This window comes from Methylomonas defluvii (assembly GCF_033949435.1).
In the GTDB taxonomy this organism is placed as follows: domain Bacteria; phylum Pseudomonadota; class Gammaproteobacteria; order Methylococcales; family Methylomonadaceae; genus Methylomonas; species Methylomonas defluvii.
Genome location: NZ_JAXARY010000001.1, coordinates 287,602 through 345,272 on the forward strand (window position 1 = coordinate 287,602; position 57,671 = coordinate 345,272).

The following is a 57,671-nucleotide window of genomic DNA, read 5'->3' on the forward strand; positions in this document are numbered from 1 at the left end:
ATGAATCGGAACAGAAAACAACCATGCTGTCAGACCACACATAGTTTGAAGGCGTGACTGCAGGAGCGATGAACTTTGTGACTCGCGACAGGCAGAACACACTTTCCATCTGGCAAGTTTCTGAAGACCAGCCCACCGGGTGACGTTCGAAATCGCGACCACGACCGATGGCATGATAAAGCTCAGATCTTGCCCGGAGAAACAACCACCACTTTTCGCGTGCTCCCTTATCCTTATTGGCAAGGCGCTCCGCTTTCACGTTCACCTCCAACCACTCGTAAGGTAGCTTGTACGTTCTCGCCTTCGCTTCCGGCCAATCCCAGAAGTTGATCACCCAGCGGCTCGGCTTCTGCTCAGGGTCTGAATTGAGATCATCGCCGTTGATGTAGGGAAAGATCACTTCGCCGTTCCTCGGATCGGCATCCAGCATCCTGCGAGCCTGATCGGGTAGGAGCACGAAGCCCATGCCAAGCACGATCGAGCCCTGATACGCAATACCCTCGTTGGCTTTTAGACGCATCGGACTCCATTCCTCTTGATCGGACAGAAAAGCCGAAATGAAGGGAGCCGGTCGCCCGAGCAGCGAACGTCCGCCGCGCCAATCTCCCTTATGAACATGCACGCGACTGGTGACGACTGCTGCCTTACCGGGCCAGGCTTCGTTCGGGTAAGCCGCATAGATTACGACGCCCGCGCCGACCATGGCCTCCAGCCCGACCTGCCGCGTGTCACCTTCCGCGATGGTGTTGACTGCTAGCAGTCCGAAACCACCACTATCGCGCAGCAGACTCCAACTCCGCAGAAAGAAATAGGCAACTAGGTCCGCCGAGCCACGCCTCCCCTCTGCGATATGATCAACCAGCCAATCGCGGAAAGCAGTGCCCGCGACGCCGGTGATGCGCTGCCCGCCTAGAAAGGGTGGATTGCCGACGATGCCGTCGAAGCCACCGCGCTCGTGCTTAAAGACCTCCGGAAATTCCAATGGCCAATGGAACGGTTGGCGTGAATTTTTATCATCGGGTAGATCGATCGATAAGCCGAAGTTCGCTCGTCGTCTCAACTGATTTTTGGCATCTGTATTTCCTTGCAAATACTGCTCTGCCTCGATGGACAAGGTCATCAACGCCGCATCGAGAGCATTTTGATTCCCGCCCGTCCTAAACACTTCACCGACGAATGCATCCGCAATCCGTTCCGGTGCTTCGAGTTTGGCTTTGGCTTCGGTATCTAGCCTGGCCATCGCTTCCACGTCATGAATGTCCCGAATCGGCATTTGGCGTAAACGTTTGCGCAGTTCGATGGCCTCGGCCACGGCCTGTTCGATGTTTCGGCCGAAGATGCGCATCTGCGTGTTCTTTTGACCCGGCGTCATACTCAGTTCGGTGAGTTGATCCAGACGATGGATGCCCAGCAGACTGTCACCACATCGCAGATTGTGATCGAGAAAGCCGAACGGCCGTCCTTTTGCAAGCGTCACCAACCAGATCGACAGTTTGGCGAGTTCCACCGCCAATGGATTCAAGTCCACACCGTACAAGCAGCGCTCGGCGATCAGGCGGCGGGCGATGACGATGCGTTCTTCGTCGTCTCTCGGCAAGGATTCCTCGTCGGTAACCGCGTCGCGAACCTCGCCGTCGACCGTGACGTATTTGCCTGCCGATTCCGCTTGGCTCCAGGCCTCTACCAAGCGTTCCGCCAACCAGCGGCAGACTTGCACCAAGAACGCACCTGAACCCATGGCCGGGTCGCAAATCTTGAGATCCAGCAGTTCGGCGGCCGATTTGAGTTGCCATACTTCGCGTGGTTTGCCTTCCGCCGGGCCGACATAGGCCACAGGCGTAAGAGTCTCGGTGACGATGGCTTCGGTCAGGGATTTGGGGGTGTAATGGGTTCCGGTCTCACGCCGGTCGGAACCGGTGGTGACCATGAATGAGCCGGTGGGATAGACCAACGGGTAACCCCAGGGATCGACACGCAGCAGATTTGCGTAGGGTTTGACGCGATCGCGCAACGCCACGTCTGCGTGACATGCGGTCAAAAGTTTGTCGGCCAACACGTCGTCGACGGCCTTTGCCAGGTCGTTACGGATACGGCTGGCCGAACTGCCGGAACGTTCGCGGAGTAAGTCGGCCAGTTTTTCATCGTCGGCTTTTCGCGCAATATCCAGTTCGGTCAGGGTCACCCAAGGTACTTTGGCAGTGCTGGTAGCACGCAATTCCAGAGTGACGTCCTTGGCGCGTTTGACGGTGCGTTCCAGCAAGCCTTCGTAGACGTAACCGATCTGTTCCACGTCCAGTGCCCGATAGGACAAGGTGCGACCTTGGAATTGCTGGATCGCGTCCAACAGCAACAAGACGGTGCGATTGTCGATGGGCAATGGTTTGGCGGGATCGGTGCGCCATTGGCTGTGTTTGTCCCGTCCTTCCAGGAACGGAAAACGGTCGGGATCGAACAACGAGCCACCCAAGGCCGGCATGCGCAGATTCTCGTGTTCGATGCCGCCGTAGACAGCGCGGAACAATGCCAGCAATCGCGACCAGGCATCCCAGCGTCTTTCCAGGATTTCCGCGCTGTCTGAACGCAACTGCATCCGCAACGTGGACAAGGCGTAGTGGGCTTCGTAGCGTTCGTCACCCAACAGCAACAAACCGCGTTCTTCGGCCGATAGCAGGAACACCAAGCGCATCATCACCGTCAGTGCGGCTTCGTAGATTTCGGCGGTCGAAACGTTGGCCAACAGGGTTCGATCTCGGTCCAGGTCGGCTTTGTCCAAGGCCTGGATCAAGACTTCCACGGCTCGACGGACCTGTTCGCCGAGGGCTTCGGTGACTTCGTCTTGGTGTTTCAGCGAGCGATCGAACAACGCCGGCAGTCGTTCCGACTCGTCGACGAAGAAACGGCGGATACCGAGCAGATGCACGAAGGCTTGCAGCGTGACCGGTTCTTGCCCCCACAAACGGGCATACCAACTGGCAAAGGTGGTGACGGCGCCGACCGGTGCATCGACCAGCATCCAGCGTTCACCATTGGTGAGCAATCCCAAGCGGCATCCGGTTTTGCGGCAGAGGTTCACCATCCTTTCCGCCGGGCTGGTGGCCCAACCATCACGCTTACTGGTGGCTTCCAGATCGGTGTGGACCGGGAAGGTTTGGACCAACATCAGAGCATTGCCGCTCTGTTCGTCGATCACGGCGGCATCGGGCACCAGTTTCATTCCGTATTCGGGTAAATCGACGATGAGTTCATCGGGAATGGCCGAGCTACGCTTCAAGACATCGCCGCGTCCGTCTTCGTCCAATTCCAAACCACGGGCCAACACTTCGTCTATCCAGGCCTGATGTAATTCCGGAAAATGCGGGTCGTCGTTTTCCAGGCCGTCACGCCATTCCTCATAGGCTTGGCGTAGGCGTTTGCGTTTGTTGGCATCCAGTTGTTCGAGGCCCTGCGGGAATACCTCTTTCAGTACCGGCACCGCCAGGAAGGGACCGGAGATTTCGATCAGTGACAACCATTCGGTATTGGTATCGTTGAAGCTCATGCTCGTCCTTCAACGCTCATGGCGGCTGGGACCAGGAAGACGACCGCGACCGGGAAGGTTCGGTCGGTGAAATCGGCATAGCGGGCCTCGATGGCTTGGATTTCACGCTGGCGTTCCTGGGGAATGCCATCCAGACGCGCGCGTAACGCGCCGAGATCGCGTTTGAGCTGGGTTTTCTCGTCATCGCTGAATAGGTCGAATTGTTGAGGCTGTTCGTCTTTGTGCAATTCGGCTTGAATGGCCTTTTCGAGTTCGGATAGGACGTTGGTGATGTCGTCGATCTCTCGGTCTTTTCTGGTATTCAGGGTGTTGATCAAGTGCTTGAGCCTATCCTTGGAACGGGCATCGATGGTTTGCAACAGTGCATTTTCGCTACGCTCGAAACGCGAGCGTAGCAATTCCAAAACCGCTTCATTCACCATGGATTGCTGAGTCTGCTCCAACCAGGCTTCGATCCGCTTCACCCCCTCTTCACGTTTATAGCCCTGCTCACGCAGATAACCGCCCGCATAGGTCAATTCCTCGTGTAAGCGGTGATGATTGCCGCCGGTGATCACCAGCCGGGAAATCACTACGACAGCGATTTCAGTGAATTCGGGTTCGCTCACGCTACGGACCGTGACACGGTGGAGTTTTTTGACGTCGTCTTGAGCCCAGATTTCCGCCCGCAACAGGCGCAGACACATCTGAACCAGGCGGTGATTGAGGTGGATCAGTACCACGTCGTCCCGGCCATTGGCGACCTCGTGATCGAAGGTGATGGGTCGGGTGACCTGGGTATGCGGATGCCGCAGACCTTCGAGGCATCGCGCCCAGGTACCCGCCAGTGCGGGCATTTTGAAGACCGTGCCTAGCGGCGCGGAATCCAAGTCGATGGGTTCTAGCGGCGGCTTGCCGGCGAGCTTCAGTCCGGTTTTGACCGCCATTTCGATGTGCCGAGGTGTGAGATGGAAGTCGTGACGCGTTTCCAGGAGCCTTTCGTGTAACTTGGCGATGCGTTCCTCGAGTTGTCGTTCGGCCTTCACGAACTTGCGGGCGCTGGCTATCTTCGCTTCCGCCATCCGTGTGTCGAGTTCCTCGGCGGAACCCTCGATCAAGCCGGCCATTTGCGGCGCGATGACTGGATTGACGCTGCCCATGTCGGCGCGCATCGATTCGAGTTTGCGTAGTGCCCGAATGATGTCCTCGGCGTGACCACCGACCTTGTCCTCGCCATTGCCGCCATCGACGGGGTGCCAGATCGACACTTCCTTGTGTCGTTGCCCGTGACGATCGATACGGCCGTTGCGTTGCTCCATGACGTTGGGGTTGTAAGGAATCTCCAGGTGGATCAGGCAATGACAGTGATTCTGGAGGTCGATACCTTCGGATGCGGCGTCGGTGGCAAGTAATATCCGTACGGCGGAATCGCGCGGCGAGGTTTGGAAGGCGGCCTTGATGCGTTCCCGTTCGTCGTGGTCCATGCCGCCGTGAAGGATTTCGAGTCGCTCGCCGCCGAAACCGTGACTGGCCAGGATTTCATGCAACCATTGGTGGGTGGTGCGGTATTCGGTGAACAGGATGACGCGGTTGTCGTTCCAATCACCGTTCGTTTTCAGATGTTCTTGGCACCAGGCCAGAACGGCCTTGGCTTTGGAATCGGCTTGATTCTTGGCACGCTGCGCCCAAGTCCTGAGTTCATCCAATGACCGACGTTGTTCCGGGGTGAGTTCGGGGGCGCGCCGAGAAGCCTCTTCGACGGCTTCGGCTTGGGCAGTTTCATACTCTTCGTCGTTGGCATAGTCTTCTTCGACTTTGAGTATGGCTTTGTACAAAATGCGTTCGGCCATCGTGTCTCGCCTTTGCCGATTACCCGCACCGGAAAGGCTGGCGATGTGTTTTTCCAGGGTCGACGCAAAAGCAGCGGGCGACGAGAACAGACGTTTCTTCAACAAGCGGTTGGTAAAGGCCGTCCCAAAGGCATCGCCTTCTCCAGCGGCATATTGTTCGCGGCTGGCGCAATAGTCGTCGAGTTTCTTGTGAATGGCCCTTTCTTCGTCCGTATAGCCCACCAATAAGGGCTGCAAGACCCGTTTGGGATAGAGGGGATTGCCATCGGCATCGACCAAATCGCTCTTCAGCCGCCGAATCATGACTTGCGAAAGCCGTTTTTCATCCGGCAGGATGTTGCGCGCAAAGCGCTGATCATCGAGCAATTCGAGCAAGGAGGTGAACGATTCCGTATAGCCGTTGTGAGGCGTCGCCGTCAGGAACAATCGATGTTGAAAATGCGGACCGATGGCGCGGATGAACCGAGTACGTTGGCTTTCCAGGGCATAATGCGCCCCGGCCGAGGGTGCGACGTTATGAGCTTCGTCGACCACCAAGATGTCGAATTTACGCGGGAACTCGATGTGCGGGGGCAGGACGTCTCGCATCAGGCGTAGACCCTCGCCCGATTTCGCCCAGTCCATGGAGGTGATCAGTCGGGGATGTGAAGTCCACGGATTGGCGTGGATGCCGCGCTCGCGGCGCAATTGTTTGATGTAGGCGGTATCGACGATTTGGAGTTCGAGACCGAATTTTTCCAGCATCTCGACTCGCCACTTTTCCTGTAACGAGGCCGGACAGACGATCAATACCGAGCGCGCCCGATGTCGGAGCAACATCTCCTGAATGACCAAGCCCGCCTCGATGGTCTTACCCAAACCCACGTCGTCGGCGATCAATAGATTGACGCGGGCCATGTCGATGGCCCTGACCAAGGGATCGAGTTGGAAGTCTTCGATGCTGACGCCGCTACGGAAAGGGGCTTGAAGGAAGCCGCGATCGGCATTGGTGGCAGCGCCCCAACGTACCGCGTCGAGAAAGGCTTCCAAGGTGTCGGGATCGTCCTGGCCGGAAATCGAAGGCAGCCCGGCGCGTTCTATAGTGTGAGCACCGGGTTCGATTTCCCAGATGACTTCCAGCTCTTCGCCGAGGCCGTCTTCGTCGATCGACGACAGGGTCACCAGATTTTGTCGAGCGTGGTGGCTGGCCAACTGGGACGATACTACGTCCGCTACGACCCATTGGCGGCGCCTGACTTCCACCAGCTGGCCTGGTTCGGGTGGCGTGGCATAGATTTTAGAATTTTCATCGACAGCTTCGTTTATTAGTTCCATCTGTGTCGTCTTCACTATTGTAATTTTGGACGAGACTGGTTTTAGCCTCGTTCCTTTTGGTATCTATGATCGTTTTGATGGCATTGGCTGCCATTTCCGGGCATTCGTGTTCCCATATACGAATCACGGTCCAGCCAATCTCTTTCAACTTGACATCGGTATCGGCATCTCGAGCCCGGTTGGCTTCGATCTTCTGCAGCCAAAACTCCGAATTGCTCTTGGGCCAGCTCGCGTGTTCCGGACAACCATGCCAGAAACAACCATCGACGAACACCGCAATTTTGAGCTTGGCAAAAGCCAAATCAGCGACCCGACGCGGCCTTTTCAACACTTGGTAATTGACTCGATATCTCAATCCCAACCGATGCAAAGCTTTTCGCAAAGCCATTTCGGCTTTTGTGCCCGTCTGGCGGACCTTCGTCATCCGAATGCTGGCTTCTGGTGACGAAGATTGGATTCGTCCCATGGATGCCATCCAAATCAGTCAGTTGGGTAGTGCGGTCGACAAATGATGGGTGATGCTCTTTGCTATCGCACGACCAAGTTCGACGGGGACGGCATTACCGATCATACGTCCCAGAGCCTTGAAGCTGACTTTGGCACCTTCGGGCAAGAAGGAATAGTTCTCGGGGAAACTCTGTAGGATTGCAGCTTCTCGTAAGGAAATCGCACGATCTTGTTCTGGATGACCGAAACGCCCGTTACCGAAACCATAACATTGAGTGGTCATCGTCGGAGCGGGTTTGTTCCATTCCATGCGACCATAGACACTGGGATAGGTCTTGCCTGTCTTGGATTTGTGACAGTCTGCTCTCAGGTGTTCAGGCCAGTCGCGCCATGTGCCGCCCGGTTTGGAGATTCGAATGCGTCGTAGGTTTTTTTCCGTGAGTGTGGAAGCAATGTGCAGTTTATCGTCTCGATGAGCTTGACCCGCCTCAATGGGGGGCAAGCCGCCAATTACCTGCTCGACGGTTTTGGGTTTTGGATGTGTCGGTTCGATCATTCGGATTTCGCCGAATTTGGATGCCAAAAGAACCATACGTCGACGAGACTGCGGGACGCCATATAGCGAACTATCTATGACGTCATACCAGACGTGATACCCCAGATCCTTCAATTCCGCCACGAAATCATGGAAAACCTGATGTCTGACGACTGTCGGAACGTTTTCCATGGTGATGACATCAGGGTGAGACTCTCGGACCAAGCGTCCGAATTGATAGAGCAACCCCCACTTGCCGTCGATACCGTCTGACTCGTAACGCTGAGCATAGGTGGAAAACGGTTGGCAAGGCGCGCAACCCGCGAGGATTTTCAGTTCTGAATTCCCAAACAGTTGATTGATCTCATTGGCCGTGACTTGGCTGATGTCGCGCTCCAAAAACTTGGCCGTGTTGTTAGTCTCGTAGGGAAAACGGCAAGCGGGGTCTAGGTCGATCCCTGCTACGACGGGAATTCCCTCCAAGGTGAAACCGTGCGTGAGTCCGCCTGCTCCACAGAAGAGATCGACACAAGCCAAATTTACAGGATAGTCATCGGGCATCATTCTATTACGTAAATTCCAAAATCAGTCTGATTGTAATTTCAATAGCTAAAATTTTAGAAATATACATCAATATCTGGAATGAGACAGAACTGAAAATTTAAACGCATGTTTTACCGTAATCTATTTACATACGAATTCGTCTTGCCAGTCTCTGTAACTCCCCACTGCCATTGATAGCTGATATCGATTCAATTCTTCTTGTAAATGACCCGGCAAACCATAAAGATATGAGTGGCGTCGATACCGTTCGTGTGAAAGAAATGACACTCAAGGATTTTTTTGAAATCCGACAAGCTGGTCATCGCTAAGCTACTGGAACTGGGTAAACCCCAGGCCTTGGATCTGAAAGCCAAGGAAATTGAAAAGCTGACCCTATCAACAATGAGTCAAGACAGCATCAAAAAATTGATCGGTGAATGAGGCCTCAGGTTACCTTGGGTTTATTCCATGTACTTCCAGGTTTCTTCTGATCATTTGGGTCACGGCCAGCATGCGATAGGCCTCCTCATCATCGACCGCGTTACTTCGAAAATCGGCAAACCCAGCTCGCTTTAGAAATTGCGCCAAATCCCAAGCCTCCTGTTCGGATAGCGGCACCCTCAAGCATATTTCATTGGTATTAGCAGTCATCGATCGCCGACCTTTTCCGAACTTGGAGATAATTCATTGTCATCAACCATTGAATCCTCGTCTTCGTAGATTCGTCCCGGCTCAGCCAACAGTCCTGACTCTTGTCGAGCCAATCTAAGCTCTTCACCATGGCCTTGTTCATATGCCGCCTGATGCGCATGTCTTTCCATTGTCACAATTTTATTGGCTAGTCGCTGCAACCGCTGCTGCCACTGGTAACGGGCATCAATGCAGTGTTTGTTGGAGATGACCTGGCATAGCCACAAGGTGTCCATCACAATCATCAATTGATCCAGCAATCGAATCAACTCGACGAATTGCGCAATCTGCGGCGAAGCGATTTTAGCCACAAACTCCCTGGGGTGCGTGTACTTCGGCGTTTCGGTGATGCCATTGTCGGCTTTGAGTTTTTCTAACCGTAGTTTTTCCTGCTGCAGTTGCTCCGCGCATTCGGCAATCATCTGACCGACGATGCTTTCGATTTCATCGACGGTTTCTTCCCGACCGATGATGCGCAGGATCACGTCGATCGCATACAACGAAACCATCAACCGGTTATAACTGTTGCGGATGACGCGAATGGCTTGTTCGCTGTTGATGTTAAATGTGCGCTCGAATATCGGCCGACTGATATGAGGTCGCTTGCTTTTTTCCCGTACCTGTATTTCTGCCATGTCAGTACCTATTTGCATGATTTCATCAGGGGCAGATGATACGGCGTCTTTATTTCTGTCCTGGTCGCGAAATCGCGCTAATTATTGCGATTTCACGAACGAACTTTCGAAAAAATCTGCTCCAATAGCAACACCTTTCATGTTGTGATTTTTCACATCTGAATCCGGCTTTGGTCGGCGTTCCGTTTTTAAGCGGCGACGGTGGTTATCCATCGGCGTGTCAGGTGCGTCAAGCCTGATGTGATGGTTGTGTTTTAGATTTTCATCCTGTCTGGGAGTGCGTATTCCTAGCCGGTAATGTGCCTGCCGGATGTGACTCATCGCCGCGCAGGTGGGTTTTATTTTCAATGGTCGGGCGCGGCCGATAGGAGGACATCATCATGGCCAATCGTGGTGTAAACAAAGTCATCTTGCTGGGCCGTCTCGGCGCCGATCCGGATATTCGCTATTTACCGAATAACGGCGGCAAAGTCGTGGCAGTGCGTTTGGCAACCAGTGAGGTTTGGAAAGATGCAAAAAACGCCAAACAGGAACGAACTGAATGGCATCGGGTCGTGTTTTTTAAAAAACTGGCCGATACCGCCGGCGATCTTTTGAAGAAAGGCAGCAAGATCTATGTGGAAGGCACTCTTCGCACCCAGCAATGGGATAAGAACGGCGAAAAGCGTTATCGCACGGAAGTGGTTGTGCATGAGTTGCAACTACTCGATCGCCCAACTGTGCCCGCCTCTGCAAACGGTTCCTCATCGAACCCGGCATCAGAAGACACTGATTGGGATGACGAGTATGCCGATATGCCGCTCAACTAAACCCAGGCGATTCATGAACTGCCGCAAGCGCGGGTAAATTTTAACGTACTGCCGACCCGTTTTTGCGGTGACGGCTTTTCAACCCAAAGGGGACGACTATCCCCGTTGGGGCCATGGCGTTCCCATTTTGATAAGGAGACCCACCATGAGCAATCAAAACCGAAACTATCAACCTAAGTCGCGCGACTTACCCATGCCGATGGCAGCCCAGCAAGGCTACGGCATATCGGAGCAGTCCTGGAAGGTATTGACGGAAGTGACTTTCCCTACAGCTAAAACCCCTGAAGCAATCCTGATGGCGCTGGACTATTGCAAGGCCCGCAAGCTCGACATCTTCAAAAAACCGGTGCATATCGTACCGATGTGGAGTGCCGCTTTAGGCCGCAATGTCGAAACCGTCTGGCCGTCCATCATGGAAATCCAGACGACCGCGTCTCGTACCGGTGTTTGGGCCGGTATGGACAGACCCGTCTGGGGTCCGGATATCACCAAAACCTTTACCGGTCGCTACAAGGACGACAACGAGCAATGGCAGGAATCCAGTGTCACCGTGACCTTTCCCGAATGGGTGGCGGTTACTGTGTACCGGATTGTCGGCGGTAAACGCTGCGCCTTTACCGAGGAAGTCTACTGGCTAGAGGCTTATAGCACGGCCGGCGGTAAACACTCGCAAGTGCCGACCGCCATGTGGATCAAACGCCCTAAGGGGCAATTATCCAAATGCGGCAAAGCAGCGTCGCTCAGAGCCGCTTTTCCGGAGGAATGCGGTTATGCCGCCGAGGAAATGGATGGCAAAACCCTTGACGATATTGCCGACGGTAGCGTGATCGATGGTAGTGCCACAGTTTTGAATGCAGCAGAGGTTGGCAGTGACCATCACGATTTTGGGGGCGATGCTGGCGTTGATGCAAATCGTGTCATCGATCTGTCGCAAATCCATCCCAAGGTGCAAAAAGCGGTCGCTGAACTGGTTAGACGTACTGCGGCGGCAGGAGCCTGGAAAGCAGCCTACGACTATGCCAATCAGAAATTCAGAGGTATCGATCTGACGTTTGCCTTAGCCGAGTTGGACAAGGTCTCTGAGGTCGAACCCAGGGCCACACCGGTATTGGAACAATCTGAAGCGACGGCCATGCCGCCATTGACAGCGAAGGACATGGCTATGACGCAGGCGCGTCAGGCTTTGAGTGCCAACCGTTAGTCATTTCACTGTATAGGGCTGTCCTGTTGCTTAATCACGCAATCGGCTACTAGGCCATTTTCATACTGATGTGTGCTGGATTTCAGCATCCGTCACATTCAACAACCACCCCTTCAGGGCGTCATGACTCGCCCGTGTGGGGATTCATGATGCTCTGAGTTTTAGTTAAGGAGAGATCATGAATGCAATCGATCAATCGTTAAATCGTCTGCCGTGTCATACCGACTGGCGGCGTTACGACTCACCCACAGTGATTCGCCGACATGGGCGCGGCTTTTTAGAACGCAGTTTTAAACCGGGTGTAGCCGTGGCAGAGGTCGACAAACCCTCCAAAGCGGAATTACACCATTTGGTGGAAAGTTTTGGCGGCTTGGTATTGCCGACTGCGGATGCCGTGTTATTGCTATTTGCCGATTTCCATTGGGCCAAGCGCTGTGAACAGCATTTAACCCAACACGGCGTGCCTTCGTTGCGGTTAGGCTGCCACATTCAGTTGCCGGATGCCTGGCAATGAACGTCGTCGACGTTTCGCAACGGTCCGCTGCATGGCGGCACTGGCGTTCACAAGGCATCAGTGCCAGTGAAGCGGCCATCGTCATGAACCGCTCGCCTTACAAAACCCCTTGGTGGCTCTGGGCCGAGAAAATCGGCCTGGTACTGGAAGCCAGCCTGGACAACAACCCGTTGATCCGCGCCGGTATCCAGCAAGAACCCGAGGCTTTGCAACGCTTCGAGGATAAACACGAGTTGATGTTGTTGCCGCTGTGCGGCGAGTCGGAACGCTATCCCTTGATGCGGGCTTCGTTCGACGGCTTGTCCGACGCGAATGAACCCGTGGAAATCAAATGTCCACACGAGAACACGTTTTTGGATGTGCTGTTAAACCGGGAAGCCTCGGCTGCCTATCAGTTGTATTGGTGCCAAGTGCAACAGCAACTGCTGGTGTCCGAAGCGCAACGCGGCTTTTTGTTTTTCTACCACCAAGGCCAGGACATCGAGTTCGAGATTCAACGCGATGAGACTTTTCTCAATGATTTGGTCGATGCTGCGATGGAGTTCTGGGCGGCGGTCAAGTCCAAAAAGGAACCACACAAGGATCCCGAACGTGATTTGTACTTGCCCAAAGGTGATGCGGAACAGCAATGGCAACAACTGGCGGCCACGTATCGGCAACGGGCGTTGACCATTCTGGATCTCAAAGGCCAACTCAACCAGTTGGATGAGGAGCAGTCGCGCATAGAAGACACCTTGGTGGCGTTGATGGGCGATTACGTGGTCGCGGAACATTCCGGGTTGCGGATCAGCCGATTTCAAAGCCAGGGTGCTATCGATTACAAGGCAGCACTGCACGCCTTGCAACCGGATGTTCAGGCTGCGGTACTGGAAGTCTATCGAAAGCCGTCCTCCACGCGCGTTCGCGTGACCTGCCGGGATGACGACTGTAAACAAGCCGAAGTGCCGTTCGATGCTCAAGCCTTGAAAGACTTGGTTGGCGTGGACTTTTGGTTTTGAGTTTGATGGTTCGTTTCACGACATCCTGTAAACCTGGTGGTTGCAGGGTGTCGCTTCATGGACAGGAACATACATTCGGTGCCGACGTGTCGGTTTTAGGCTGGGCTTATAAAAAAGCCCAACCCAAAACCCGCATCGTTCAGGCATTCCCTTCGTGGAATCCCGAATTCGGTTTCGACCGGCGTTCCGTTGTTAAGCGGCATGAGCGTTTGCCTCGTGTGCCAGGTGCGTCAAGCCTGGTGTGTTTAGTTTGTCCCGTTGGGGTTCATCACCCTTGCGGGACTCGATGACCCCTTTTATTCATTGAAGGAGGTCATTATGAATCACGACTTTTGGAAAACCTTGCACGGCTGGTTGAACGTTGCCCATAGCGACGACATCCATGCCAAAAAGCGGTTGCTGCTGGAGATGCATCGTCAAATCTCGGACCCCGGTTTGAGAAGCGACATTCAGCGCATCCTGCGTTTGATGGATCGGGAGCTGTTGGCCCGCGCCGAATGGGCGATGTACTGCGTCATGCAGTTACGTTAATTTTTTATCGGCCCTGGTTTGCCAGGGTTTTAATCACCCGTTGGGGCTCATCACCCCTCGGGGCGGTGCGCCCCATGTCATTTGAGGTTAGTCCTCGAGGAGCTCACTATGATTCAATCGTATTCTATTGCCGACACCTTCGGCATTCAGGCCCCGGCGTCCATGAAAGTGGAAGGCTTTTCACCCGGACAAAATACCTATGTACCGGCGCAAAAACCCTATGTGTTTCGCAAGGATCATTTGCGCGATGTGTTGGCATTTTTGGGTGCACACAATGGCGACGGCTTATACCTGACCGGCCCCACCGGTTCCGGTAAAACCTCGTTGTTGGAACAAGTTGCGGCGCGTCTCCATTGGGGCGTGCATTCGGTCACCGGTCACGGTCGATTGGAACTTAATGACCTGCTCGGCCAGTACATGCTGGTCGACGGCGGCGCGATGAAGTGGATCGATGGTCCGTTGACCCTGGCAGTCCGCCTGGGTCATGTGTTGTTGATCAACGAAATCGATGCCATTGATCCAGCGGAGCTGATTGGCTTGAATGAAGTTGTTGAAGGCAAACCGTTGACGATTCCGCAAACCGGCGATGTGATTACCCCTCACGCTAAATTCCGCTTAGTCGCCACCGGCAATAGCGCTGGATCAGGCGATCAATCGGGTTTGTACCAAGGGGTGTTGCGGCAGAACCTAGCGTTTTTAGATAGATTTCGACTGATGGAAGTCGGCTACCCCGAACCTGAAGACGAAATGAAGCTGTTGGCCGATGTCGTGCCAAGCATGCCGGAAACGGTACGCGAAAGCATGATCAAAGTCGCCAATCAGATTCGCAAAGTTTTCATCGGCGGTGCGGATGGCGGTGGCATGTTATCGGTGACTTTATCCACGCGCGGTTTAGTGCGCTGGGCATCGTTGGTCGCCACCTTCAAAAGCGCGCCCAATGCCTTGGCCTATTCCCTGGATCGGGCCTTAACCTTTCGGGCCGAACCCGCCGAACGCGAAGCGATTCATCGCATCGCCAAGGATGTGTTTGGCGATGACTGGACGGTTTAAGCATGGCCGCCTGGAATCTCTATCGTCATCGTAATACTGACGGCAGTTCCAAGGACTGGGCAATCAGGAGTAATTCGGATGGATCAATAACGACGCGTTGGGGGAAAACGGCATCCAAATTACCGGGTGTCAGTAACCGACAAGGCGTTAGGCAATTCGACATCGAAACTCAAAAACAGGCCAAGGGCTATGTGTTTGTGGCCGAGGTGGACATTGACAGTGACGGTAATGTGGTGTTTCCGGGTAAGACTTCGGCTACGCCATCACAATGGCCAGAATCGGATGCAAATCCCGTGTCTGTAACAACACCAGTTCAGGCACTGTATTGGACCGTTGATTGCCATGCAAAGCACTCCATCCGTGTGGAATTGGGTATCGAGGTCAGGCGACTGATCGGCGTTATTCAATCCGTATCGGATCAGCAATCTAAGCCTGAACAAGATTGGGATGGCTGGCAACAGTGGATTAATGCCACCCTCAATGCCGAAACCTTTGAACTCAGTGGTCAGATCAAATCAGCCCATGGTGTTCTGCCGTGGCTGTATTTACTGGCACTGAAAACAAAAGGCTTTAAAGGCGTGGCGATTGATATTGCCACCGAAACTGCCCGAAACCTCTCGGTCGATCTGAAAGTTGAACAGGAGGTGCTGGCATTTTTCGGCACTGATCTTGACAGCATTCGGGACACCGCAGAAGTGTTAGGTCTGCTCAAACCCCGATTAAATCTGGCAGCGGCCATGTCCGACACGGACGACTGCTGGTTTTAACCGGTTTGTTATTTTCATTTAACCCGACAGGGGCACATCGGCCCCAGCGGGGATGGGTGTGCCTCTCATTTTAGGAGGTTCCCATGTCTCATGAAACGCAAATCATCTTAGACCGTGTGGTCTTGGTAAAAGTGGATGCCAATATTTACGGCGCCCGCAAGAAACTGAAAAAAGAAGATCTGGTGCTGGCCGATGGTAGCAAATTGCCGCCAGAGGATTTAGCCAGTTTAGGGTCTAAACGTTTGCTCGATCCGGACAAGCTGACGGTGTTCAATCGTCTGAAGAAGGAAGCCGAACGCATTTGTCTGCGCGTCGGTACCCGCTTTCTGGGTGGCTTTGCCGTGCCGGTTGAATCGGCCGCCAGTATTACCGCGGAACTTGAGCGTATCGGGCTGGATTTTGCGGCGGCTAAAACCGAGTTTATTGCCGGTTACGATGCGGCGGTGACGGACTGGGTGGTTCGCCATCCGGAATTTGCCGGCATCATCGAGCAAGCTGTGGATTCAGTGGAGTTTGTCTCGACGCGCTTGTCATTTGATTTTCTGGTGGTCAGTGTCGGGTTACCCGATAGCTTGCCGCCGGCGGACATCGCACGACTGGAAAGCAAAATCGGTTCGCTCAGTGAGCAGATGTTCTACGAAATTTCCGTAGAAGCCAATCAGTTGATAGAGCAGTCGTTGCTGGGCAAGGAGCAAGTGACGCGAAATGCGTTACGGCCGATTCGCCGCATACGGGATAAACTCGATGGATTGGGCTTTCTGGATCATCGGGTCGCGCCGGTCGTCAGCACCATTGATGATTTGCTGGCGAGAATTCCCAACAAAGGCGCCATTGAAGGCAGCCTTTTGCAGGAGATTCTGGCGACGGCGATGCTGTTGTCCGATCCGGATAAAACCCGGCGGCACGGTGAAGGCCTGTTAGCGACTCAACCGCTCATTGTTGAAGAGGTTGATATAGATGAAACCTTCGAACACGCGGAGTTAGAGCCATCAACAGTACCAAAAGCAACAGCGGTCTCAACAGATCCAACACCTGTCATTGTTGAAACCGTTCCAGTCAGTCCCGATTTTACCGATCTGTTTGACGGCATCTTCGACGATGAACTTGAAGCGGAATTGGCGACCGATGACTGGGCACTTGAGGTCTTGCTGGATAAAGGCCAGGCCAAACTGGAAACCGGTAACTTTGCAGATGAACCTAACCACTCGGAGCATCCAGCAACACCGGAAACGGTGACTGCGGGAGACGATGAGGAAGACGATTCTGACCAGGATTACTGGTTCTGATCTGACGCCATTTAACCAATCACCCACTGGGGCAAATTCATGTCCCGCTGGGGTCGTGGTTTGCCCCAACTTTTGGAGCACTCCATGAAAAATAGAACCTTACACAACGCATTCCCCATCGTCGCGGCCGCCATCGGCAACCGCTTTGGCATAAAAGTCAGCGTCGGTGGCGATCAAGCTTATACCGATGGCCAATCGATTCAGCTGCCGGCCTATGAAGGTGACGATCCGGATTATCAAGGTTATGCCTGGGGGCTGTTAGCCCACGAAGCGGCGCATATTCGCTATTCGGATTTTACGTTACGTTATGGCAACTCGGTATTACGCCGGCGGCTATGCAATGCGATTGAAGATGTCCGCATCGAGCATGAACTGGCCAAGGACTTTCCGGGTACGCGGCTGACAATACGTACGGTGATTGAAAAGATGATTACCAAAGGCGACTTTGTCGCCAGCAATATCGATGATCATCCGGCCAATATTCTGTACAGCTTTGTCTTGAAGAGTCTGCGGGCCAGGGTGTTGGGTCAATCGGCGTTATTGCCATTGGTCGAGCAAACCGAAGCGGCACTGAAGGCAACGTTTCCGAAAGGTGCGGTAACGCGACTGAAAGGCTTGTTGTCCGAAGTGCCGGATGACTTGCAATCGGAGAGTGATTGTTTGCAATTGACTGATCGCATCCTGACCATGATTGAGCAGGAATTCGAGCAACAACAGCAGCAGAACCAAGCACAGCCATCGGCAGATGAGGAAAACACGCCTGAGCCGGATGACATGGAGCCCGATGAACGATTGCCCAACGACACTGATGAAAATTCGTCTTCAGCATCGGCGGGTAACGATGATTGGACTCCCAAAAATCCTGACGATGAACCGGCAACGTCCTCCGACAGTTCGACAACCGATCCGCAAGGTGAAGATGAAGAAACCGCAGAGATTTCTGACCCGATGGGTGTCTTGCAAACCCTGTTGTCCGCTGGTGACAGTGACATCGAGCAGGATGTGTTTGAATCGCTGAAATCGGCCTTGTCGTTGGCGGCGGAAAACGTGTCTGAACTGCTGATGCCGAGTGGCCACGAGCCACCTATGGACGATCAGGCCGGTGCGTTTTTACTTCGTAAGGTGCAAAGCGAATCAGGAAAAATCCGCGCCGCGTTGCAAGGACTGGTGCAATCGCAAACCTTAAACCGGTCGCAACCTGCGTGCCGTGGTCGGCGGCTGGATGGCAATCGTTTACACCGTTTGCCACTCGGCGAAACCAAGCTGTTTCAACGCAAACAGGCCAAAGCGGCACCCAATACGGCGATTCATTTGTTACTCGATAAATCCGAAAGCATGGGGTATCAGGTGACCGATAGCCAAGGTCAACCTATCGGATCGCGGATGCCGATTGCGTTGGAAGCGACTTTGGCGCTGGCGATGGCCTTTGAAGGGATTCCGGGGGTTAATCCTGGCGTGACCGCCTTTCCGGGGCGTCAGGACGATTCGGTATATCGATTGCTGGAACATGGCCAACGTGTGAATGCCCGAACCGGTGCTTTTTCGCTGGCCGCTTCGGGCAGTACGCCGATGACCGAAGCGATCTGGTTTGGTGCGGCATCACTGCTGCGTTGTCGGGAACCGCGCAAGGTATTGATGGTGATAACCGATGGCCAACCGAACGAGTCACTGAGCGCGCTGGAATTGTTACAGCGTTGCCGTGATAGTGGCATTGAAACGGTCGGTGTCGGTTTGGGATTGGATGTCAGCCATCTATTCCCGATTGCCATCACCATTAACGATCTTTCAGAGCTGAGAGCGCAATTGTTCGAACTCTCGAAAGCGGTGTTGCTGGCAGCTTAAGTCTCGGCCAGTCAATTATCCGTAGCCCAATCCTTAGGTATTAACCTGGCGATTGTGGCTATGGGTAGCTGATTGCAACCGCCGTTTGTCGAATGCACTCACTTACTGGAGCCCATTCGACAAACAGACATTTCATGCGTTCTTTCCAGAATGCTGAATCCGGCCACGGTCGGCGTTCCGTCTTTAGACGGCGAGCACGTTAAACCGTGATCGTGTCGGGTGCGTTAAGCCCGATGTAAATCGCAGTGGTACTACCCACTGCAAATCAAAACCCGCTTCGGGCGATCATCGCCCAACTGGGTGCTGTTCATTCGAAGTGTTTTTAAAATTTTTAAAGGAGAACTTCAATGAACTTTATTTTCGGCGTCATCCTACTGGCCATGTTCATCCTCGCCTTGCGGGTGATTTGGGCAACGGCCTTGCAACTGCTGAGCGCATTCAAAAACGTAGCTCAAACGTTTCACCGCTATCGTGCGCAGCGTTTGGCACGACATCGGCTACCGGTCATCATGCCACGTAGCCGCGAGGAAATGGATTGGTTGGCGATATCGGATTCGGTGCGTCAGGAAATTCATAGTCGCAATCGTGAAACAAATCGCGAACTGGAGCGATTGGAACTTCAATATCAAGCCAAACAGAAAACAATCAAACTCTACGAGGCGGATATTGAAATCGCCAAACTGGAGCGGGAGCTATTTAAAATCAAACCGATGACTGTTGCGGTCGAAGTCGAGCCTAAACCGCGTCGGCGTACAAAAAAAGCGACCGGGCCAGCCATGGTGGACGACAAGTCCACTAAAACTGCCCAACAAGTATTTCAATTGCGGGAAGCGCTGAAAGGTAACGCCAACGCGTTAACGATTAATCATCAAGCCCGCCATTGAATACCCGCAACGTGGTTCCGGTTGCCGTATTGATACGGCGAACTGGAATATCGTGTTGATTCGATTCATCAGCAAACACCCAGCTGCCTTCGGGCAATAGCGACAACAAATCGTTCTGGGTTTCCCGGCGAATTTGTCGAATCTTGTTTAGAAACGGCCAGGCTTGCTCTGGATTATCAACCCGCTTGAGCACGTCGGCTTCTAAAACATCCAATTTTTGGAAAATTTGTTGGCAATGTCGAACGACTTCCAATGGTTCGTCGACCGGAATCGCCATCGGTTTTCGACTTGGATACGGCTCCTCCGTCCGCTTAGGACTTAGGAAATCAAAAATGCGCAAAATATCGTCAAACATGGCAATTTCTCTGCTTTTTAATGAGTTTTAGTCACCATATACCGAATTTTGCGCGAATTCAACCCCGCTGTGCGAGCCGATTTTCGGCTTAAAGCAGCGTTTTTTACCTGCAGGAACCTCATCCTGCCGGGGGGTCGTTCCTGCGTTTTTTGGAGGACATGACCATGAAAACAATCAACCAACCCAGCGTTGGTGCAACCCCTGCCGAAATCAGCGCGGTTCGCTATCTGAATCAGTACCGCTGCCCTTACTGCCAGACCGAATGGGAGGATAGTTGGGATTGCGGGTGTAACGATCGCTGCCCGGATTGCAATAAAGAGATCGAGCCTTATGAAAGTACATCCATCGAGAGTGAATCGTCGGAAACCGAATTGCCAGTCGACGAACCTGCCTCAGCCAATGTCGCGGCGGCGGGGGTGAATCGGTTCTTCGTGGTTTCTTACGAAATCGACTATGTGCACCGGGTTTCGGTGGGTATCACTGCGGAGAGTTCCGAAGCGGCACAACAGATTGCTGAACAGGCATTCAACGATGCCACGATTTGGGATGACGCCACTGCCATGCCGTTATTGTCCGATGAATATCATGAATTGGAGGGTGAAAGCCTGGTCTGGGAATGCGTTGCCGTTGAACAATGGCCGGAACCGGATCATTCGGTACGGCAATTGAAGAAGGAACAAGCGGCCATGCGGGTTTGTCGGGGATTGGTTGAAGCCTATCAACAAGGCGAAGCCAACGGCGGCAGTATCGATTGGGAGGATTTAGATCGGTTAATCCCTCTGGCCTTACAAGCCTTGGGAAAACCTGTAGCGGAAATCCAATCCTGAAAACTGCGCGCTGAAATTTTTATGCGCACACTTTGTACAAGCCTGAGTTAGCCAAGTCATTCGATTCGGCAATCATTTTTATCCACCCACACGGGAATGTCCTATTCCCGCTGGGGAATCGTGATGTTCCCGCTTTTTCATTGAGGACAACATCATGAATCAAATCTTTGAACACACCTTCGGCACGGGTCATTGCATTCAATATCAGCGTTTGCCATCCGGCACCTGTTATCACGCCGACACACCGGAGCCGGTGGTCGAGTTGTTGGAACAACTTCGCCATAGCCGGCGCAAAATCCGGTTGTATTACGGCGATACCCAAACCGGCCAGTCCTGGCACGATGAACACGATGTCATCGGCTGGATTGGTCGCTCGATGGGCACGATCAAAGTGCCGTTGTTGATCGAACCCGGTGACATCGGTGGTCCGGCATTACTGGATCAGTGCATCGTCCGTATCGACAGTCCACGCCAGGTGCTTTACCAACACGATGATTTTCGAGTGGGTGACGTGGAACTGGTCAGAGGCGAGCTTAAACGCTTGCCCTGGGAAATCTGGATCGATTGCAGCGTGCATGCCCGGTTCAAAATAAAAACAGAAGCCCGGCAGTACCAGGATTTCATTCAAGGTAAGCGGTTTGCGTTGATCTGACGCGCCGTTTTCATTTTTGAGACTCGGTTAAGCCGAGTTTTTCACACTACCCCTGCGGGATGATTCTATCCCGCCAGGGTTGAATTGGTCGTCAGGGGCTTTTTTGGAGAATACCATGACAGACCCTTATCAATATTACCCCACGCCAGAAGCACTGAGCCGTAAAGCTTGGGCAATGTTCAAGAACCAGCAATTCGCGCGGATATTGGAGCCTTCAGCAGGCGAAGGACATTTGCTGCGTCCAGGGCCATACCAGTATGGTAAACGTTTGCCGATCGATTGCATTGAAATCGATATCCGCAAACACGCTGTTCTTCGCGATGAAGGTTATGCGGTGGTGGGGATGGATTTTCTGCAGTTTCAAAGCGGCAGTGTCTATTCTCACATCATCATGAATCCGCCGTTTGCCGAAGGCGCCAAACACGTGTTGAAGGCTTGGGAGATTTTATTTGACGGTGAAATCGTCGCCATTCTCAATGCCGAAACCGTGCGCAATCCGTTTTCGAAAGAACGCCAGTTGTTATTAAGGTTGATCGAGCAGCACGGCGAGGTCGAGTTTTTATCGGAAATGTTCGCCGGTGAGGATGCCGAACGCAAAACGCCGGTCGACGTGGCCCTGGTCTGGTTGAAGAAAACCTCGACATTTGAGCAGGACATCCTCGGTAGCATTCTGGACGATTTGCGCCAGGATCGCCGGGAGGCCGACGATGTGGCGGGCGAGTTTCAACTGCCCCATGAGTTGGCCTTGCCGAATGCCTTAATCGATAACGCGGTGTTGATGTTCAATGCTGCAGTCGAAGCCGCGCGACAGGCCGTGGTCAGTGAAGCCCGTGCCAGCCGTTATCGGACCATGCTGGGCAAAACCCTTGGTGAACTGAGCGGTGGCGGTATCAGCAGTGAAGACGACTCGTCTTCGGATGCGGTGAAGCGGACGCTGTTTAAACGCTATCACGATCTGAAGAATCGGGCCTGGGCCAGCATTTTACGCTCGACGCAGGTCACCTCGCGCTTGTCATCGGCGGCGCAAAAACGGCTGGAGTCGGATTTCGAAACGGTGAAGTCCTTGGAATTTACCGTGCCGAATATCTATGGCTTTCTGCAAGGCATCATCGAGCAACAAGGTGAAATTCAACTGAGCATGGTGTGTGATGTGTTTGATCTGATCACCCGCTATTACAGTGATAATTCGGTGTTTTACATGGGCTGGAAATCCAATGATAAACATCGCACCTTGGGCATGCGGATCAAGACCACGCGTTTCGTTCTGCCAGGGCACAAAGTGGAGTCTTATCAAAATAGTCTGAACTGGGAGTCGGAACGGCTGTTAGCGGATTTCGACAAGGTGTTTGCCTTGCTCGATGGCAAGACCGAAGCGGACGTGAGTTTGGTGTCGGTGTTTCGACAGCATTTTCACGATCTTCGTGTCGGCAAGCGGATTGGCGGCAGTTATTTTGACGTTCGCTATTATCCGGGCGTTGGCACCATTCACTTTTTTCCGAAAAGTAAAACCCTGATCGATCGCATGAACCGTTGGGTTGGTCGCCAGCGCCGCTGGTTGCCGCCCGTGGATACCCAAGCCGGACAAGGTTTCTGGCAGCAGTTCGAACAAGCGGAAAACTTCGATAAGGCGTTTCATACCGAAGTGAATAAACAATGCCCACGCAGTAGCCGACATGTCCATTTCGATCCGTTTTGGGCGATCAAGCACGGCGGCGAGTCGGAACGGGAAAGAGGTCATCGTCTTTTAGCCCAGGCGATGAGCACGGTACTCGCCAGCCGGGGTATCGATCCCGATGCGGTATTGGAAAACGAACAATCCAGCTTGCTGGAATGGGCGGGGTCTTTACCATCGACTACAGACCTGGCTTTGGCATCGTAATCCGGTGTTCTACAGGTCTTTAACTTAACCACTGGCCTAGCCAGTACTACCCGCCTCGGGGAGATGATCCGTTCTCCCCGTCGGGGTTGGACTGTGTCGTTTCCTCGGGGCTTTTTTATTCGAGGAACTCACATGAACACCACACAATTATCGGTAATCCCCGAGAAACTGATTAACAACCTGCGTTTCAGCTTTACCCAGTCCACCACGGTACTGGGCGAGCTGATGCAGAATGCCCGCCGAGCCGGCGCCACATTCGTCAACTTCGAGTATGTTCAAGATACTCGAACCTTGAAGGTGTGTGACGATGGCTGCGGCATTGCCTGTTTGACAACGCTGCTGACCGTCGCCGAGTCCGGCTGGGATATAGAGTTGATCGAACGCGAACATGCGTTTGGAATTGGCTTTTTATCAGCACTGTTTTCGTGCGAAGCCATCAGCGTCGACAGTAAAGGCGGTCGCTTTTCGGTGGACACGGCCGCGCTTTTGGCCTTCCAACCGATTGTGATCGAACCCAATGACTGGCAAGGCATCACGCGTTTGACGCTGACCCAGTTCAAACCGGAAGCGGATCAGGTCGAATCCCAGTTGCGTCGGTTGGCGCGGGGATTTCCGATTGAGGTGCGCTTTAACGGTGCCAGCCTGGATCGGCCGCGAGCGGTTAACTCAACATTACCGTTCATCAAGACCGAACTGGGTGATCTGTATGTGTATGGCTTATCTCAGGGCGAAGACTGGTTGCGACAGTCGGAGTATTTTCATCTGTATCTGCAAGGCTTACCGGTCTATCACAGTCATCACGAACGAGACCCCGGTCATGTCATCCACTTGGATTCAAGCCGCTTTTTCGCGCGGTTGCCGGACCGGGAAAAGTTGATCGATGAAGCGCAGGTGATTGCCGAGGTTAAGCAGGTTCTGCAACGGGAAGCCAGGCAACGCCTGGAAGTGATCAAGAACCATCTATTGGCAGAGGATTTTGTACTGGGCTACGACACCCTGAAAACTTACCGCAGCCTGGATTTACTGAATGATGTGCCGTTGTTGCCCCAACAGGTATTGGCGATTATTCAGGATTATCCGATCAAGGAAGGCTGCAGCAATGTGAATTTGACAGCGGTTTCACAACCGGTCAGTCGAAGCGATGTGGAAACCGGCCTTGTTAAAGTGGCCGATCTGGATGATCTCGATGAAGTCGGTGCGCTACGCTGGATGTTTGCTTGGCACCGCGATTATCGGGTATTTCGGCCGGGGTTGGATGCCAAGCATTGGCTGTTTTCGTACCTGGTCGATTTGAACGGACCGGCCATCACCCTGGACATCGTCAACGAAACGCACCGCGCGTTTTTTGCAGGGCAATGGGTGAGTGGTCAGGCGGTATTTTGTGAAAAATACCGGTTAACACTGAATGGCGAGTCTGTCGACATCGATCACGATGCCGTCTATGACGAGGATCAGGACTGCTTCATCGTACCCAGTCGGGAGTCATCCGGATTGGTGGTTTGCCAAGTATCGTCCTACTACGACGAATGGGATACGTTCATGGAATCCGCCAAGGAAGCCGATGAATGGGATTTTCATAACTTCGTGGTGGCCAATACGGCAGATAAGCCTGCGGATGCGTTACAGCGACTGCTGCCGACATTTGGCAGTTGTCCGGCGCTGTTTTCCAGGACCTTTCAAATCGTGCTCGGCAATGATGGCGATGTCGTCACCGTTGCGGAAATGTAGTCGAAACCCAATCTGGCCGATGGATGCGGCTGTGTTAGCGCGTGGCTTTTGGCTGGTTTTCTGGCGAACGACCACGTAACAAGCATTAACCCAAAACACCTGACGAAGTCATGGCGTCAGCTTAAGCCTCTTTAGCGAAATGTGTTCTGCCGACGGTCAACGTCGGTAGACATCGCAGACGAGGCTTTGCATATTTTTGACAACCCTTCCGGAGAAAGTCCATCCCGGAAGGGGACGGCTTTCTCCAAATTTTATTCCGGGAGAAAGCCCATGTTATACATTCGAGGAACCAATAATCGTTACCGTATGGCCGATGAACAGGATGTCATCTTCGAGGCCATTCAGATCTACAACCGCAACTTCAGTCGAGGCGAAGCCTTGACCAGTCCGGACAAGGCGAAGGACTGTATCAAATTGAAATTGGCGCCGTATGAGCACGAAGTATTTGTGTGTCTGTTCTTGGACAATCAACACCGGGTCATCGCGTGCGATGAATTATTCCGGGGTACGATTGATGGCGCTAGCGTGTATCCGCGCGAAGTGGTCAAAGCCGCGCTGCACTATAATGCGGCGGCGCTAATTATTGCGCATAACCATCCGTCCGGAATCAGCGACCCTAGTCAGGCCGACCGCGTGATTACGGGGAAACTCAAAGAGGCCTTGGCTTTGATTGACGTTCGCGTACTTGATCACTTCATCGTCGGCGAAACCGTTTTTTCCTTCGCTGAACATGGCTTGTTGTGAAAAGGTATTAGCGCCGAGACTATTCCTCGGTATCCAAGGCAACCCTATGTATCAACGAAGTTGAGTAATGAATTGGCATCGGTAACCATGAGGCGGCATTGATGCGACTTCGTTAAATGATATAAAACCCACGTCTCCCTAGAACCAGCAGCTAAGTATTGCTCTGGTTTCTGGGGAGACTAACTCGATTGACGGTCGGTTGGTGGCCGATCTCGACGTGTACGGCGTAACGATAACTTTGTGTTTTGATGCTCTCATCATCCCGGTATGGAAGACTTACGAGATGACTGTTTCGTTTTTGTGTTGCATTTTTCTACACAAATTACTATGCTGATCTTGAGTAAAGTGGAGGATGAACATGAAATCAATGCAAACTAGAGAAGCGACTCCCGTTTCCATCAATATCCGTGCTAAGGCTAGGCAGCGGGATATGATCGATCAAGCTGCTGAGCGTCTAGGCCGTAGTCGATCAGACTTTATGTTGGAAGCCGCCTGTCGCGCGGCAGAAGATATACTGTTGGATCAGGCATTTTTCACAGTGGATGACGGCACATTTGCACAATTTCAAGCGTTACTCGACCAACCCTTACCGCCCACCGATAAGCTTCGCCAGTTAATTAAGACAAAAGCGCCTTGGGAAAAATGACTGTTCTAGAACTGTCGCCCCCAGAACCGATCACGTCAGATCATCGGTTGGTGGATTTTGATTGCGGGGATATGTCTCTGAATGATTGGTTAAAAAAACGTGCGCTCAAAAACCATAGGGCAGGGGCTTCCCGTTGCTTTGTAGTAATTGCTGGCGTGGACGTCGTTGCTTACTACTGCCTGTCTGCCGGTGCAATCAGTCATGAGGCTTCGCCCAAAGCCATGAGACGTAACATGCCCAATCCTTTGCCGGTCTTGCTGCTCGGTCGACTGGCTGTCGACAAGCGTTATCATAACCAGGGGATTGGCAAAGCACTGTTGCGCGATGCAATGATACGGGCAGTCAACGTCTCGGGGGATGCGGGAGTATCGGCTATGTTGGTTCATGCTCTGTCCGAACAGGCCAAACAATTTTATCTTTCACAGGGATTTGTGGAGTCACCTTTGCAAGCAATGACCTTGATGATGACGTTAGAGACGGTTCGGGAAATATTGGCTGAACCTGACTGAGAATTCATTTATAGCGTCTAAACCGCCGGCCCCTTTTGTGCTGAGTGTCAAAGGGCCTTGATCAACCATCAAATGAAGAGAACGCCATCTGAAGTCAACAGCTTCGAGACCGATCAATACTTTTGATCAAATTTTGATTTTTTGGGGGCCGTCAATAGCTCGATTTGGCATCAAAATTCTGATGACAAATAAAATGAAACTTCTTTAGAATCAAGGGCCTGTTTTAAGCTAATGATGACAAATGAGTTGATTAAGCCATTGATTAATATATAAAACAGGCCTAATTGTGATTCCGGTTGTCGTGGGTTCGAGCCCCATCGTTCACCCCAATAAATTCAATAACTTATCATTCAAAGGCAGTTGCTGTGAGTGATAAAGTTTCAAAAGAAAGTCTTCATTTACAATGATTGCTCTCTATTCCTGCGTCGCGTGATTCGGCGGCTAATAAAAAATACAACAAATGAGAACGGCTATTTCATGTGCTTATAAAGCGCGGTTGGAATTTTATGCTGCTAGGCGTTGGATGGCGCGGTTTCGAGTTGGCTACTGTTTTGCTGCATAAGTCTATTGATGAAAATTTCCCATTGAAGTCGTCTGGTTCTTAGTTTGAAATTAGCCTTCTTTTTCCGGGTTTTGAATTGGCGGGCGGCCAGTTCGAGCCAGACAAAGCCGAGGCTTGTTCTGTGGTCGAAAACTCCCAAGGGTACTACGCGCCCCGTTGACAGTCGCTGAGCAACATTGCCCGGCATGCCATCATTCCGCCTCAGGAAAAAAATACGGTGTTTGCGCTGGGGGTGGTGTTTAGTGCGGTGCTGGTGACTGGTAAGGCGCTGAAGGTTTTGCAGTATATCTACAGGTGGGCCTCTCTGTAAAAATCCCCGGCGTTCTTAAGGCGCGCGAATATCTGTAGGGATAGGGGGGGGGGGCGGCCTCAGTAAGTGGTAGTGCAAGGGCTGTGCCGAGCACGATTGCCAACGAAACGGTCAGCAAGTGGCTCTGCGCCAATGCCGGGTTCGTGGAAGTTTTGGTGCGCGGCAGCAAGGTGGAAAGTCCAGTGTTCCGAATAGAAATAGTCGCCGAAGACTTTCGGCGCCACCCGCCGCGCCAATAACACCGATATGCTAAGCTATACCCAGACGATGTAAGCCGACGTCAGTCGTTGCGCAGAGGTGGGGCGGAGCGGGTCTACAGTGTCGTGTTTAAGCTACGGCACGGAGTTGGGCGCTAGGCTTCGATCTTGCCGTCCGCCTGTGCGGGGCGCGAGTCAGCGCCAGGCGCTGCTCCCCGTCGGAAGGCTTGGTGCCTCGTTCGCCAATGGAGGTATTCAGGCCAAGCGATAGCTTTTCGATAAGTCAGGACGAGGCGGATCGCTCGAGCATGCTCCAGATTTCATCGTCGGTCAGTGCATTGTTGCTCTAGAGCAGATTGTCGCGGAAGGTGCTGGCCTGAATCAGTATTTCCTCTGGAATATAAGTAATGCTTTTTCGCCAACCCGGAAGTGCAGCCAGTGCGCCTAGTCAATCCAAATGGTGTTGCTATCCGGTGCTATCAGCCTGATGAGTGAGTTGATCCGGGTGGTTTTGCCGGTGCCGGAAACGCTGGTGATGGTTGTGGCCTTTTTGGCAGGTATTGCCAAGTGCTTGGCCGTCAACGCGAAGTGCGACTGGGGGTGACTGAAAGTAGGATAATCAGGTCTTGTGGCTGTGCAGGCTCGTCGCGGGGAGGCGGAAAGTCTGGGTTTGCCATGCAATCGCCAATAGGTTATGCCGGGCCGAAAACGCTGGAAGCATGTGCGGCAATTGCTGTCGAGCGTCGGCGATTTCGGAAGAGTCGGGTAGCTTAGGGGGTATACGTCAATCATTACCAGCAAATGATCGGCGACGTGTAATTGCAGCGAGTGACTTTCCCGGTCTCGGAACGGCATGGGTCTGCACCGCGATCAGCCAACAAAAAACACTAGAGCGGTTTCGAAATCCCAGTTTGGCGTCAGGCTGGAAAGGAGGTTGTGAGTCGCTGTAAAATGCCTTCCGCGTCAAACACGCCCGATAAGGGGAGTGGTGGCAACGCAGCTTGCAATTCCGAGCCTGCCGACATAATGCTGAGCAATACAATGTGCCGGATTGTCGGCGGATCGAACGTAATAACTCTCGTGGATAGGCGAGAAAATGCCAGTTGTCCTGGTTGGGGGCTTGATTGTTCGATGCCATTGTCGGGCATGATGGTACGCTGCGCCAATCGCTTACGTCATTCTGAAGCTAGGCACGATTTGCGTGCTATGCTCGATCTCGCGAGCACGAGGGCGTTTGGTTTTGGGGGTGTTGCGTCAGCAGGCTGTTTTCACTAGTGAGATCCTCAGGTTATTGATAGCCTGAGTAAGGCCTCGAACAATTCCGTTAGAATGGATTTTGATACGGTCATTTTTTCTGTTTTAATCGCCAGAAGCCTTCGAACTTAAAACTGTCTCTTGCCGGGGTGTAGGTGGAAGCGGGCGAGATTGAGTTCATATGGTCTAGGCTCGTTGTACAAATATGCTTGGTTAATTTTGACGATTCAAGGCTGATCGATCATGGTTGTATCTAGTGAAGTAAGTCATGGCTCTTATTAAATTGGTTGGCAACGTAGATTGCTTTTTTACAAAAAACATTTTAAGCTCTTAATAATGTGTGGAATAAATAAAATATTAAGAGATAAAGTATTTTGTATTTATTAGGCTTGGCTCATGGGGATTTTCTGGTCAAATACGTAACTTTTATCTTCATGATAATCGCCTTTTCAGCAGGCGGTTGAAATTATTTTCGACGTTGAGTATCCATAAGTATGGTTACTACAAAACATTGTCGACAAGTTATTGATTTTTTGTTGTCGATGAGTAAACTTTAATGATTAGGCTGTGTTTTGAGGGTGATTTTCTGACTGAATTGTGTTTTTAACGGGGTCTTAAATCAACTGGTGTCAGAAGCTAGTCAATGATGCTATTATTGGCTTGACGTCGATCCGAATAATTAAATAGATTGAGTTATCAACTTTAAAGAGAAGTGGGTGGATGTGCCGTAATACATAACATTACGACCGCTTCGGCAGGTAGTGGAAGGGTGTTTTATCGTGTACAAGTCGGTCTTTTCTGAAAAGGCTTTTTTACAACGTTTAACAATTGATGCCGTAGAAATTGAAGCGCAATTACATAAGCAGAATTGCTTTAGATTATGTTTTTTCGGTTACCTAAATGAGTCGCAACAGACCTTAGTCTCACATAATAATTAAATACTAGATGGATGTATTGTTCATAAACCCCGATTCGTCTACTAAGGCTTATCAGGATCTCGCTAAAACCTATTCAGCTATCGAGCCCCCTACATGGGCACTTTTACTGGCGGAGTCATGCCGAAGCAAGGGATTTGATGTAGCCTTAATGGATTGCGACGCTGAGCGTTTGACGCTTGAACAATCGGTTCAGCGCATTGATGAGCTCAACCCCCGTTTGGTAGTGTTTGTTGTTTACGGGCAAAACCCCAATTCCGGAACAACCAGTATGATCGGCGCATTGGCCTTGGCTAGCGCGTTTAAGGATGCTGCTGGTAATCAAACGCCGATTGCCTTTGTTGGGTCGCATACGAGCGCTTTGCCTCTGGACGTTCTGGCTCATGAGTGCGTCGATATTGTGTTGCTCAACGAAGGTGTTTACGCATTGCACAACCTGTTGAAAGGCAATCTCAAGAGCGACTTGGCGCATGTCAAGGGCATCGGCTATAAACAAAGCTCTTCGGCTTTGCCCGTGCTCAACCCGCCTCAGTCCGTGGTGCCGCAGGAACGAATGGACGAAGACCTGCCGGGTTATGCCTGGGATTTGCTGCCTTACCGCGAAAAACCACTCGATCTTTATCGGGCGCATTTCTGGCATGCAGAGTTCAGCCACGACAAACGCACACCGTTCGCGGCTATTTACACCTCGCTAGGTTGCAATTTCGGTTGCGATTTCTGCATGATCAACATTGTCAATCGGTCCGATAACGGCGCCGGCATTGATGCCTCGCACTCCCGCGGCATGCGTTTCTGGTCGCCAGCCTGGGTAATTCGCGAAATGGAAAAACTGGCGACGCTTGGCGTTCGCACACTACGCATCAGCGACGAAATGTTCTTCCTCAATCGTAAGTACTACGAGCCGATACTGCAAAACGTGGTCGATAGAGGTTTCGACTTTAACATGTGGACTTATTCCCGCGTCGATACCGTCAGGCGCGATGCGCTCGATTTATTTAAACGCGCCGGCGTAAATTGGCTGGCATTGGGCATCGAGGCGGGTAATCAAATGGTGCGCCAAGAAGTTTCCAAGGGGTCGTTCAAGGAAGTCAATATCCGTGACGTGTGCGACACGATTGGCGATGCCGGCATCAGCATTATCAGCAACTATATCTTCGGCTTCCCGGATGATACGCTGGAAACGATGCAGCAAACGCTCGATCTTGCCATCGAGCTCAATACCGAGATGGCCAACATGTATCCTTGTCAGGCCTTGCCGGGCAGTCCTATGTACCATATTGCCAAACGCAACGGCTGGAAACTGCCCGAGACTTACGAAGGCTTTGCCTTCCTGTCGTATGAATGCGAACCGTTGCCGACTAAGTATTTGCGTTCGGAGGATGTGTTGCGTTTCCGTGATCAGGCATGGCAAACCTACTTTTCAAATCCCGCCTATCTCGGGCTTGCCGAGCGCCGTTTTGGCGTGCAGGAGCGCAAGAATATCGAGGACATGGCGAGCATCCGCCTTAAGCGAAAATTGTTGGGAGATTGAGCACTTGATTATCACCAGAACCCCGTTCAGGATTTCGTTTTTTGGGGGGGGCACCGATTACCCGGGTTGGTATCGCGAGCATGGCGGCGCCGTGCTGTCGACCTCCATCGATAAATATTGCTACATCAGTTGCCGTCGCCTGCCGCCGTTTTTCGACCATAAACACCGCATCGTCTATTCCTTGATCGAAAACGTCAAACATAACGACGAAATTCAACATCCCGCGGTGCGCGCGGTGCTTAACTGGGCAAATGTTGCAGAAGGCCTGGAAATTCATCACGATGGCGACCTGCCTGCTCGTTCCGGTTTGGGTTCCAGTTCGTCGTTTACCGTGGGCTTATTGAACGCCTTGCAAGCCTTGCAAGGGCGAATGACCAACAAGGATGAATTGGCTAGCGATGCGATTCACATCGAACAAAACTTGATTGGTGAGAATGTCGGCTCCCAGGATCAAGTGTCCGCCGCCTTCGGTGGCTTCAACCGGATTGAGTTTCATACCAATGATACCTTCGACGTTGCACCGTTGATTCTGCCGCAACAGCGCCAACAAGAGCTCCGTCAACATTTGATGCTGTGCTTTACCGGCTTCTCGCGTATCGCCTCCGAAGTCGCGAAGTCGAAAATCGACAATTTGAAAAATCGCGAGAAAGAGCTGAAGCTGATGCGGGCGATGGTCGACGAGGCTATCGCATTGCTGCAGGACGGCCGCGAACCCATCGAATCGTTCGGTAGGCTGTTGGATGCCAGTTGGCATTACAAACGCAGTTTGTCTGAACGGGTGTCCACCCCAGAGATCGACGAAATATACAATGCGGCAATGGATGCCGGCGCCATCGGCGGCAAGATTTTGGGTGCGGGTGGCGGTGGTTTCTTGTTGTTGTTTGCTAAACCGGAGAAACAGGCCGCGATTCGCGAACGCCTCGACAAGCTGATTCACGTGCCGTTCAATTTCGAAGACTCTGGCAGCCGTGTAGTTCTCTACCAACCCAACGGACTTTAATTGTGATGCACCAGTTCTTATGTCTTGGCCTTCATACCAGGGAGACCAACGGTTCGACCCATTCCCGAACCAACGCCGAAATGGAGGCGCTGCTGTGAATTCCGAAACCCTTGATTTGCGCGCGAAGGCCCATTGGGTCTGGAGAGAGACGCTCGCGATCCACCGTCGCGCGCCCGAGACTCGGCTTGCTTCGTCGCTATCAGCCGTTGAAATTTTTGTCGCGTTGTATTATGGAGGCGTATTGCGTTTCGATGCCTCTCAGCCATTGGCGGCGCATCGTGACCGTTGCGTGATCAGCAAGGGTCACGGTTCAATTTGTATGTATCCGATTTTGGCCGATCTTGGTTTTTTTTCGAAAGATGAATTGTTGAGGGTTTGCCATAGCGGCGGTTTTTTGGGCGGTATTCCCGATCCGGTGATTCCTGGTTATGAGACCGTCAACGGTTCGCTTGGCCATGGCCTGGGCGTAGCCACCGGTATGGCTCTGGGCTTGAAGCGGCTCGACAGTGACCGACAAGTGTTCGTCGTGTCAGGTGACGGCGAATTGCACGAAGGCGCCAATTGGGAGGCCGCGATGTTTGCCTCTCAGCACAGGCTCGACAATCTGAATCTCATCATCGACGACAACGGTATCAGCATGCTCGGCTATACCGATGATATCGTCAGCCACCATTCGCTAAGCGAGCGCTTAACCGCGTTTGGCTGGGATTGTCGGCGAGTCGATGGTCACGATGTGTTGGCTGTGCAGGCGGGTTTGTTGGAGATGAAGGCGACGACGGCTGGTAAACCGAAAGCACTGATCGCCAAAACCTTGAAAGGTCGCGGTGTGCCGGGTTTGGAGAATGCGCCTTTGTCCCACATTCTTAATCCCAAGCCGGAATTAATTGACAGTCTACTGGAGCAATTGCCATGACGACCAAGCCGCTACCGATGCGCGACGTTCTGCTTGATCGGATTTGGCAAGCGATGGAGCAGGATGCAAAAATATTTTTCGTCAGTGCGGATTTTGGTTCGCCGATACTGGATAAAATACGCGCCGATTTCCCCTCCCGGTTTGTCAACGTCGGCATCGCCGAGCAAAATTTGATCAACGTGTCTGCTGGTCTGGCGCTCGAAGGGTTTACCGTGTTTGCTTACGCGATCGCGCCGTTCATAACCATGCGCTGTTACGAACAGATTCGTGTCAGCTTGGCATTGCTGTCGGAGGTGCGGCCGATTAACGTTAATTTGATCGGTGTCGGCGCCGGGTATAGTTACGTGGTTTCCGGGCCGACGCACCAGTGCTACGAAGACTTGACCCTTATGCGCGCGATGCCGAATTTTCAGGTGTTTTCCCCCGCCGACCATGTAACAGCTGGAGCATTGTTCGAGCGCTGCGTATCGGCTACCGGCCCCAAATATTTGCGCTTTGACGCTCAGGTATTGCCGGTAATCTACGAACAAGCGGCACCGGATTTGCGATTGGGTTTTCACGTTCACCGTCGAGGGCGGCGCATATGTTTGCTGGCGACCGGCTACATGTTGCATACCGCGCTGAAGGTGGCGGCTCAGCAAGACCCCGAGCACGATGTCGGTGTCATCGATTTGGTGGACATTGCGCGTTTCGACGAGGATAGCTTAGCTGACGAACTCGCCGGCTATCAAGGCTTGGTCAGTTTGGAAGAAGGCTTCAGTGGCCGCGGTGGGGTTGATGCCATGCTATTCGATTTTCTGGCTCGACGGAACCTGCCTTTGACGCTGCTCAATCTGGGGGTCAATGGCGGCTACCGTTTTGAGCTGGGTACACGGGCCGAATTGCACGAACAAGTCGGCATAGGGCCGGAAGCCGTGCAACGGCGCGTTGCGGCCTTCATTCAATCACTTTCTCATTAACCGGGTATTCGACAACATGAAATTCCCCCTGATGCGTAACAACATTCTGCGCGAAGATCTCGACGCAGTGATCGAACATCTCAAACAAGACGATCCGATTTTGACTCATGGTGCGAACGTGCGCGCGTTCGAGGCCGAGTGGTCGGAGTGGCTGGGCGTGAAATACAGTGTTTTCCTGAATTCCGGTGCATCGGCCAACCTGCTGACCATGGCGGTGTTGAAAATACGCCACCCCGAAGGCGGCGAAGTCATCGTGCCGCCGCTGGCCTGGGTATCCGATGTCGCATCGGTGTTGCAGAACGGCTTTACCCCGATATTTGCCGACATCAATCCGGCGACGCTGGCGATGGATACGCAACAAATTCTGAGTAAGATTACCGACAAAACTCGCGCCGTATTTCTGACTCACGTCCAAGGTTTCGATGGCCTGACCGACGAACTGGTCGCGGAACTCGAACGCCGCCACATTCCGTTGATCGAAGATGTCTGCGAATCGCACGGCGCCCGCCATAACGGTAAATTGCTGGGTAGTATCGGCTGGATTTCCAATTTTTCCTATTACTACGCCCACCACATGAGCACCATTGAGGGCGGCATGGTTTGCACCAACGACCCCGAGGTCTACCAGCAAGTGCGCATGTTGCGTTCGCACGGCATGGTGCGCGAGGCGACCGACAATGATTTGAAGGCACGCTACATCGACGACAATCCGCAGCTCAACCCGGATTTTATTTTTGCCTATCCGGCCTATAACACCCGTAATACCGAAATCGGCGGCATAATGGGCCGTAGCCAACTCAAACGCCTCGATATGATCGTACAACGGCGTACCGAAAATTTGCTGCGCTTTCTCGATAAAATTGATGCGTCCAAATACCGCACCGATTTCAAACTTGAGGGGTCGAGCAATTACGCTTTTAATCTGATCCTCAAAGAGGCCGACGATAATTTGGTTCAACGAGTGATGAAAAAAATGCGCGAATCCGGCATCGAATTCCGCAGAGGTAGCGCCGGCGGCGGCAACCAGATCCGTCAGCCGTATTTGCGCGGCATCGTGCCGGAAGGCCATCATCTGGAATATCCGAATACCGAACACGTTCATTTTTACGGTTTTTACATCGGCAATTTCCCCGACTTGAACTCTGCCGAAGTCGACGAACTGTGCGCGTTGCTCAACGCGGTTTGACGGCGACATCGTGACCACGGCAATTGTTCTGGCAGGCGGCTTGGGCACTCGTTTGCGTGACGCGGTACCCGATTTGCCGAAACCGATGGCCCCAATTAATGGTCGGCCGTTTCTCGAATTTTTATTCGAGTATTGGCGTACCCAGGGTGTGGAGCGTTTCATTCTATCGGTTGGCTACCGGTGCGATGCCATCATTGATTACTTCGGTGAGAATTATCGTGGTGCGATGATCGAATACGTGCTCGAACAAACTCCTCTGGGTACCGGTGGGGGGGTGCTGTTAGCCGCACGCAACATCTCGGCCGGCGAACGTTTTCTGTTGCTCAACGGCGATACTTTCTTCGCTGTGGATTTGGAGCAGTTAATGTGTTTCGCACAACGTAACGACGCGGATTGCTGTTTTTCGTTGTTTCGTTCCAACGAAGAAGGCCGCTATATGGCGCTGGAAGTAGCGGACGACGGTCGCATCGAGTCCTTGCAGTCAGGTAAGGGCGGTATCGGCAGTTTGGCCAACGGCGGCGTGTATTGCCTGCGCCGTAGCGTATTGTTGGAAGAACAATTTACGCCGAACGCCAAATGGTCTCTCGAAGACGATATTTTTCCGGCGGCTTTGAAGGCCGGTCGGCGTTTAACCGGTATCGAGTTTCCGGGCACTTTCATCGACATTGGCATTCCAGACGATTACGCACGCGCCGCGCAAGTGTTGAACCAGGAGGCGGCGTGGATATAGTTTCGCGCATCAGGATCAATGTTCAAGCCTCGATTGATGCCAAGATCAGTCTATTGGCGGATACCGAGGCTTTAACCGAATTCGGCGCAGCGGTGGAAGCCGTCATTGCCTGTTATCGCAACGGTGGCCGCATTTATATCGCCGGTAACGGCGGCTCGGCGGCCGATGCTCAGCATTTGGCGGCGGAGTTTGTCAGTAAACTCGCGCGGGAACGTGACGCTTTGCCCGCAGAAGCCCTGACTGTCGATAGTTCCATCCTGACCGCAATCGGCAACGACTACGGATTTGAACACGTATTTTCCAGGCAGCTGGCCGGTAAAGCCTGCGGCAACGACATCTTTTTAGGCATCAGCACGTCGGGCCAGTCGCCGAACATCTTGCAAGCGCTGGCGCAATGCCGCGCTATGTCGATACCCAGCATCGTATTTTGCGGCCGCGATGGCGGCAAAGCGCGCGAACTTGCGATGTATGCAGTAGTCGTTCCGGGAACTGCGACCAGCACTATTCAGGAATTACACATAGTCCTGGCGCATACGCTGTGCGAGTGCGTCGAAGCGGCAATCTTTGGCGAATGAATTTTTTCGAACCGAAAGGAGAGTTATGAGTTACAACATTTTAGTGACCGGCGGTGCCGGCTATCTGGGTTCTACCATGGTACCCGACTTGCTGGCAGCGGGACATAAAGTTACGGTGCTCGACAACTTCATGTTCAAGCAAAGCAGTTTGAACCACGTCTGCCACCACCCGAATTTCTCGGTCGTAAAGGGTGACATCCGCTTGGAAAAAAATGTCGCACCATTGCTCAAAAATGCCGATATTGTGATTCCGTTGGCTGCGCTGGTGGGGGCGCCGCTGTGCAATCTGGATCCAATCGGCGCAACCACTACCAACCACGACGCGATCACACTGATGCTGAAGTTGTTGGCCAAGGATCAAATCGTGTTGATGCCGACCACGAACAGCGCTTACGGCACCGGCGATGAAAACAACTTTTGTACCGAGGAGTCGCCGTTGCGTCCGATTTCGCAATATGCAATCGAAAAGGTCAAAATCGAACAGGAATTGATGCAGCGCGAAAACGCAATCAGCTTCCGTTTGGCGACCGTATTTGGCATGTCGCCAAGGATGCGCGTTGATTTGCTGGTTAACGACTTTACCTATCGCGCTGTCAACGACCGTTTTGTCGTGCTGTTCGAAGGTTATTTCAAACGCAATTACGTACATGTGCGTGACGTTTCAAGGGCTTTCCAGCATGCGATTGCCAATTATGACGCGATGAAGGGCCAGATTTACAATGTGGGGCTCTCCGAAGCCAATGTGTCTAAAAAGGAATTGTGCGAAACAATCAAAAAGCAGATTCCCGACTTCGTGTTTATCGACGCACCGGTCGGTAAAGATCCCGATCAGCGCAACTACATCGTCTCCAATGCAAAAATTGAGGCAACCGGTTACAAAACTTCTGTCAGCCTTGATGCTGGTATTGCTGAATTGATCAAAGGTTTCACGATGATCAAGAACTCGATGTACGGCAACGTTTGATCTAACACCAAACTAAACATCAGCGCCGGCATGCAACACGAAAATAACGTAAAGGACGAAAACTTTAGGATCGAACTTTTGGGGCGGCAAGAGGTATTCGAAAATGCGTTATTTCGGGTTTATGCCGATCACGTCGTTGATTCTCACGGCAACGAAGTGCCGCGCTATCTGAGCGTCGTACCTCGCTGCTTAGTCGAGGGCTCTGTCGCTGGCGTTGCTGTACTTCCGGTTGCAAGGCACTGTATTGGCTTGATCCGAGTGTTAAGACATCCCTTGCAGCGCTGGTCTTGGGAAGTGGTCAAGGGGCATGGGGAGCCCGGTGAAAGCCCCGCCGCCTCAGCGGAACGCGAGCTGATGGAAGAGACGGGGTTGGCGCTATTGGACGGTGGTTTGAGGGATATGGGGGGGCTGTCGCCGGAAGCAGGCGTTATCCAGGCTCGCTCTCGGCTGTTTGCCGCTTCGGTCGATGCCGGTGCAACCGCCAAGGTCGAACCGGAGTTCGGCCACGGCGAGCTTCAATTTTTCGACCGATCCAAGGTATTACAAATGATCGCCGAGGGTGAAATCGAAGACGCCAGTTCGTTGGTGCTGGTTTACAAATGGTTGATGACGCATGATTTCAATGTTTGAAGACATTTTTGATTTGTTGCTCCGCTACGGCTTTTTAAATGTGCTATCAGCTAGTTTGAGTTCAATTCGCCGCCCAAACTAATTTGCCCGGTAATCTAATCTCCGCCTTGATTCCATGTTGGATATTGTCAGTAATATTATGAAGTATCGTTCACTAATTGGCGCACTTGCCTTGCGTGATTTGCAAAGCAGATACGTTGGGACTATGGGTGGGGCATTATGGTCTATCATCCAGCCAGCCTCTACGGTGGCGGTGTTTTATTTTGTGTTCTCGGTAGGTTTTAAAGCGGCCGCGCCCGCCGGTTCGCCTTTCATTATGTGGTTTATCACCGGACTGATGGTTTGGTTTTATTTCAATGAAACTTTGATCACCATTACCGGATCGGTGACCGGTAACGCTCATCTGATTAAGAAAACCGTTTTTCCGACCGAAATACTCCCCTTCGTATTCATCACGGCAGGTATTGTGCCGCATATGATCTTCATGATCTTTGTGATAGGAATGCAAGTTTGGTATGACATTGCATTTTCGCCGGTGCGTTTGTTGGTGGTCTATTTCATGCTGTGCAACGCCACATTGCTACTCGGTCTGGGTTGGTTGTTTTCCGCGCTACAAGTGTTTTACCGGGACATAGCGCAAGCCCTATCCGTGATATTGAATGTTCTGTTTTGGTTAACGCCGATTGTGTGGTCAATGGAACTGTTGCCGGAAAATTATCGCCATCTATTATCTTATAATCCAATTTACTATATTGTTGAAGGGTATCGTGGCTTACTTATATTTCCGGAGCCGAAATTACCAAATTTAGCTGATACTGCTTTTTTTTGGATTGTGACAATTTCGATTCTATTTTTCGGTGCTTATATTTTTCGGCGGCTTAAGCCTGAGTTTGCCGATATGCTTTGAAAATAATGGAGCATAATGTGATTAATAAGCGTTATTTAACTGAAATGGAGGGGGCTTAATGGAGTCGTTGCCTGCAATATCAGTTTGCAACGTTAGTAAGAAATTCAGATTGTTTTCTTCTCCGAAGCAACGGTTAATTGAGGCTATTCATCCATTCCGTAAGCAATACCACAAAGAGTTTTGGGCGCTGAGGAATATTAGTTTCGATGTGCATCGCGGGGAAATCTTCGGTATTTTGGGGCGTAACGGTTCAGGCAAGTCGACGTTATTGCAAATCATCTGCGCAGTGATGCAGGCTACCGGAGGAGAGGTTAAGTCGAGCGGCAGAATTTCCGCATTACTGGAGTTAGGAGCTGGTTTCAATCCCGAATTCACCGGGCGTGAAAATGTCATTTTAAATGGTGCCATTCAAGGTTTTTCGAAACAGGAAATGCAAGAGCGTATCGACGATATCGAAGCATTTGCCGACATCGGCGAATTCTTTGATCAACCGGTTAAGCTTTATTCTTCTGGAATGTTTGTCCGGGTTGCATTTGCGGCCGCGATTCATATAGACCCCGAAATCCTTGTCGTCGACGAGGCGCTGAGCGTTGGTGATTCCAAATTCCAACACCGTTGTTTCCAACGCATCCGAAACTTCATGGAGCAAGGCAAGACTATTTTGGTTGTCTCGCACAGTACGGACACCCTGTTAAGGATTTGCAACCGTGGCGTCGTTTTGGATCGGGGAGAGTTGGTACACATCGGCCCGATCGCTGGTGCTGTCAATCACTACCAAAAGTTGTTGTTCGGAGAGGCTCAAAACATATCTAAGAACAACGGTAAGCGAAAGAAGGAAATGGTCAAGGGAATGTCGGAGATGCCCAAAAAGGAAAGGGCGGACAAAACCGATAAAATCCCCTTAAAACCTACCTATAACCGCCACGAAACCCGAATGGGCTCGGGTAAGGCCCGGATTGTCGATTTCGATCTGGTGGTCGATGGTGAATTGAATCCTCCCGAGATTGCCTCGCATGCCAATTGCGAGTTGATTGTCAAATTAGTCGGCAACGAGTTCGTGCAACTCTCGGTTGGTTTTGCCATCGTCTCGCTAGAAGGCACTTATGTTTTTGGCACTAACCTGGCAATGATGGGACATCCTCCCGCTCAAATCGAAGCTGACGGCTATGCGGTGTTAAGATTCCATTGGCAAGCGCATCTTACCGGGGGCGAATATTTTCTCAATCTCGGTTGTAACGAATTTGTCGATGGGCAAGATAGTTTTGTCGATGTGCGACGCTCAGTGGCACGATTGAAATTTTCGGATACACCGCAATCGGTAGGTTTTGTTGACCTTCAGGTCGTGCCTGAATTAGTGGCTGTAGAGATTCCGGATGAGCAGGTAGTTTAATGATAGCTCCACGACCGTTGGTGGTAGGTTATCCCCGTAGCGGTTTCTCTTTACTCATCAGTGTGATTGCTGAACTTGTCGGTCCGGCACGGGATAGACGTACGCTTAGCATCAAAGCGCTGTGCGACACTGCCGGATTCCAGATTTCCCGGCGAATAGAAGATGTGTTCATGCGCCGCGGTCTGTCGCACGATCTCATTTACAATTACAACTTTCGACAATTGGCCGGAGGACCTAAATGGTTGGCCGGTTCCGAGTTTCGCGATGCTCGATTTCGAAAATATATCGGCCTGCGTGGTGGCGGGGATTTCACACTAATTACTTCTCATCCCCGAGAGATTCTCAATTATTACGAGGTTGTCCATTCGCATGTTGGGCCGGCGGCTTGGTTGAGCGCGCTTGATGTCCCGAAGGGCTTGCGTTTTGCATCAATGCGTCATCCCGCGGGAACGCTAACATCTGCCTGTTTTTCGATCAATGCGCTGGCCAGTGAATATATCCAACGTTTTGTTCCCTGTCAGGAGGATAACGACTTTCTAAGACAACGCCTTGCTCTTTACAAGCTTAGCGATCTTAACTTTTTCGAAGCGCTACTGCCGCCTTTTAAGGCTTACCTTGAAGAATTCACACAGCAAGATCACCAATACTATTTGATGCGCTGGGAAGACTTGATTGATAGTCCGGTCAAGACCATTCTCGGTATTGCAGATGAATTGGGTTGCGGCACAAGCGTACCTCAGGCGCAAGCCTTATGGGCAAAACTCGACCATGTGAATCTAACCGGCGCCCACAAGCACAATCTACGTCGGGGGCATGGCATCGTTGAGGGTTGGAAGGGCTGGATAACCAATACTCATCTCGATATTTTGCGCGACCACGGGATCGAAAAGTATGCGGTTCGCTACGGTTACGGCCCCATGTCGCCTTTAGACGAAAGTGCGTATACGCCATTTCAGCAAATGCTCGAAGACTATATTCGACGGGGCGAGGTATTTCGTGATTACGGTGACGAAGATTTGTTTGGATTTGCTTTCAACAAGTCCAATATCGATTTTTCTCGTTTTGGTTTTCGCCAATATCCTTGGCGAACCCATACGTCCATAGAGCGGTCCTCGTGCCGCGACGAAAGCTTGGTCATGGAAGTGTCGGATGTGGCGGAGGAGGCGTGCGGCATTTTCAATGAAGCAGCCTCAATCTGGATCGACGCGGTGCATAATGACGATTTAGATTCGGCCATGATAGATTCGATAACGCCAGTCGTATCAAGACTTTACGATAATGATGCGGAGCTGGCCTCGTTTGTATCCGCTATGACCGCTGCGGTCAATGCTGGCCAGTGCTCCTACGCCGGTAAGAAGGAGAAATACTCTGAGCCTCTGTTGCTGGATAGCGTGGGAACGACAAATATCGTACTTTTTCAAGGCAAGTATTATGCGGTTCCACAGGCGCTGGGGCCTGTCGATTTTAGCCTGCCGAACCTCTCCGGCATTGCTTTTACGGGAATTGCAGATTCTTTTTCCGAACTCATTTTGATGGTGAATAAATGAAAGGAAACAGCAGCGAACTTAGATTTCTCGAGCCGACTGCGCGAGCCTTTGCAGAAGCCTTGCGCGACAATCCGCCATTAAACGGGCCTGTTTATCTTGTGGGTCACGGCGAGCTTGCGGATACCATCGTGCGGGATGCTGCTAACGAAGGCGTATCGGTTATTGCGCACGCGGATATTCCGCCAATGGAAGTTCTAAAACAAGCTCGCGTGTTGTTGTTTACGGAAACTCGCGGCGAGCAACTTGGGGATCTGTTGTTGGCATGTTTGGATCTGCAACAGGTACGGATTTTTGCGCCGAAAAGTGATTGGCACATGAGTCGCAAACCCTTGTTTATAGTTTCTATCCCCAAGGCCGGAACGCATTTGGCCTACGAGTTTGCTCGAGCGTTGGGATATGCCGCTGGTATTCAAATACCTGATTTTCCCAAGCCAGGCACTTGGTATTGTATCGAATACAGTAACTCACATACGGTTGCTCGCGATTTCTTTATCGACTCGGTGCGCCGAGCGCCATTTGGCAATCGGCACCATCCGGTTACTCAATCCCCTGTGCTCTTTGTTTACCGGCACCCGTTGGATATTCTGGTCTCTGAGGCGCATTACTACCATCGCGAAGGTAAAACGGTTTTCGCAGGCTATTTTTCCGGTGAGGATTTTGAACATCGGGTGCGCCAATTGGTAGACGACGAATGGTTGTTGGGTTCCTTACGGCAGCGTGTGGGAGGTTTTTTGCCATGGCTGAATTTTCCGAATGTCATCCCGGTCGCTTTCGAGGAACTGGTGGGGGGAGCCGGCGGCGGTTCGGCGCGCGCTCAACTTAAATCGATTTGGGCCATACAGTTAAAACTTCAGGCGGACGGTATTACCAAAGACATTGCTGCTCAGGTCTTCAATCAGAATTCGGCGACCTTTCGTGAAGGTCGTATAGGTGGCTATCTTTCGCAATTGCCTTCAAATCTGATCGACGAATTGGCTGATCGATGTGCTGATGTTCTTTCCGGCTTCGGCTACACGGTAAGGGGTGATTCTTTGATTCCTAGCCGGGTGGCTGAATTTCAGTCGCGTCCGTTGCGGTATTCGGCCAAAGACTTCAACGAGATGCCTTTGACCGTGGAACAAGACTTCATGGGCTGCAATCTTGTCCGCTATGCCCGCCGTTTTTATGCCGTCCCTCTTTCGGCGGGTGTTATTGCTCTGGATGAATGCGCGCCCCAGCAGCTTGCGCGCTTGCCTTCGGCAACGACGCTTGCCGAATTAAAGTCCGTATTGTTGATTGGCCGTAAGGCTTATGATCGGCAATTGGCACAGCTTAACCAAACGGGGCTTGAGTTGCATTCCAACACGGCGAACAACGTTTCCCTGGCCTACTGGATGGAATCCGAAGAGCCTTGTCTCTTTGATGCTTACAAAGGCTTTAATTTGGTGGCCTGGAAGGGACGTTATTTCGCTTTGCGTCAGTCTGTTGGCACGATCAATTTAGCGCAAAATTTACAGACCTTGCTGACCCTTTACACGCCGGACGCTATTCTAATGGCAAGGGATGTCGACACTCTGATGGATGATATAGATGGTATCTCGACGGCCGTTCGCCTGACGAATAATCTCAACGGAAATATCGCCGGTTTGCAAGCTCAGCTCGACGACTGTGCGCGTTCGATCCAAACGCAATCGGAACAGTTACAGTTGCAGAATGTTTATGATATGGCCCGTTTATACGGGGAAAAAATCGAAGGTTCTCTACAGGCTTTGAGTCTGCAGATTGAAGACTCCGTGGTCAAAGGTTTGCAACATACGCTAACTAGCATCATTCAACAGCATGTTTATGATATGTCCCGTTTATACGGAGAAAAAATCGAAGGTTCTCTACAGGGATTGAGCCTGCAAATTGAGGACTCCGTGGTCAAAAGTTTGCAGAATACGTTAACTAGCATTATTCAACAGCACGCAGGCTTGCAAGGTGAACTACACAAACAAGAAGAACGAATTATGGACTTGAATAATAAGCTCAACATTCGTAATGCGAGTTTCCTATCGCGTCTGTTTCGGAGAAAACCTTGATGAGCGAACAGATACTGAATGTCGCAATTCCCTGGAGCCTGACACACTATATTCCGCTGAATGGCTTTCATCCCCTCTACCGGGCGTTGTTCGAAGAGAAGCCCGACTGGTTGAATATCGCGGCATGGGATAACATCGAGTTATCGCAATCTTTGCGCGGCGACGAGGCGTTCAGAGAATCCTTACTCGCCGAAGTTGCGAAAGAGGCCGTCAAGTTGGAAAACGTTTCCTTATCGCCTATCGAGAAGGATTACTTTGCACATTATTGGTCTGCCAATCAGGCATTAACCCGTTTATTGCCCGGTGAGATTGAAGTTCATCACACTGCACCGTTTCCGAGTCTGTGTCGCCCTTTTGTATTTCACTGCGAATCGTTCGCGCCGGTTTTTTTTCCATTCGCGCATCAAGGAACCGGTAGCATGGAATCGCAAGAACAGGTACGAGCGCATTACAAGCGAATATTTGAAAATCCGATGTGTCTTGGAGTTTTTTCCCATTTACCTGAGACGATCACGGATTTGAGCCGTTTTTTTGCGTCGCCTATCATCGATGCCAAGCTTCATTTGTCGCGCATTGGTTTAATGGAGGGGGCGGAAGAAAATAAACAATTATCCAAAGGACCTCTATCGTCAACCAGATTCCTGTTTGTCAATTCGGCCAATCAGAACCCTGCAAATTTTTTCTTGCGCGGCGGGCATATTGTCTTGCGTTTTTGGCAAGCCTTTTGTCGCGATCCGGAGAATAAACGATTGTTTATGCGTTGCGGACGCCCCTCGGATGCAATGTTGCGACAATATGGTGTTGATTTAGATTGGTTGGGCTGTCACGAAGGTCATAGCATTATATGGATTGAGGATTATCTGACAGCGCATGAGCTGGAGAAGCTAATGTGCGCCGCGCATTTTCTGCTGCTTCCGAGCGCTTCCTTGCATTCGGTTTCGATCATGCAGGCTATGGACGCGGGCGCTGTGCCGGTTGTCTCCGATACCATTGGGACCAGCCGCTATGTCGTGGATGGGAGGGATGGAATAGTTTTATCTGGGGTATTTGACAATAATTGGCGACGGGATCCTGAATGCGGAGTAATGATTGATCAATATGCTCGAAATCCAGATTTGGAAGACGCCCTTGTTGAACAACTCTTAAGGCGCATAACAGAACTGTTCCAAAATCCAAAAAAATACGCAGAATTGTCTGCCAACGTGTGCAGAAAAGCTCGTATGGAGTTTTCAGGGCGCCTATTCAGCGAAGCTTTTTGGTCTGACGTATATGGTTTATATCAGGATTTTCTTAAAGATAATCTTGTGTCGAATGGGGCAACAGATTTATTGCCAGCGAAGCATCATCTTTTAATTGACGACAGCGATTGGGGCAGGGTTTTCACGAGTCCGCCGCAACCGGTAGCGAGATTGCATACCGGTCAAGGATGTGTCACCGAAATGGGAGGGTGTTTTATTGCCTCTCCTGGCGATCAAGCGGTGGGGTTGCATGACTGGTCTCCAATCACTGAGTATGTCGAGCAGTCATTGCCCATCCCTCTCGCGTTTTCAACGGAAATAAAAGGGCTAGGCGGATGTTATCTCAGAGTCCCAATCACGGAGGCCGAGCGCCGAAATACAAAACGGTTTATTGAAGTCGTAGCCAACAAATTAATGCCTTTTCCCCTTGTTTACGCGCTCTCATCCAAATTTCTTAAGTTGTTAAGGCGTTTATATCGAGCATGGAGGCAATTCTTTGGCGAAATAGTTGCGGAGCAAAAAATAGCCCAGCCGGAAGCCAATATTGAACTTGTTGCACAAGATATGAATGGGCTGAATATTATACGTTGCAATCATCAGTTTTATGCCATCTCCAAGAATGGAGGAGAATTCAACAAGCAGCGCGCAGATGCTGGAGATTACGAAGTTTGCATTAAAGGAACAAGTCTTAAGGATATTCTGCGTAAAGTTGAAGAGTTATCGACTGTATCGCAAGAAAGCATTGAGTTGGTTGAAGAGGGGGTTTGCGGCTTCAATTTGATCCGTGTTGGAAATTCTTTTTTTGCAATCATGCAAGCCGAAGGGGCATTTGATATGAATCGTGTAAACACAAACGGCTATAGCCAGCTCTATACCGGCGACTCGCTTGAGGATGTAAGAATGGCTGTAGAGCGCAGTTTGTCATGACCGGGCATTCCAAGAGTCGGTCGATTCACCTTTGGTTATATAACCATCCTTTACAAGGCGTAACTGATCAGATCGAGTTCTTTTTTCTGATAATGCAGCAACATGGTTATTCCGTGACTATGGGGCGCACCCCAAAGGATAGTGCGCTAAATGTAGTCATCGAGAATTTTTCGGAAATGACCAGCAGGACACTCATTGATTATTGCGAACGCACTGGCAAGCGAGTGGCGGTTATTATGACCGAGCACCTTGATCTGGTTGGAAACGAATTGTTCATCCATGGCGACCGATTATGGAGCAATAATGACTACATGCATCCTGCAACTCAGGTGGCGAGAATCAAGAATCTCATGGATTGCGTACCTTATTTTCGGGCTATTTTTGTGTTGGGGGACCTGCCTGAGTTAGTAGGGTCTGAGAGAATGTTTCCCGGCCTTACAGTCAGAACGCTTCCGTTTCCCGAATTAGTGCGTGTTGATTTGACGGGTCAAAACCCGACGCATGAAGTCGTTTTTTCCGGCGCACTTACTGCGTTTCGGGATCAAACGCTAAGGGCGATTGCCGAACGTTTTGTGTTAGCGCAAACCTCGAACTTTTTACCGAGAAAGGGGCGTGACCGACTTAATGAATCCGCGCGCATCGTGTTGAATATTCCCCAGCGACCCAATTGGCGTTGGCTTTCACTGATGCGTATCATTGCCGCGTTGCGTTGCGGCCGAGCAACGGTTTCGATTGGAACGCAAGACCGATCCTGCATTGCTGAATGCTGTATTCAATTGCATGAAACTGGCTGGGAAGATGAATTAAGGCGGGTGGTGAATAATTGGCCCCAGGCCTATCAAGATTGTTTGACGCAATATGAAGGCATGCGGCAATCTTTTCTCGCAAAGCATCGGTTTCCACATGATTTGATAGAGTATTGGAGTTTATTGGAGCGCTTGGACACCTGATTAATGGGCATGAACTATTTATACAAAAGATAAATATTGATGGATTATAAGATGGCGCATCAGCTTCCTAAAAAGTGATATTTTTCTTGCCGGCAGACGTTTCAAGGGAGTTCTGAAATAACTAAAGTCTCGTGGCGCTATTTATTCCGTTAAGGAACCTCTGATTAATTGCACACCAGGGATATAATTTGGCATTCATCTGGTTTTCGCGACGACGCGCATGGACCCTTAACGATAACTCAGTTTTGCCGATGCCGAATACGCTAACAGAGGCAAAGTCACCCGGCACGAGAAGTTTCTCGGTTAGCTCGAAGCTTTATTGCCGTGGGCTGTCATGCTAGCGAAGATCGAACCGGATTACGCTTCAGGTAAAGGACGTGGGCGCAAACCGTTTCCGTTGAATACCATGTTGCATGTTCACGTCGCACAGATTCTCTATAACTACTCCGATCCGGGCATACCCATGGGGAACAAGTGGAAGAGGCGCTGTATGAGATTGAATCGCTGCGGCGTTTTTGCGGTATCCGCCTGGAAGCCGTGCTGGATGAAAGCATGATTTTGCAGTTCCGGCACCGACCTCGACTAGAAATCAGGACAAAGCGCACGATCCCGAGATGCATGCCTGCAAGAAAGGCATTCAATGGTTAAATTCCACATTGGTGTCGATAGCGAATCCGGCTTGGTGCATACCCTCAAAGTCACCTCGGGCAACGTCCGCGACATCGCGGAAGCAGCCTCGTTGTTGCACGGCGAGGAACAGTTCGTCCACGGCGATGCGGGGTATCAGGCCCGTTTGGCCTTTCTGGTAGCGATTGCCAATGTCCGCGTGGGGATGCCTACTAACGTCGTAGCCTGATTGCGTCTGCAATTGCCAAATAAGGCGCATTGCTAGCACAAATCGGACTGTTTTAGATCAATCATCAGTCAGTTTTTGAGTTTTGATCGGCTATTGAAACTGATGTATTTCAAAACAGCTATTATTCAGAGGTTCCATAAGGAAAATGCAGAAGTGTGGAGCGTTAAAAAATTAAAACGCCAACATTGGTTCGGTATTTAAAGTTAGAAATTATTTCTAATTGCGGCAATGTTGGTTTTTTGACTTTGCGAGGGCTTAAATTTGAATAGTTCGCTTTTGCACACTGCGGGCGCGCAAAATAGCACTTATTACAAAGAAATTGATGGTATCCGTGCCATCGCAGTCATATTAGTTGTTTTATTTCATCTTGAGATCGCTGGCTTTAAGGGCGGTTTTGTCGGTGTTGATATATTTTTTGTAATAAGTGGCTACCTAATAACCGGATTGTTGTTGGATGAGTTGTATCAGTCCCGTGTAAAAAATATTGACTATGGGTTGTTTTTGATTAGACGAACTAAACGCATATTTCCGGCGTTGGCGTTTACTCTTTTTTTATCATTTTTTATAGCGGAGATATCGTTTAGACCGGACGATTTTGAACATCTTGGCGGTTCTATTTTTTATGCTTTTGTCGGATTGTCAAATATATTATTTTGGAGTCAATCTGGCTATTTCGACAAAGCGGCTTATCTAAAGCCCGCGTTGCATACTTGGTCTCTTAGCGTCGAGCTACAGTTTTACTTGATTTGGCCGATAATTGTTTTATTTTTGTTTCGCAGAGTCCCAAGAGCGCATTTAACTCAAGCATTTTTTTTGATTTCCGCTTTCAGTGTTTTGTTAAATATCGCTTATGTCAATAATCTTTTTGAAATTCAAAATAAACTCGGATTATATTTGTCCATTTCGTTTTCCAACGTTGAATCCTCGGCATTTTTTCTTATGCCATTTCGTATATTTGAATTTTCACTAGGAGCAGCTCTATTAGGTGTTGAACACAGTCAAAATCGTTCTGATTGGGTAAAAGAGGCTGCTGTATTTATTGGATTTTTAACAATTATGTATGCGGTTACGCAGCATAAAGATGAGCATGCTTATACTTGCACTTTTGCGCTACTCCCGTGTTTTGGAGTCGCATTAATAATATATGGCGCAAAAACATCTAGACTTTTCGGTGCGCTTTTGAGGCATCCGTTAGTTTCTGGCTTGGGTCTAATCAGTTATTCAGTATACCTTATTCACTGGCCGACGATTGTATTTTATAAATATATAAAACCGGAGTCATGGAGCTTTCTTGATAAGGTCGCTGTATTGATTTTATCGATAGCTATCGCCGCTTTACTATACAAATTTATTGAAACGCCTTTTAGAAGGATCGATTTTCAAAGCACTTCCTCCGGGCGACGTAAATTCTGGTTTGCTGTTTCATTGTCTTTAGTAATTGTTGGAGCTCCAGCATTGCATGTTTACTCTCATGGTGGTTGGCGATGGCGTTTCCCTAAAAATGTCTCGTACTTATTATCAGGAACAAAAGATTCGTTAAGTACCTTGAAACCTCGGGCGCCAGGTTGCTCGTTCACAAATTTTAAAAACTTTGATCAAGCAGAATGTATTCGGCCTGTTAATGGTAAGATCAATATATTGCTGATGGGAGATTCTGTAGCAAGTTATAGTTGGATGGGGTTGAATGAGAATTTGCCTAGAGAGCGATTTAATCTTCTTCAAGCAACACCGTCAAATTGTAGGCCTGGTGTTAATTGGGGAATGGATTACTGCCTTCAATCTAATCAATTTATGTTTGACTTTATTGAAAAAAACGCTATCGATTTGACGATATTTGCGTCGCTTGGCCCGGATTATAATAATTTCCGGGAAACTATTAGATACATGAAAGCAATTGGTAAGCCAGTTTTAGTAGTTGGGCAGCCATTTATATTTAAAGAGAAGCTAATTGATATAGTTGCTCGAGAGGCAAATGAGAAGTCCACCGAGTATGAGATTCAGTCTATTGCGCGAGACGGATTACTTTCTAATACTGTCGATTTGCGCCGGGCAATTCAAAAAATTGCAAATGAAGAAAATGTTGACTACTTCGATATTCAAGAACAGTTATGTGATGTTGTCGATGATTTATCTACTTGCAGCTTTATTATCGGAAATAGCTTGATTACAGCTGACAATAATCATTTAACGCCAGCTGCGTCAACTAAAATCTTTAAAAAGCTTGGAGGGATCATTCGTGCAAAATACCAAAATTTGAATGTGTTTTGAGTTTGACTGTAATAGAACGCTCATATGGTAATGAATTGAGTATGAATTCATTTAAGCCGCTAGTTTTAGGTGCTCCGCGTAGCGGTTTTGCCTTGCTTGCTAGCGTCGTTATTCATTTCTTGCCGCTACTTGATGCTATGCCTGCCAGCGCCAAAGAAGCGTGTGTGGACTTGGGTTATCCGGGCGTCGAGGTACCCGGGGTCACGATTTACAAAGCCCGGCAAAAACACGGCGCGTGGATACTCGACGACTCAAACGTGCCCTGAAACGCCGCAACGCCATCGAACCGATCATCGGCCACCTACAGAACGACGGACTATTGGGACGCAACAACCTGAAAGGCGAAATGGGCGATGCGTTGCATGCCATCCTGTGCGGTGCAGGCCACAACATCCGTTTGATCCTCAGGCGGTTGAGGATTTTTTGGCGTCATTTTGGGCAGTCGCTGTTTCGGCTATGGGGCGCATTTTCATCAGAGCAATTTTTACCGTTCGTGTGAGGACGGCCCTCCCTGAAAAATTTTGGCTTTTTCAGGGAGGGCTATTTAATTCGTAACATTGAATTCACTGTATATTAATCAATGGCTTACGCATCGATTTTTCTTGATAAACTGCATTAATCAGAGGTTCCCTAGAGTGGCTATTAATATTCCGGTTAGTTATTGCTGGGCTTTTATGATGTAAGTCGATATTATATTGAGTTATAGATTTAAAAATAATTTGACGGCGTGTTCTTGCTGGATTTTTATTAAAGGCTAAGAAAAGAACAGAGCAGCAAGCTGCATTTATAATGTGGCTGTTTATTTGAAGAATAAAATGGATAATTCGAAATTAAAATTTATAACAACGCTTTTTATTCCTGTAAAAAATGAAATAGATGCATTGAAAGTTATAATGCCGCGGATAGACAAAAGTTGGTGCGACGAGATATTGATTCTTGATGGTGGTTCTGATGATGGCTCAAAAGAATACCTTGTTTCTAAAGGATATAATGTGGTTCACCAAAAATCAAAAGGAGTTAAAGCGGCTTTTTGGGAAGCGTTTGAATTGGCTAGAGGTGATGTCATTATTCCGTTTTCGCCGGACGGTAACTCCATTCCAGAAGATATTCCAAGGCTAATTGAAAAGATAATCGCCGGTTATGATATAGTTGTAGCATCGAGATACAAAGGTGATGCAATTTCGGAAGATGATGATTTCGTATCGGGAATTGCTAATAAATTTTTTACCAGTCTTATTAATATACTTTTCTCAACAAAATACACAGATGGGCTCGTGATGTACAAAGCATTCAAAAAGTCTCATCTATACACATTGGAAATAGATAAATTCAAGAGTGATTTTTCGGAAATAATGTTATTAACCCGTGGTGCTAGGTACGGTTTGAAGATAACGGAAATTTCTTCTTCTGAGCCCCCTAGAATAGGCGTGCAAGGAAGTCGGGCCCATCCCGGGGTGCTAGGAAAATATAAGAGCGCTCTTGTTTTATTAAAATCCATATTGCGAGATGCGTTGTTTTATCATCCTAGTCTGAATAGATAACAAAACATACCGTAAAGAAACAGGTTGTATTATTCTAAGGAGCCTCTGATTAATTCAGTTTTTCAAGAAAAATCAATGTGCAAGCCATTAGATTTAATTGGCGCAGAAATTCATGTTAACGAATTAATCAGAGGTTCCCTAACAGGCTGTTGAAATTTAAAATTCCTCTCCACTTTTGTCCCTAAAAACGCATTTCTGACAAAATTGAAATTTGTAAGTCATTGATTGTTCGTTGCGACCAAATGACTTATCACAGCAAATTGGAGAATTTTGAGGAATTTTTTCCACCGATTTTCTTTTTTCAACAACCTGCTAATGCAACAGGCTAACGAGTAAAATTCATCCGGTTTTGCATTGGCTGCTCTTTAGTTCATCCATGATTTGAGTGTCGTATTCAATTTTCTTGTTTCTGGCGTACTTTTTTATATTGCCTATCAGGGAAATCAAATAATAAAAAGGAAAAAGTTTGACGATCATCGCTTCGGTTGTCGTCATGCCGCGGGATTGGGGTGTTGATCAGGCGCGGTATTTGGGTGAGGCGTTGAGCAATGGGATAGCGTTGTTCGCCAGTTTATCGGCCATTTTTACCAATGTTTAAACGCCGTATCGGCCAGTGCCGCTAGTAGTTAAAATCTATGAGAAAATCCACTTATAAACGATCAGGCTACGTGCTTGAAAACTCGCGCCAAGAAGAGAATGCAGAAAAACCAACTGAACGCGGATTTGGAATAACTTTTTCTGTCGTATTTTTAATGATAGCCTTTATAAGGCTATATCGAGTCCGTGACTTTTATGATTATTGGTGGCTGACGGGGCTATCCCTTGCCGCCATTTTTCTGTTCCTGGCTTATTTTTGGATGGCGCCACTACGTCCTCTTAATAATCTTTGGTACCGTCTGGGTCTCGTTTTATCTTATTTAATTAATCCCGTCATAATGGGAGCCGTTTTCTTATTGACTATTCTGCCTGTTGGGCTATTAATGCGCCTCCTCAGAAGAGATTTACTCAAGCTGAGATTTGATCGCAAAGCGCCAACATATTGGCAAAATCGACCGCTTATTGTGGTTAAACAAGAAAATATGAACAATCAATTCTAATGTGGAATTAGTAATGCTGAATATCTTACGAGAACTTTGGGTCTTCCTCTCCATGCGAAAGAAATATTGGCTATTACCGATCATATTCGTACTAGCCTTGGTCGGCGGTCTGGTCGTTTTAAGCCAAGGCTCCGCGATCGCGCCATTTATCTACGCCATATTTTGAAGTTTGCCGAAGAAAGCGTGAACATATTAGGTATCTCGGCGTTTTATCACGATAGCGCGGCCTGTGTGATTGTAGACGGTCAGATAATCGCCGCGGCGCAAGAAGAGCGATTTACCCGCAAAAAACATGATGCAGCTTTTCCTAAAAATGCAATTGAATATTGCCTGAACGCGGCCGGTAAAAATCTGGATCAAATTGAGTATGTTGTATTTTACGACAAGTCTTTTTTAAAATTCGAACGACTTCTTGAAACCTATATTGCTTTTGCTCCACGTGGTTTTCAATCATTTTTAACGGCAATGCCGATTTGGCTCAAAGAAAAGCTGTTTCAAAAGCTATTACTGCGGGATGAGTTGAAAAACCTGGGTGCGGATTCGAATATAGAAAGTCGTTTGCTATTCGCCGAACATCACCAAAGCCACGCCGCCTCCGCTTTTTTTGCCTCACCATACGAGGAAGCCGTTGTATTAACTATGGATGGCGTCGGCGAATGGACAACGACTTCAGTAGCAATCGGATGCGGCAACCGTTTAGAGGCAGTGAAGGAAATTCATTTCCCTCATTCGATTGGCCTTTTATATTCGGCATTTACCTATTATCTTGGCTTTAAAGTCAACTCTGGCGAATACAAGGTAATGGGACTGGCGCCCTACGGCGAAACAAAATATGTCGACGTTATCCTGAGTAAACTCCTTGATCTAAAAGCCGACGGGAGTTTTCGGCTGGATATGCAATATTTTGATTATTGCACTGGCCTCAAGATGACCAACAAAAAGTTCGACGCGCTTTTTGGCGATCCGCCGCGAAAGCCCGAGCAGCCTTTGACCCAGAAGCACATGGATATTGCCGCATCTATTCAATGGGTTACGGAAGAAATAGTGCTTCGCTTGACGCGAGCCCTATTCAATGAAACCGGCCGTAAAAATCTTTGCCTTGCCGGCGGCGTCGCGCTTAATTGTGTGGCTAACGGCAGAATCTTGCGCGATGGTAAATTCGAAAACATTTGGATTCAACCGGCCGCGGGTGACGCCGGAGGTGCGGTTGGCGCCGCGTTGGCTGCTTATTACACGCATTGCGACAAACCGCGCCGGACAAATGGAAAAGATGCAATGTCCGGCACTTATCTGGGGCCGAGTTACAATAATGGGGAGATTGAACAACAGCTCTCCAGCGCCGGCGCGCGCTTCGAAAGGCTAAGCGACGCCGATTTGATTACGGCCACCGTAGATGCTTTGGTAGCGGGAAAAGCCGTTGGATGGTTTCAGGGGCGCATGGAATTTGGCCCTCGAGCGCTGGGGGCTCGCTCCATCCTTGGCGATCCGCGTAATCCGGCGATGCAGAAAACATTAAACCTAAAAGTAAAGTATCGCGAAAGCTTTCGTCCTTTTGCGCCGGCAATATTGCGTGAGGATATGGCTGAGTGGTTTGAACTCGATTGCGACAGCCCATATATGCTTTTCGTCGCCAATGTAGCCAAAGACAAGCGAACGGAAGTAACGGAACAGGAATCGGCGCTGTTCGGGATCGATAAACTAAATATACCGCGCTCCGAAATACCCGCAGTGACCCATGTAGACTATTCCGCAAGAATCCAATCCGTAGATCGCGAAACCAATCCGAGGTTTCATGAACTCCTCTCCGCATTCAAAGCCCGCACTGGATGCCCTGTACTCATTAACACCAGCTTCAACATTCGAGGGGAACCCATCGTTTGCAGCCCGAAGGATGCGTTTCGTTGTTTCATGGGCTCCGAGATCGAATTACTGGTCATTGAGAACTACATTCTCTACAAAGAAAAACAGGATAACCGTCTGAAAACAAATTACAGCACCACTCTTGAGCCGGATTAACCACGGCTTGATTATTAGAAAACCAACGCATTACTTGAATAGCAACTGATTTTTGAATTAAAAACTGCCAATGAAAACAAGTCTCTCCTCCTTGTCTTGTTTGAGAAATAGATTTTCCCAATACACACCAGTTGACCAGCCGCCAAAAATAACGACGGCACTCCAAAGTCAAGTGATTGGAATTTCATAGATCAAACTTTCGCTAAGGTTGCCATGCCACAAACTAATAAAAAATTCCTATCGATAATTTTGCTCTGCCTGTCGTCGGCAATTGCTCTCGGTCTCGCAGAAGGCCTCCTGCGCATAAAAAACAGTTCAATGACCAACTACGATATCGAGATGTGGCGCTACGGCAAGGAACTAAAAACCCGCCGCCCTGAGCCTATGCTTGACTTCGATCATGTCAGGTCAAAATCGGCGATATTGCAGAATGTCGAAATTCGCCTCAACGAGCATGGGTTGCGCGGTGCCCCGCTTTCTGCTTTGCCGCCTGGCGGACGAAGAATCCTCTTTCTCGGTGCCTCCATCACATTTGGCTGGGGAGTTTCTGAACAGGACACCCTTGAAGCCAGACTTGAGACGGCGTTAAGCGCTATCGACAAACAGCCCGTACAGGTGCTTAACGCCGGCGTCGGCAACTACAACACAGAGCGCTACGTTTCCCGTTTTTTTGATGAGCTTACCGGCCTGCATCCGACCGATATCGTCGTGCATTATTGTCTGCGCGACGCTGAAGACCTGCCTGCTGGCGGAGATAATTTGTTGTTACGTCACAGTCAACTGGCGGTGATCTTATGGGGCGTCTATCACCGGTTCTTCGATAAGAAAGGAGAACAATCAATGGTGCAGTACTATCGCGACGTCTATCAGCCAGAGGCGCCCGGCATGCTCAAAATGAAAGAAAAGCTCAGACAACTTTCGGAGTATGCCAAAGCGAATAATATTCGGATATATCTGGCCATGACGCCCATCACATACAACTTAGTTGACTACAAATTCGGGTTTGTCCATGACATCATGAAGCAAGTATCGGCTGAGTATGGATACACTTATTGCGACCAGCTGCCCACAATGAAAGGTGTGTCTCCGAAAGACATCTGGGCGATGCCTACCGATCCGCACCCTAACGCACTCGGCCACCGATTAATGGCCGAGGCGATCCTGCCCATGCTTTCCCAATCAGGTAACGCCTCTGTCAATAATTAAACAGGACAAGGAATGCTATTTAGTTCGCCGATATTTTTTGTATTTTTTTCCGTTTACTTCCTGCTCCACTTCATCATTCCCAAGCAATTTAGAATTTACCTGATCATTCTTGGCAGTACGATTTTTTATGGATGGTGGCGAATCGAATACATATGGCTGCCTTACTTATTGACGGCAATCGCCTACCTCGGCGTCATTTGGATGAATGGCGCGGTCAATCCAGTCGCACGCAAACGCCGGACGGTTGCGTGCGTCATCGGTTTATTTTTGCCGCTGGTTTTCTACAAGTACACGGATTTTTTCTTTAGGGAACTGATCGGACCGTTCGTTGGTATGCAAGACAATTTGCTCAATATGCCGCTGCCGCTTGGTTTGTCTTTCGTCACGTTTACCCTCACGGCCTATGTCATCGATATCTACAAAGGCAAGTTTCCGGCAACGTCATCCGCATCGGCAGTGCTCGCCTATGTCTTATTCTTTCCGCATCTAATCGCCGGGCCGATTCTGCGCCCTGCTGAATTGCTGCCGCAACTCGAACGGCAGCGCATGGCGACACTACGCCGGTTTACCGTGCCGCTGGCGATTTTTTCGCTTGGCTTGGTCAAAAAGCTGGTATTTGCGGATCAGGTCGGTTTTGCGGTTAATGATGTTTATAACCAAAACGGGACGCTTGGGGCTCTGGACGCGCTGTTGGCAATTTACGGTTTCTCGGTTCAAATTTATTGCGACTTCAGTGGGTATACCGACATGGCGATTGGACTTGCGCTCGCGATCGGAATCCGTCTACCTAATAACTTCCGTCGGCCTTACGCCGCGCGTTCGCTTAGCGACTTATGGGGCCGGTGGCATATTACGCTGTCATTTTGGTTTCGTGACTATCTTTTCCAGCCGCTCGGCGGCTACCGGCGCGGACGGTTCAAGGCCGTCCGTAATATATTGATCACCATGCTATTAAGCGGTTTATGGCATGGTGCGAATTGGACCTTTTTGATTTGGGGCTTGCTGCACGGCATCGGTATATCGGTTAATTATTTGTTGCGGCCCGTCTTACGCAGATTGCCATCCGGCAAAATGCCCGATTGGATTGGGGTGTTGCTGACATTTCATTTTTTCGCTTTTGCAGCGGTCTTCTTTCGTAGCCCGACTATTGCAAAAGCGCTAGACATCTG

General features: G+C 50.4%; 53 protein-coding genes and 1 pseudogene (2 of these 54 only partly in view). 46 read left to right on the plus strand and 8 right to left on the minus strand.

The genetic code is table 11. From position 1 onward, the window contains the following. The 4 genes in view from QLH52_RS01330 to QLH52_RS01345 are tightly spaced (at most 18 nt apart) and all read right to left on the minus strand, a layout consistent with a single transcriptional unit that may run on beyond the window. Positions 1-3,538 carry the 5' portion of an Eco57I restriction-modification methylase domain-containing protein gene (locus QLH52_RS01330; RefSeq protein ID WP_033155959.1) on the minus strand. It extends 827 nt beyond the left edge of the window, so the window shows 3,538 of its 4,365 coding nt (coding positions 1-3,538); it begins with the start codon at positions 3,536-3,538; the stop codon falls past the left edge of the window. Further along, complete coding sequence (gene drmD, locus QLH52_RS01335) at positions 3,535-6,681, minus strand: DISARM system SNF2-like helicase DrmD (RefSeq protein WP_033155960.1); 3,147 nt, start codon at positions 6,679-6,681, stop codon at positions 3,535-3,537. The genes QLH52_RS01330 and drmD overlap by 4 nt, the downstream gene beginning before the upstream one ends. Next, a complete protein-coding gene (locus QLH52_RS01340) occupies positions 6,653-7,147 on the minus strand; it encodes a very short patch repair endonuclease (protein WP_051669799.1) in 495 nt (164 codons plus the stop codon). The genes drmD and QLH52_RS01340 overlap by 29 nt, the downstream gene beginning before the upstream one ends. Positions 7,148-7,165: 18 nt before the next feature. Further along, positions 7,166-8,227 (minus strand): DNA cytosine methyltransferase, encoded by a 1,062-nt coding sequence (locus QLH52_RS01345; protein ID WP_225892998.1) that lies wholly within the window; start codon positions 8,225-8,227, stop codon positions 7,166-7,168. A gap of 279 nt (positions 8,228-8,506) precedes the next feature. On the opposite strand from QLH52_RS01345, the gene QLH52_RS01350 reads away from it, so the two are divergent. After that, complete coding sequence (locus QLH52_RS01350) at positions 8,507-8,647, plus strand: hypothetical protein (protein WP_165385913.1); 141 nt, start codon at positions 8,507-8,509, stop codon at positions 8,645-8,647. 9 nt (positions 8,648-8,656) lie between these two features. Here the strand turns inward: QLH52_RS01350 and QLH52_RS01355 are convergent, their stop codons facing one another. From QLH52_RS01355 to QLH52_RS01365, 3 genes are all read right to left on the minus strand, one after another. Continuing rightward, positions 8,657-8,857 (minus strand): DUF7706 family protein, encoded by a 201-nt coding sequence (locus tag QLH52_RS01355; RefSeq protein WP_033155962.1) that lies wholly within the window; start codon positions 8,855-8,857, stop codon positions 8,657-8,659. Next, positions 8,854-9,531 (minus strand): hypothetical protein, encoded by a 678-nt coding sequence (locus tag QLH52_RS01360; RefSeq protein WP_033155963.1) that lies wholly within the window; start codon positions 9,529-9,531, stop codon positions 8,854-8,856. Before QLH52_RS01360 ends, QLH52_RS01355 begins: the two co-directional genes overlap by 4 nt. Before the next feature lie 81 nt (positions 9,532-9,612). Then, the gene (locus QLH52_RS01365) at positions 9,613-9,879 is read right to left on the minus strand and encodes a hypothetical protein (protein ID WP_165385914.1); all 267 of its coding nucleotides are present in this window, start codon (positions 9,877-9,879) and stop codon (positions 9,613-9,615) included. A 32-nt stretch (positions 9,880-9,911) separates the two neighbouring features. On the opposite strand from QLH52_RS01365, the gene ssb reads away from it, so the two are divergent. The 10 genes from ssb to QLH52_RS01415 all read left to right on the plus strand — a co-directional run bounded on the left by ssb (position 9,912) and on the right by QLH52_RS01415 (position 19,413). Then, positions 9,912-10,340: a single-stranded DNA-binding protein gene (gene ssb, locus QLH52_RS01370; RefSeq protein ID WP_319960305.1), complete on the plus strand. Its 429-nt coding sequence runs from the start codon at positions 9,912-9,914 to the stop codon at positions 10,338-10,340. Positions 10,341-10,485: 145 nt separating this feature from the next. Next, positions 10,486-11,541 carry a phage recombination protein Bet gene (gene bet / locus QLH52_RS01375; protein WP_319960306.1) on the plus strand — a complete coding sequence of 352 codons (1,056 nt, stop codon included), beginning with the start codon at positions 10,486-10,488 and terminating at the stop codon, positions 11,539-11,541. Between the two features lie 178 nt (positions 11,542-11,719). Beyond that, positions 11,720-12,055 carry a hypothetical protein gene (locus QLH52_RS01380; protein ID WP_319960307.1) on the plus strand — a complete coding sequence of 112 codons (336 nt, stop codon included), beginning with the start codon at positions 11,720-11,722 and terminating at the stop codon, positions 12,053-12,055. After that, the gene (locus tag QLH52_RS01385) at positions 12,052-13,053 is read left to right on the plus strand and encodes a YqaJ viral recombinase family nuclease (protein ID WP_319960308.1); all 1,002 of its coding nucleotides are present in this window, start codon (positions 12,052-12,054) and stop codon (positions 13,051-13,053) included. Before QLH52_RS01380 ends, QLH52_RS01385 begins: the two co-directional genes overlap by 4 nt. 318 nt (positions 13,054-13,371) lie before the next feature. After that, positions 13,372-13,584 carry a hypothetical protein gene (locus QLH52_RS01390; RefSeq protein WP_319960309.1) on the plus strand — a complete coding sequence of 71 codons (213 nt, stop codon included), beginning with the start codon at positions 13,372-13,374 and terminating at the stop codon, positions 13,582-13,584. A 108-nt stretch (positions 13,585-13,692) separates the two neighbouring features. Then, entirely contained in the window at positions 13,693-14,634 is a 942-nt protein-coding gene (locus QLH52_RS01395; protein WP_319960310.1) for a MoxR family ATPase, read from the plus strand. Positions 14,635-14,636: 2 nt separating this feature from the next. Next, on the plus strand, positions 14,637-15,401 hold the full coding sequence (locus tag QLH52_RS01400) for a hypothetical protein (RefSeq protein WP_319960311.1): 765 nt from the start codon (positions 14,637-14,639) through the stop codon (positions 15,399-15,401). Between the two features lie 83 nt (positions 15,402-15,484). Beyond that, positions 15,485-16,687, plus strand: coding sequence for a DUF3150 domain-containing protein (locus QLH52_RS01405; RefSeq protein WP_319960312.1), 1,203 nt, complete (start codon positions 15,485-15,487; stop codon positions 16,685-16,687). Positions 16,688-16,771: 84 nt separating this feature from the next. After that, positions 16,772-18,529, plus strand: a complete 1,758-nt coding sequence (locus tag QLH52_RS01410; protein ID WP_319960313.1) for a VWA domain-containing protein — start codon at positions 16,772-16,774, stop codon at positions 18,527-18,529. Between the two features lie 347 nt (positions 18,530-18,876). Then, positions 18,877-19,413, plus strand: coding sequence for a hypothetical protein (locus QLH52_RS01415; protein WP_319960314.1), 537 nt, complete (start codon positions 18,877-18,879; stop codon positions 19,411-19,413). Here QLH52_RS01415 and QLH52_RS01420 read toward each other — a convergent pair. Next, complete coding sequence (locus QLH52_RS01420; protein ID WP_319960315.1) at positions 19,391-19,690, minus strand: hypothetical protein; 300 nt, start codon at positions 19,688-19,690, stop codon at positions 19,391-19,393. The genes QLH52_RS01415 and QLH52_RS01420 overlap by 23 nt on opposite strands. A 242-nt stretch (positions 19,691-19,932) precedes the next feature. Between QLH52_RS01420 and QLH52_RS01425 the strand changes: the two genes are divergently transcribed. The 35 genes and pseudogenes from QLH52_RS01425 to QLH52_RS01585 all read left to right on the plus strand — a co-directional run. Continuing rightward, positions 19,933-20,595 (plus strand): hypothetical protein, encoded by a 663-nt coding sequence (locus QLH52_RS01425; RefSeq protein WP_319960316.1) that lies wholly within the window; start codon positions 19,933-19,935, stop codon positions 20,593-20,595. A 154-nt stretch (positions 20,596-20,749) separates the two neighbouring features. Further along, the gene (locus QLH52_RS01430; protein WP_319960317.1) at positions 20,750-21,247 is read left to right on the plus strand and encodes a hypothetical protein; all 498 of its coding nucleotides are present in this window, start codon (positions 20,750-20,752) and stop codon (positions 21,245-21,247) included. A 115-nt stretch (positions 21,248-21,362) separates the two neighbouring features. After that, positions 21,363-23,126: a DUF4942 domain-containing protein gene (locus tag QLH52_RS01435; protein WP_319960318.1), complete on the plus strand. Its 1,764-nt coding sequence runs from the start codon at positions 21,363-21,365 to the stop codon at positions 23,124-23,126. 132 nt (positions 23,127-23,258) lie between these two features. Next, positions 23,259-24,854, plus strand: a complete 1,596-nt coding sequence (locus QLH52_RS01440) for a hypothetical protein (protein WP_319960319.1) — start codon at positions 23,259-23,261, stop codon at positions 24,852-24,854. A 270-nt stretch (positions 24,855-25,124) separates the two neighbouring features. Continuing rightward, positions 25,125-25,598, plus strand: a complete 474-nt coding sequence (gene radC / locus QLH52_RS01445) for a RadC family protein (RefSeq protein ID WP_319960320.1) — start codon at positions 25,125-25,127, stop codon at positions 25,596-25,598. A 358-nt stretch (positions 25,599-25,956) separates the two neighbouring features. Beyond that, positions 25,957-26,244, plus strand: coding sequence for a type II toxin-antitoxin system TacA family antitoxin (locus tag QLH52_RS01450; protein WP_319960321.1), 288 nt, complete (start codon positions 25,957-25,959; stop codon positions 26,242-26,244). Further along, positions 26,241-26,753, plus strand: a complete 513-nt coding sequence (locus QLH52_RS01455; RefSeq protein ID WP_064036772.1) for a GNAT family N-acetyltransferase — start codon at positions 26,241-26,243, stop codon at positions 26,751-26,753. Before QLH52_RS01450 ends, QLH52_RS01455 begins: the two co-directional genes overlap by 4 nt. Positions 26,754-27,708: 955 nt before the next feature. Further along, positions 27,709-27,864, plus strand: a complete 156-nt coding sequence (locus QLH52_RS01460) for a hypothetical protein (RefSeq protein WP_319960322.1) — start codon at positions 27,709-27,711, stop codon at positions 27,862-27,864. Positions 27,865-30,021: 2,157 nt separating this feature from the next. After that, positions 30,022-31,542: a B12-binding domain-containing radical SAM protein gene (locus tag QLH52_RS01465; RefSeq protein ID WP_101052016.1), complete on the plus strand. Its 1,521-nt coding sequence runs from the start codon at positions 30,022-30,024 to the stop codon at positions 31,540-31,542. Between the two features lie 4 nt (positions 31,543-31,546). Beyond that, positions 31,547-32,542, plus strand: coding sequence for a GHMP family kinase ATP-binding protein (locus QLH52_RS01470; protein WP_319960323.1), 996 nt, complete (start codon positions 31,547-31,549; stop codon positions 32,540-32,542). Between the two features lie 94 nt (positions 32,543-32,636). Continuing rightward, positions 32,637-33,455 carry a transketolase gene (locus QLH52_RS01475; RefSeq protein ID WP_319960324.1) on the plus strand — a complete coding sequence of 273 codons (819 nt, stop codon included), beginning with the start codon at positions 32,637-32,639 and terminating at the stop codon, positions 33,453-33,455. Then, positions 33,452-34,414 carry a transketolase family protein gene (locus QLH52_RS01480; protein WP_319960325.1) on the plus strand — a complete coding sequence of 321 codons (963 nt, stop codon included), beginning with the start codon at positions 33,452-33,454 and terminating at the stop codon, positions 34,412-34,414. Before QLH52_RS01475 ends, QLH52_RS01480 begins: the two co-directional genes overlap by 4 nt. A gap of 16 nt (positions 34,415-34,430) precedes the next feature. After that, a complete protein-coding gene (locus QLH52_RS01485) occupies positions 34,431-35,600 on the plus strand; it encodes a DegT/DnrJ/EryC1/StrS family aminotransferase (RefSeq protein ID WP_205800346.1) in 1,170 nt (389 codons plus the stop codon). Between the two features lie 10 nt (positions 35,601-35,610). Further along, on the plus strand, positions 35,611-36,330 hold the full coding sequence (locus QLH52_RS01490) for a nucleotidyltransferase family protein (RefSeq protein WP_205453113.1): 720 nt from the start codon (positions 35,611-35,613) through the stop codon (positions 36,328-36,330). Next, positions 36,321-36,905 (plus strand): D-sedoheptulose-7-phosphate isomerase, encoded by a 585-nt coding sequence (locus QLH52_RS01495; protein ID WP_171696635.1) that lies wholly within the window; start codon positions 36,321-36,323, stop codon positions 36,903-36,905. Before QLH52_RS01490 ends, QLH52_RS01495 begins: the two co-directional genes overlap by 10 nt. Before the next feature lie 25 nt (positions 36,906-36,930). Beyond that, a complete protein-coding gene (locus QLH52_RS01500; RefSeq protein WP_033155985.1) occupies positions 36,931-37,869 on the plus strand; it encodes an NAD-dependent epimerase/dehydratase family protein in 939 nt (312 codons plus the stop codon). 30 nt (positions 37,870-37,899) lie between these two features. Then, positions 37,900-38,499 carry an NUDIX hydrolase gene (locus QLH52_RS01505; RefSeq protein ID WP_319960326.1) on the plus strand — a complete coding sequence of 200 codons (600 nt, stop codon included), beginning with the start codon at positions 37,900-37,902 and terminating at the stop codon, positions 38,497-38,499. Between the two features lie 115 nt (positions 38,500-38,614). Then, positions 38,615-39,406 carry an ABC transporter permease gene (locus tag QLH52_RS01510; protein ID WP_205453118.1) on the plus strand — a complete coding sequence of 264 codons (792 nt, stop codon included), beginning with the start codon at positions 38,615-38,617 and terminating at the stop codon, positions 39,404-39,406. A 58-nt stretch (positions 39,407-39,464) separates the two neighbouring features. Next, positions 39,465-40,796 (plus strand): ABC transporter ATP-binding protein, encoded by a 1,332-nt coding sequence (locus QLH52_RS01515; RefSeq protein WP_033155987.1) that lies wholly within the window; start codon positions 39,465-39,467, stop codon positions 40,794-40,796. After that, positions 40,796-42,343 (plus strand): hypothetical protein, encoded by a 1,548-nt coding sequence (locus QLH52_RS01520; protein WP_319960327.1) that lies wholly within the window; start codon positions 40,796-40,798, stop codon positions 42,341-42,343. The genes QLH52_RS01515 and QLH52_RS01520 overlap by 1 nt, the downstream gene beginning before the upstream one ends. Continuing rightward, positions 42,340-44,403, plus strand: a complete 2,064-nt coding sequence (locus QLH52_RS01525; protein WP_319960328.1) for a hypothetical protein — start codon at positions 42,340-42,342, stop codon at positions 44,401-44,403. The genes QLH52_RS01520 and QLH52_RS01525 overlap by 4 nt, the downstream gene beginning before the upstream one ends. Then, a complete protein-coding gene (locus QLH52_RS01530; protein ID WP_319960329.1) occupies positions 44,403-46,568 on the plus strand; it encodes a glycosyltransferase family protein in 2,166 nt (721 codons plus the stop codon). Before QLH52_RS01525 ends, QLH52_RS01530 begins: the two co-directional genes overlap by 1 nt. After that, entirely contained in the window at positions 46,565-47,518 is a 954-nt protein-coding gene (locus tag QLH52_RS01535) for a hypothetical protein (RefSeq protein WP_033155991.1), read from the plus strand. The genes QLH52_RS01530 and QLH52_RS01535 overlap by 4 nt, the downstream gene beginning before the upstream one ends. A gap of 319 nt (positions 47,519-47,837) precedes the next feature. Further along, positions 47,838-48,074 (plus strand): transposase, encoded by a 237-nt coding sequence (locus QLH52_RS24700; RefSeq protein WP_482194182.1) that lies wholly within the window; start codon positions 47,838-47,840, stop codon positions 48,072-48,074. Next, positions 47,993-48,166: a transposase gene (locus tag QLH52_RS24570; protein ID WP_425256853.1), complete on the plus strand. Its 174-nt coding sequence runs from the start codon at positions 47,993-47,995 to the stop codon at positions 48,164-48,166. The genes QLH52_RS24700 and QLH52_RS24570 overlap by 82 nt, the downstream gene beginning before the upstream one ends. Beyond that, a complete protein-coding gene (locus QLH52_RS01540; protein ID WP_425256855.1) occupies positions 48,159-48,374 on the plus strand; it encodes a transposase in 216 nt (71 codons plus the stop codon). Before QLH52_RS24570 ends, QLH52_RS01540 begins: the two co-directional genes overlap by 8 nt. A gap of 261 nt (positions 48,375-48,635) precedes the next feature. Then, positions 48,636-50,642: an acyltransferase family protein gene (locus QLH52_RS01545; protein WP_319960330.1), complete on the plus strand. Its 2,007-nt coding sequence runs from the start codon at positions 48,636-48,638 to the stop codon at positions 50,640-50,642. 152 nt (positions 50,643-50,794) lie between these two features. Then, positions 50,795-51,141 (plus strand): annotated as a pseudogene (locus QLH52_RS01550) (IS5-like element IS1478 family transposase); the annotation flags it as partial. 316 nt (positions 51,142-51,457) lie between these two features. Next, complete coding sequence (locus tag QLH52_RS01555) at positions 51,458-52,183, plus strand: glycosyltransferase family 2 protein (protein ID WP_319960331.1); 726 nt, start codon at positions 51,458-51,460, stop codon at positions 52,181-52,183. Positions 52,184-52,649: 466 nt separating this feature from the next. Then, entirely contained in the window at positions 52,650-52,781 is a 132-nt protein-coding gene (locus tag QLH52_RS01560) for a hypothetical protein (RefSeq protein WP_319960332.1), read from the plus strand. 37 nt (positions 52,782-52,818) lie between these two features. Next, complete coding sequence (locus tag QLH52_RS01565; RefSeq protein ID WP_319960333.1) at positions 52,819-53,280, plus strand: hypothetical protein; 462 nt, start codon at positions 52,819-52,821, stop codon at positions 53,278-53,280. Between the two features lie 52 nt (positions 53,281-53,332). Next, positions 53,333-53,446, plus strand: coding sequence for a DUF5989 family protein (locus QLH52_RS01570; RefSeq protein ID WP_230410266.1), 114 nt, complete (start codon positions 53,333-53,335; stop codon positions 53,444-53,446). Between the two features lie 17 nt (positions 53,447-53,463). Next, positions 53,464-55,296 carry a carbamoyltransferase family protein gene (locus tag QLH52_RS01575; RefSeq protein ID WP_319960504.1) on the plus strand — a complete coding sequence of 611 codons (1,833 nt, stop codon included), beginning with the start codon at positions 53,464-53,466 and terminating at the stop codon, positions 55,294-55,296. Between the two features lie 213 nt (positions 55,297-55,509). Next, entirely contained in the window at positions 55,510-56,502 is a 993-nt protein-coding gene (locus QLH52_RS01580) for an SGNH/GDSL hydrolase family protein (protein WP_319960334.1), read from the plus strand. 12 nt (positions 56,503-56,514) lie between these two features. Next, positions 56,515-57,671, plus strand: the 5' portion of a protein-coding gene (locus QLH52_RS01585) for an MBOAT family O-acyltransferase (RefSeq protein ID WP_319960335.1). It continues 241 nt past the right edge of the window; 1,157 of the gene's 1,398 nt are visible here — the first part of the coding sequence; it begins with the start codon at positions 56,515-56,517; its stop codon lies off the right edge, out of view.

Excerpts from the sequence above, each read along its gene's own strand:
- drmD (WP_033155960.1), bottom strand. The coding sequence starts at position 6,681 with ATGGAACTAATAAACGAAGCTGTCGATGAAAATTCTAAAATCTATGCC.
- QLH52_RS01385 (WP_319960308.1), top strand. The coding sequence starts at position 12,052 with ATGAACGTCGTCGACGTTTCGCAACGGTCCGCTGCATGGCGGCACTGG.
- QLH52_RS01455 (WP_064036772.1), top strand. The coding sequence starts at position 26,241 with ATGACTGTTCTAGAACTGTCGCCCCCAGAACCGATCACGTCAGATCAT.
- QLH52_RS01405 (WP_319960312.1), top strand. The coding sequence starts at position 15,485 with ATGTCTCATGAAACGCAAATCATCTTAGACCGTGTGGTCTTGGTAAAA.
- QLH52_RS01485 (WP_205800346.1), top strand. The coding sequence starts at position 34,431 with ATGAAATTCCCCCTGATGCGTAACAACATTCTGCGCGAAGATCTCGAC.
- QLH52_RS01525 (WP_319960328.1), top strand. The coding sequence starts at position 42,340 with ATGAAAGGAAACAGCAGCGAACTTAGATTTCTCGAGCCGACTGCGCGA.
- QLH52_RS01380 (WP_319960307.1), top strand. The coding sequence starts at position 11,720 with ATGAATGCAATCGATCAATCGTTAAATCGTCTGCCGTGTCATACCGAC.
- QLH52_RS01395 (WP_319960310.1), top strand. The coding sequence starts at position 13,693 with ATGATTCAATCGTATTCTATTGCCGACACCTTCGGCATTCAGGCCCCG.
- QLH52_RS01440 (WP_319960319.1), top strand. The coding sequence starts at position 23,259 with ATGAACACCACACAATTATCGGTAATCCCCGAGAAACTGATTAACAAC.
- QLH52_RS01465 (WP_101052016.1), top strand. The coding sequence starts at position 30,022 with ATGGATGTATTGTTCATAAACCCCGATTCGTCTACTAAGGCTTATCAG.
- QLH52_RS01450 (WP_319960321.1), top strand. The coding sequence starts at position 25,957 with ATGAAATCAATGCAAACTAGAGAAGCGACTCCCGTTTCCATCAATATC.
- QLH52_RS01355 (WP_033155962.1), bottom strand. The coding sequence starts at position 8,857 with ATGACTGCTAATACCAATGAAATATGCTTGAGGGTGCCGCTATCCGAA.
- QLH52_RS01570 (WP_230410266.1), top strand. The coding sequence starts at position 53,333 with ATGCGAAAGAAATATTGGCTATTACCGATCATATTCGTACTAGCCTTG.
- QLH52_RS01500 (WP_033155985.1), top strand. The coding sequence starts at position 36,931 with ATGAGTTACAACATTTTAGTGACCGGCGGTGCCGGCTATCTGGGTTCT.
- radC (WP_319960320.1), top strand. The coding sequence starts at position 25,125 with ATGTTATACATTCGAGGAACCAATAATCGTTACCGTATGGCCGATGAA.
- QLH52_RS01515 (WP_033155987.1), top strand. The coding sequence starts at position 39,465 with ATGGAGTCGTTGCCTGCAATATCAGTTTGCAACGTTAGTAAGAAATTC.
- QLH52_RS01345 (WP_225892998.1), bottom strand. The coding sequence starts at position 8,227 with ATGATGCCCGATGACTATCCTGTAAATTTGGCTTGTGTCGATCTCTTC.
- QLH52_RS01510 (WP_205453118.1), top strand. The coding sequence starts at position 38,615 with ATGTTGGATATTGTCAGTAATATTATGAAGTATCGTTCACTAATTGGC.
- QLH52_RS01360 (WP_033155963.1), bottom strand. The coding sequence starts at position 9,531 with ATGGCAGAAATACAGGTACGGGAAAAAAGCAAGCGACCTCATATCAGT.
- QLH52_RS01580 (WP_319960334.1), top strand. The coding sequence starts at position 55,510 with ATGCCACAAACTAATAAAAAATTCCTATCGATAATTTTGCTCTGCCTG.
- QLH52_RS01535 (WP_033155991.1), top strand. The coding sequence starts at position 46,565 with ATGACCGGGCATTCCAAGAGTCGGTCGATTCACCTTTGGTTATATAAC.
- QLH52_RS01555 (WP_319960331.1), top strand. The coding sequence starts at position 51,458 with ATGGATAATTCGAAATTAAAATTTATAACAACGCTTTTTATTCCTGTA.
- QLH52_RS01425 (WP_319960316.1), top strand. The coding sequence starts at position 19,933 with ATGAAAACAATCAACCAACCCAGCGTTGGTGCAACCCCTGCCGAAATC.
- QLH52_RS01390 (WP_319960309.1), top strand. The coding sequence starts at position 13,372 with ATGAATCACGACTTTTGGAAAACCTTGCACGGCTGGTTGAACGTTGCC.
- bet (WP_319960306.1), top strand. The coding sequence starts at position 10,486 with ATGAGCAATCAAAACCGAAACTATCAACCTAAGTCGCGCGACTTACCC.
- QLH52_RS01520 (WP_319960327.1), top strand. The coding sequence starts at position 40,796 with ATGATAGCTCCACGACCGTTGGTGGTAGGTTATCCCCGTAGCGGTTTC.
- ssb (WP_319960305.1), top strand. The coding sequence starts at position 9,912 with ATGGCCAATCGTGGTGTAAACAAAGTCATCTTGCTGGGCCGTCTCGGC.
- QLH52_RS01340 (WP_051669799.1), bottom strand. The coding sequence starts at position 7,147 with ATGGGACGAATCCAATCTTCGTCACCAGAAGCCAGCATTCGGATGACG.
- QLH52_RS01565 (WP_319960333.1), top strand. The coding sequence starts at position 52,819 with ATGAGAAAATCCACTTATAAACGATCAGGCTACGTGCTTGAAAACTCG.
- QLH52_RS01415 (WP_319960314.1), top strand. The coding sequence starts at position 18,877 with ATGAACTTTATTTTCGGCGTCATCCTACTGGCCATGTTCATCCTCGCC.
- QLH52_RS01540 (WP_425256855.1), top strand. The coding sequence starts at position 48,159 with ATGGTTAAATTCCACATTGGTGTCGATAGCGAATCCGGCTTGGTGCAT.
- QLH52_RS01435 (WP_319960318.1), top strand. The coding sequence starts at position 21,363 with ATGACAGACCCTTATCAATATTACCCCACGCCAGAAGCACTGAGCCGT.
- QLH52_RS01530 (WP_319960329.1), top strand. The coding sequence starts at position 44,403 with ATGAGCGAACAGATACTGAATGTCGCAATTCCCTGGAGCCTGACACAC.
- QLH52_RS01400 (WP_319960311.1), top strand. The coding sequence starts at position 14,637 with ATGGCCGCCTGGAATCTCTATCGTCATCGTAATACTGACGGCAGTTCC.
- QLH52_RS01420 (WP_319960315.1), bottom strand. The coding sequence starts at position 19,690 with ATGGCGATTCCGGTCGACGAACCATTGGAAGTCGTTCGACATTGCCAA.
- QLH52_RS01430 (WP_319960317.1), top strand. The coding sequence starts at position 20,750 with ATGAATCAAATCTTTGAACACACCTTCGGCACGGGTCATTGCATTCAA.
- QLH52_RS01505 (WP_319960326.1), top strand. The coding sequence starts at position 37,900 with ATGCAACACGAAAATAACGTAAAGGACGAAAACTTTAGGATCGAACTT.
- QLH52_RS01480 (WP_319960325.1), top strand. The coding sequence starts at position 33,452 with ATGACGACCAAGCCGCTACCGATGCGCGACGTTCTGCTTGATCGGATT.
- QLH52_RS01410 (WP_319960313.1), top strand. The coding sequence starts at position 16,772 with ATGAAAAATAGAACCTTACACAACGCATTCCCCATCGTCGCGGCCGCC.